This window comes from Streptomyces sp. NPDC007856 (genome assembly GCF_042868225.1).
Lineage (GTDB): Bacteria > Actinomycetota > Actinomycetes > Streptomycetales > Streptomycetaceae > Streptomyces.
This window is the reverse complement of the sequence record NZ_JBIAEC010000007.1, coordinates 338,925-383,799: the sequence shown is the minus strand read 5'-3', so window position 1 is coordinate 383,799 and position 44,875 is coordinate 338,925. Positions and strand designations below refer to the sequence as shown.

34 protein-coding genes and 4 pseudogenes (1 of these 38 running past the window's edge) are annotated in these 44,875 nt (G+C 72.2%); 26 read left to right on the top strand and 12 right to left on the bottom strand.

The features are described from left to right. Window positions 1–312: 312 nt before the first annotated feature. From ACFYOH_RS19755 to ACFYOH_RS19730, 6 genes are all read right to left on the bottom strand, one after another. Complete coding sequence (locus ACFYOH_RS19755) at window positions 313–471, bottom strand: hypothetical protein (protein ID WP_388627113.1); 159 nt, start codon at window positions 469–471, stop codon at window positions 313–315. A 43-nt stretch (window positions 472–514) separates the two neighbouring features. Next, entirely contained in the window at window positions 515–595 is an 81-nt protein-coding gene (locus ACFYOH_RS19750; RefSeq protein ID WP_388627222.1) for a peptidoglycan-binding protein, read from the bottom strand. A gap of 104 nt (window positions 596–699) precedes the next feature. Beyond that, window positions 700–1,005: a WXG100 family type VII secretion target gene (locus ACFYOH_RS19745; RefSeq protein WP_388627111.1), complete on the bottom strand. Its 306-nt coding sequence runs from the start codon at window positions 1,003–1,005 to the stop codon at window positions 700–702. Between the two features lie 166 nt (window positions 1,006–1,171). Continuing rightward, complete coding sequence (locus ACFYOH_RS19740; protein ID WP_388627109.1) at window positions 1,172–5,386, bottom strand: FtsK/SpoIIIE domain-containing protein; 4,215 nt, start codon at window positions 5,384–5,386, stop codon at window positions 1,172–1,174. Window positions 5,387–5,392: 6 nt separating this feature from the next. Beyond that, window positions 5,393–6,220 carry a sensor histidine kinase gene (locus ACFYOH_RS19735; protein WP_388627107.1) on the bottom strand — a complete coding sequence of 276 codons (828 nt, stop codon included), beginning with the start codon at window positions 6,218–6,220 and terminating at the stop codon, window positions 5,393–5,395. Window positions 6,221–6,287: 67 nt separating this feature from the next. Beyond that, complete coding sequence (locus ACFYOH_RS19730) at window positions 6,288–6,899, bottom strand: LuxR C-terminal-related transcriptional regulator (protein ID WP_388627220.1); 612 nt, start codon at window positions 6,897–6,899, stop codon at window positions 6,288–6,290. Window positions 6,900–7,040: 141 nt separating this feature from the next. Between ACFYOH_RS19730 and ACFYOH_RS19725 the strand changes: the two genes are divergently transcribed. The 8 genes and pseudogenes from ACFYOH_RS19725 (at window position 7,041) to ACFYOH_RS19690 (ending at window position 21,222) form a co-directional block, all read left to right on the top strand. Beyond that, the gene (locus ACFYOH_RS19725; protein ID WP_388627105.1) at window positions 7,041–8,792 is read left to right on the top strand and encodes a protein kinase; all 1,752 of its coding nucleotides are present in this window, start codon (window positions 7,041–7,043) and stop codon (window positions 8,790–8,792) included. Beyond that, the gene (locus ACFYOH_RS19720; RefSeq protein ID WP_388627104.1) at window positions 8,714–10,174 is read left to right on the top strand and encodes a protein kinase; all 1,461 of its coding nucleotides are present in this window, start codon (window positions 8,714–8,716) and stop codon (window positions 10,172–10,174) included. The genes ACFYOH_RS19725 and ACFYOH_RS19720 overlap by 79 nt, the downstream gene beginning before the upstream one ends. A gap of 164 nt (window positions 10,175–10,338) precedes the next feature. Further along, window positions 10,339–10,740 (top strand): annotated as a pseudogene (locus tag ACFYOH_RS19715) (hypothetical protein); the annotation flags it as partial. A gap of 46 nt (window positions 10,741–10,786) precedes the next feature. Beyond that, window positions 10,787–12,634, top strand: a complete 1,848-nt coding sequence (locus tag ACFYOH_RS19710) for an HSP90 family protein (protein ID WP_388627103.1) — start codon at window positions 10,787–10,789, stop codon at window positions 12,632–12,634. 2 nt (window positions 12,635–12,636) lie between these two features. Then, window positions 12,637–15,565, top strand: a pseudogene (locus tag ACFYOH_RS19705) (tetratricopeptide repeat protein). Between the two features lie 649 nt (window positions 15,566–16,214). After that, entirely contained in the window at window positions 16,215–17,048 is an 834-nt protein-coding gene (locus ACFYOH_RS19700; protein WP_388627102.1) for an SDR family oxidoreductase, read from the top strand. A 261-nt stretch (window positions 17,049–17,309) separates the two neighbouring features. Further along, entirely contained in the window at window positions 17,310–19,925 is a 2,616-nt protein-coding gene (locus ACFYOH_RS19695; RefSeq protein WP_388627100.1) for a LamG-like jellyroll fold domain-containing protein, read from the top strand. Window positions 19,926–20,322: 397 nt separating this feature from the next. Then, window positions 20,323–21,222 (top strand): hypothetical protein, encoded by a 900-nt coding sequence (locus ACFYOH_RS19690; protein WP_388627098.1) that lies wholly within the window; start codon window positions 20,323–20,325, stop codon window positions 21,220–21,222. A 327-nt stretch (window positions 21,223–21,549) separates the two neighbouring features. Here ACFYOH_RS19690 and ACFYOH_RS19685 read toward each other — a convergent pair whose 3' ends face one another. Beyond that, on the bottom strand, window positions 21,550–22,359 hold the full coding sequence (locus ACFYOH_RS19685) for a substrate-binding domain-containing protein (RefSeq protein WP_388627096.1): 810 nt from the start codon (window positions 22,357–22,359) through the stop codon (window positions 21,550–21,552). On the opposite strand from ACFYOH_RS19685, the gene ACFYOH_RS19680 reads away from it, so the two are divergent. Both ACFYOH_RS19680 and fusA read left to right on the top strand, forming a co-directional pair. Continuing rightward, window positions 22,352–23,299 carry a nucleotidyl transferase AbiEii/AbiGii toxin family protein gene (locus ACFYOH_RS19680; RefSeq protein ID WP_388627095.1) on the top strand — a complete coding sequence of 316 codons (948 nt, stop codon included), beginning with the start codon at window positions 22,352–22,354 and terminating at the stop codon, window positions 23,297–23,299. The genes ACFYOH_RS19685 and ACFYOH_RS19680 overlap by 8 nt on opposite strands. 318 nt (window positions 23,300–23,617) lie before the next feature. Beyond that, window positions 23,618–25,675, top strand: coding sequence for an elongation factor G (gene fusA, locus ACFYOH_RS19675; RefSeq protein ID WP_388627094.1), 2,058 nt, complete (start codon window positions 23,618–23,620; stop codon window positions 25,673–25,675). A gap of 307 nt (window positions 25,676–25,982) precedes the next feature. On the opposite strand, the pseudogene ACFYOH_RS19670 reads toward fusA, so the two are convergent. Then, a pseudogene (locus ACFYOH_RS19670) lies at window positions 25,983–26,210 on the bottom strand (sugar kinase); the annotation flags it as partial. Between the two features lie 181 nt (window positions 26,211–26,391). On the opposite strand from ACFYOH_RS19670, the gene ACFYOH_RS19665 reads away from it, so the two are divergent. The 8 genes from ACFYOH_RS19665 (at window position 26,392) to ACFYOH_RS19630 (ending at window position 33,685) form a co-directional block, all read left to right on the top strand. After that, window positions 26,392–27,708 (top strand): ABC transporter substrate-binding protein, encoded by a 1,317-nt coding sequence (locus ACFYOH_RS19665; protein ID WP_388627093.1) that lies wholly within the window; start codon window positions 26,392–26,394, stop codon window positions 27,706–27,708. Between the two features lie 8 nt (window positions 27,709–27,716). After that, window positions 27,717–28,706 carry a carbohydrate ABC transporter permease gene (locus ACFYOH_RS19660; protein ID WP_388627218.1) on the top strand — a complete coding sequence of 330 codons (990 nt, stop codon included), beginning with the start codon at window positions 27,717–27,719 and terminating at the stop codon, window positions 28,704–28,706. A 34-nt stretch (window positions 28,707–28,740) separates the two neighbouring features. Then, the gene (locus ACFYOH_RS19655; protein ID WP_388627216.1) at window positions 28,741–29,580 is read left to right on the top strand and encodes a carbohydrate ABC transporter permease; all 840 of its coding nucleotides are present in this window, start codon (window positions 28,741–28,743) and stop codon (window positions 29,578–29,580) included. Between the two features lie 38 nt (window positions 29,581–29,618). Then, the gene (locus ACFYOH_RS19650; protein WP_388627092.1) at window positions 29,619–30,983 is read left to right on the top strand and encodes a GH1 family beta-glucosidase; all 1,365 of its coding nucleotides are present in this window, start codon (window positions 29,619–29,621) and stop codon (window positions 30,981–30,983) included. Window positions 30,984–31,056: 73 nt separating this feature from the next. After that, window positions 31,057–31,395 carry a hypothetical protein gene (locus ACFYOH_RS19645; protein ID WP_388627091.1) on the top strand — a complete coding sequence of 113 codons (339 nt, stop codon included), beginning with the start codon at window positions 31,057–31,059 and terminating at the stop codon, window positions 31,393–31,395. A 42-nt stretch (window positions 31,396–31,437) separates the two neighbouring features. Then, window positions 31,438–31,908, top strand: coding sequence for a hypothetical protein (locus ACFYOH_RS19640; protein ID WP_388627090.1), 471 nt, complete (start codon window positions 31,438–31,440; stop codon window positions 31,906–31,908). A 256-nt stretch (window positions 31,909–32,164) separates the two neighbouring features. Then, entirely contained in the window at window positions 32,165–32,728 is a 564-nt protein-coding gene (locus tag ACFYOH_RS19635) for a hypothetical protein (protein WP_388627089.1), read from the top strand. A gap of 237 nt (window positions 32,729–32,965) precedes the next feature. Then, a complete protein-coding gene (locus ACFYOH_RS19630; protein WP_388627088.1) occupies window positions 32,966–33,685 on the top strand; it encodes a YcnI family protein in 720 nt (239 codons plus the stop codon). 100 nt (window positions 33,686–33,785) lie between these two features. Here ACFYOH_RS19630 and ACFYOH_RS19625 read toward each other — a convergent pair whose 3' ends face one another. Further along, the gene (locus tag ACFYOH_RS19625; protein ID WP_388627087.1) at window positions 33,786–34,550 is read right to left on the bottom strand and encodes a CDP-alcohol phosphatidyltransferase family protein; all 765 of its coding nucleotides are present in this window, start codon (window positions 34,548–34,550) and stop codon (window positions 33,786–33,788) included. A 107-nt stretch (window positions 34,551–34,657) separates the two neighbouring features. Here ACFYOH_RS19625 and ACFYOH_RS19620 point away from each other — a divergent pair, with 107 nt between their 5' ends. From ACFYOH_RS19620 to ACFYOH_RS19600, 5 genes are all read left to right on the top strand, one after another. Beyond that, complete coding sequence (locus ACFYOH_RS19620) at window positions 34,658–35,647, top strand: dehydrogenase (protein WP_388627086.1); 990 nt, start codon at window positions 34,658–34,660, stop codon at window positions 35,645–35,647. 111 nt (window positions 35,648–35,758) lie between these two features. After that, a complete protein-coding gene (locus tag ACFYOH_RS19615) occupies window positions 35,759–36,157 on the top strand; it encodes a 6-pyruvoyl tetrahydropterin synthase family protein (protein ID WP_388627085.1) in 399 nt (132 codons plus the stop codon). Beyond that, window positions 36,154–37,341: a glycosyltransferase family 4 protein gene (locus ACFYOH_RS19610; RefSeq protein ID WP_388627083.1), complete on the top strand. Its 1,188-nt coding sequence runs from the start codon at window positions 36,154–36,156 to the stop codon at window positions 37,339–37,341. The genes ACFYOH_RS19615 and ACFYOH_RS19610 overlap by 4 nt, the downstream gene beginning before the upstream one ends. Before the next feature lie 248 nt (window positions 37,342–37,589). After that, the gene (locus ACFYOH_RS19605; RefSeq protein WP_388627214.1) at window positions 37,590–38,579 is read left to right on the top strand and encodes a class I SAM-dependent methyltransferase; all 990 of its coding nucleotides are present in this window, start codon (window positions 37,590–37,592) and stop codon (window positions 38,577–38,579) included. A 26-nt stretch (window positions 38,580–38,605) separates the two neighbouring features. Beyond that, window positions 38,606–40,114 (top strand): lysylphosphatidylglycerol synthase transmembrane domain-containing protein, encoded by a 1,509-nt coding sequence (locus ACFYOH_RS19600; protein ID WP_388627082.1) that lies wholly within the window; start codon window positions 38,606–38,608, stop codon window positions 40,112–40,114. On the opposite strand, the pseudogene ACFYOH_RS19595 reads toward ACFYOH_RS19600, so the two are convergent. Further along, window positions 40,000–40,770: pseudogene (locus tag ACFYOH_RS19595) on the bottom strand (creatininase family protein); the annotation flags it as partial. The gene ACFYOH_RS19600 and the pseudogene ACFYOH_RS19595 overlap by 115 nt on opposite strands. A 38-nt stretch (window positions 40,771–40,808) precedes the next feature. Here ACFYOH_RS19595 and ribA point away from each other — a divergent pair. After that, on the top strand, window positions 40,809–41,480 hold the full coding sequence (gene ribA, locus ACFYOH_RS19590; protein WP_388627081.1) for a GTP cyclohydrolase II: 672 nt from the start codon (window positions 40,809–40,811) through the stop codon (window positions 41,478–41,480). Between the two features lie 57 nt (window positions 41,481–41,537). Here ribA and ACFYOH_RS19585 read toward each other — a convergent pair whose 3' ends face one another. Then, on the bottom strand, window positions 41,538–42,761 hold the full coding sequence (locus ACFYOH_RS19585) for a serine hydrolase domain-containing protein (protein WP_388627080.1): 1,224 nt from the start codon (window positions 42,759–42,761) through the stop codon (window positions 41,538–41,540). A gap of 175 nt (window positions 42,762–42,936) precedes the next feature. Between ACFYOH_RS19585 and ACFYOH_RS19580 the strand changes: the two genes are divergently transcribed. Beyond that, window positions 42,937–43,386, top strand: coding sequence for a PPOX class F420-dependent oxidoreductase (locus ACFYOH_RS19580; protein WP_388627078.1), 450 nt, complete (start codon window positions 42,937–42,939; stop codon window positions 43,384–43,386). A 16-nt stretch (window positions 43,387–43,402) separates the two neighbouring features. Here ACFYOH_RS19580 and ACFYOH_RS19575 read toward each other — a convergent pair whose 3' ends face one another. Next, complete coding sequence (locus ACFYOH_RS19575; RefSeq protein ID WP_388627077.1) at window positions 43,403–44,443, bottom strand: NAD(P)-dependent oxidoreductase; 1,041 nt, start codon at window positions 44,441–44,443, stop codon at window positions 43,403–43,405. On the opposite strand from ACFYOH_RS19575, the gene ACFYOH_RS19570 reads away from it, so the two are divergent. Then, window positions 44,385–44,875, top strand: partial view of a TetR/AcrR family transcriptional regulator gene (locus ACFYOH_RS19570; RefSeq protein WP_388627076.1) — the 5' portion only. The gene runs 106 nt beyond the window's last position; only the first 491 of its 597 coding nucleotides appear in the window; its start codon is at window positions 44,385–44,387; its stop codon lies beyond the right edge, outside the window. The two genes, ACFYOH_RS19575 and ACFYOH_RS19570, sit on opposite strands and share 59 nt — an antisense overlap.

Below are 44,875 nucleotides of genomic sequence, written 5' to 3'. Positions count from 1 at the left end.
GGTGCAGGTTGACGGTCGTGGTGGGTCGCGGGTCCGTGAGGACGATGGTCGCCGCCGTTGGGTTCTCGGCCAGGTGGACTGGGCGCGCGGCCACGACGGGTACGCATACCGCTGGGACGGCGGCGTCCATTACTGGGATGACGGCCGCTGGGTCCAGGGCTGACCCTGGCCTCGCGCAACGCTTCGGCCGGGTCCGCGAGCCTTCGGCACCATGCCGTTCCGGCAGGGCCCCGGCGCACTCCGTGTTCGACAGGGGACCAGGTCCGAGTTCCGACTTCTGACCACCTCGCGGTGCCGGCCGGGTCCACCGGGTCAGGGAGCCTGTCGGGTCCCCTCGGCGGACGAGGTGCGGGCGAACCAGGTTCGCGCCTCGTCGTCGGACAGGACGCGGGTCAGCTTGGCCGTACCCGGGAGATGGGGAAAGAACCGGTCGGCGTTCCAACTGCGCCGGTAGAGCGGTTCGTCCAGCACGAGCAGGCGGTATCCTGCCGTTTCGCACCACCGTTCCGCTGAGTCACGCCCGCAGCGCGTGCCAGGTGTTCATGCCGGCGACGCCGTCCACGCGCAGGCCGTGGGCACGTTGGAACGGCTCCACCGCCGTGCGGCCCGTGTCCGCGATGTTCGCTGCCGACAGGCCGTCGTCCTCGCCTCCTTCCGTGCCGTTCCCCGGAGGGAGGCGAGGGCACGCGGTCGGCAGCTTCAGCCGCTGAAGCTGCCGATCTGCGCGGCACCCTGCGCGTCGGTGTTGTCGATGTTGGTGATGACCGTCTTCGCGCCCGTCGCCATCTTCTGCAGCGACTGCTCCATCAGGGCGGCCGCCTTGGCGAACGCCTGGAAGTCGGCGTCGAACTTCTGCGCCGACTTGCCCTGCCACTCGCTGGAGCTCGCCAACTTCTGCCCGGCCGAACGAACCTTGTTGACCTCCTGCGTGAAGGTCTGCACCGCCGAGAGGAACTGCTGCGCGTCGCTCTGCGCGTTCGCTCCGACCAGAACCTGAACCGCCATGGCGCTCTCCCTCTTCCTGTCGCCGGCCTCCCGAAGTCCGGTGCCGGTCGCCGTTGTCGATGGCTCGAAGGTAGGCGCAGGAGCGGTGCCGGCAGTAGCGTGCAGGGCGTCGGACGTATGCCGGACAGGGTGTGTGGTGCGAGGCACCACACACCCTGTCCGTCTGTCAGTCGTCAGGCACGGCGACCTGGACGGCGGTGAAGGAGCCGTCCGAGACGAGATATCCGCGCCCGGGCCGCATGGCGAGCGCGGGACGGCGCGGCAGGCCGACGCCCAGCAGGTCACCGTCGAGCGAGTCGGGCATCAGCAGCACCCCCGACCTGCTGCGCCGCACCGACGTCAGCCAGTGCATGCTGCTGCGCACCTCGCCGTCGTTGCGGGCCGCGGCGATGACGTGGATCCCGGGGTCCTGATGGGACGTCAGAGCAAGGAACACTCCGCTGAGGTCGTCGAACGCGTCCGCGTCGTCGATCAGCACCACAGGCGGCCGGTCGTTCTCCTGGACCAGAGCGGTGAGTTCCGTCAGGTCGGAGGCGAGTCGCACCGGGGCCGGCAGCCGGCGGACCGGTGACTCGCGTGGCGCGTAGGCGAAGACAGGGGCGTCCACGGCACCCCGCAGGCCGAGCGCGATGCTGGCCAGGAGTGTGCTTCGCCCGGAGCGCCGGGGACCGCAGATGAGCACGTGGTCGTGTTCGTGCACGGTCAGGTGAACCGGCTCCAGGCTCTCCTGCGCGACCCCGATGGGGATGGTCCACGGGTGCGCGTCGGCGCGCGCTCTCGCCTTCAGTCCCGCCAGCGGCAGGGTCTGCGGCAGTACCTGGATGGCCGGAACATGGTGCGGCCCGGGCCAGGTGGCGCATACCGCGGACGCGGCTTCGGCGAGGTCCTCTCCCGGTGCCGCGACCTGCACGACCTGCCGCGTCGCCACGACGACGCCGCGTCCGGGGGCCGCCTCGGGCACCTCGCGCGCAGGCACGCCGAAGTGCCCGTAGTCCGAGACGTCGGCGAGCCGCAGGAGCACCTTCTGCGCCGTACGGCTCAGCCAGTTGCCCGGTATGCCGCCGGCCCGGTCGACGGTCCCGGCGAAAGCGATGCCGACGGCCGGGCCATCGGCGTAGACCTGCCCGAGCCGCCCCATCAGCTCGTCCAGCAGCAGGTCGTCCCCGGCCCCGGTGAGCAGTGCGCCGAGCCCGTCGACGGCCACCAGCCAGCGCGGGAAGTCCGCGCCGCCGCTGGCCTTGCGTCGCTCCAGTTCCTTGCCGAGCAGGCCGACCAGCCGCACCAGCCGCTCGCGGTCGGAGCTGCGGACATGGCCGCCGGTGTGCGGCAGCCGGGCCAGCGGGGCCAGGTCGCCCGCGCCGTGGTCGAGTACGTACAGGTGCAAGCGCTCCGGAGGCAGGGCGCGCGCCCAGGCCAGCACCAGCGACGCCAGGGCTGTGGTGGTGCCCGAGCCGACCGCGCCGAAGACCAGGAGGTTACCGGCGTCCGGGTCCCAGCCCAGTGGTACCTGTCGCTGCCGGTCCGGATCGTCGGCGAGCACAAGGGCCGGCAGGCCCGCGGTGGGCGTCTGCAGACCGGCCTCGGCGACGTCCAGGCCGGCGAGCGGGACGAGCCGCGGCAGCGGATCGGGCCATGGTCGGCGCGGTGCCGCGTACCCGCCTGCCGTGACGGCCGCGCGGGCCATATCGACCAGGCGTCGCAAGTCGGTGGGGCCCGTCTCGGCATGTGACTCTTCGGTGCCCGGAGCGGTTGGCATACCGGGAGGGAAGACGAATGGGGCGACGCGCAGCCGCTCGCCTGCGGCCTCGGTCGCGGTGACGGTGGTCGCCAGGGCCGTCTGGACGGCCTCCACCTCGCCACCGGAGACCCGCCGGAAGGCCCGGCCCCACTGCCGCGGTCCGATCGCCGCCGCCGCGGGCGAGTCGATGACGGCGCGGGAGTCCTCGGGGGTCTCCACCCGCAGTGAGATCCGCAGCTTGACGTTGGCCTTGATGGCGTCGCTGACCGAACCGTCCGGCCGTTGCGTGGCCATCACCAGGTGGACGCCGAGCGCGCGGCCACGCTGAGCCACGTCCACCAGGGCGTCGACGAAGGCCGGCAGCGTCTTGACGAGCGTCGCGAACTCGTCGATCACCACCACCATGCGCGGCATGGGTTCCAGCTCCGGACGGCCGGTGTCCCGCAGCCGTTGGTACGTACGGAAGTCCGACACGCCGGCGGCCCGCAGCATCCGCTCGCGGTGCCGCAGCTCCGCCTCCAGGCAGCGCATCGCCCTGATGCTCAACTGCTCGTCCAGATCCGTGACCATGCCGACGACGTGCGGCAGGTCGGCGCACTTGTCGAGTCCGCCGCCGCCCTTGTAGTCGATGAGCACGAAGACCAGGTGGTCCGGGTCGTTCCCGACGGCCAGTCCGGTGACCAGGGTGCGCAGCAACTCGCTCTTGCCCGAGCCGGTGGTTCCCGCGATGAGCGCGTGCGGTCCGTCGTCGTCCAGGTCGATCTCGTACCGACCGTCGTCGGTGACACCGAGCACGGTGCCTGCGCGCAGCGTGCGCGCCGCTGCCCGCCAGCGGTCCAGCAGAGCGCCGGCGGTCAGGTCCGGAAGGCCGAGCAGCGGCAGCAGAGGCGTGCACGCGGGCAGGCCGGCCCCGGCCAACGCGATTTCGGGATCCTCGAAGCGGGCCAGCGCCCGGGCGGTCGCGCGTGCGTGCGCCTCGCCGACGCCGGCGGTCAGCATGCTGCCGCGTCGCTCGCCGGTGGCCACGTGGCGCAGCTCCCCGGCGCCACCGGCGCGCACGCTCAGCACCACCTCGCACAGCGCCGGCAGCGGATCGGCGAGCACCACGGCCCGGGTGGCACCGGCCCGGCCGCCGATCAGGTCGCGCAGCGGGCAGTTGCGGCCCTCCAGCAGGGCGGCGCCGTCGACGACCACCAGCAGCACACCGCGCTCGGCCTCGGGGAACGGATGGTGGGCCAGGAGTTCGGCGGCGAGGCGGTCCGCCCCTGCGCGGCCGACCCCGATCAGCCGGCTCGTGCCCTCGGTCCGGTCGAACAGATGCGGCAGCCACTTCGTCCACTCCCACCGCGCCGACCAGGCCGAGTTGGTGAACACCGCGACCGCCAGGTCGGCCGGGCCCGCCGCCACCGCCGCCTGCAACAGCAGCGCGCGGGCCGCCGCGAGCGCGGCCTCCCGGTGTCCGTCGATCCCGAGCACCCGGGTCACGCCGAGATCCACGTGCACCGGGACGCGCGGCAGTTCCGCGTACCGGGCGAGCACCTCGGCGACTTCGGCGGGCAGTTCCCGGGCGCCGGAGGGCGGTTCGGCGAGCTGCGGCTGCCAGGGCTGGTCACCCACGCCGACCGCGAGCTTCAGGAAGTCCTCGGAACCCGCACGCCGCTCCCACAGGGACGCACCGGGTGCTTCGGCGCGGAACGCGACCTCGGCCGGATCGAGCCCCGCGGTCCTGCGGCGGGCGAGTTCCGCCCGATGCTCCCGTGCCACCTCGACCTCGAAGCGCTTCAGCGCGGCGAGGTAGGCACGATGCCCGCTGCGGCGTCCGGTCCGACCGCGCAGCCGCTCCTCGAACCCGGAGGCGAGATACGCCAGCGGCGACAGCGCGGCGAACACGGCGAACCGCACGTCGTGGAAGAGCCACACCGTCAGGGCGGCCAGACCGATCGGTGCCAGAAGTGACGTGTACAGAAACGGCGAGCGCTGCCGACGCTCCGGCGCCTGGGGCACCGGCAACGGCACGGGTGCCGGCGGCGTCCTGCGCGCGTGGCGGTGGAACGGTACGCGCCAGCCGTGCCGCACGCCGTGGACGGTGTCGACGCTCGCCCGTCGGTGTTCCTCCGGCGGGGTCACCACGCGCAGCACCGCGCCACCGCCGACACCGATCACGTCCTGCTCACCGACCGGCGTCGGTTTCGTGATCAACGTCCCGTTGACGTCGATGCCGTTACGGGAACCCTCGTCCGCCACCATGACCGGCCCGGCCGCCGCTACGGTGAGCACGCCGTGGCGACGCGAGACCGCGGGGTGATCGATCCGCACACCGCAGGCGGCGTCCCGGCCGACGGGCGTCTCGCCCGGGCGGAGGGGCAACCGACCGCCGGCGTCCGGACCGGCGATCACCCAGGCCTCACGTGGCGGCGGCTCGGGGCGGCTGTGCGCGACCGCGGTGGCCGGGCCTACGACCGACCCGGCCACCAGCCCGGAGGCGGGCAGCCCGACCGAGCCGGCCACCAGACGTCCGTCGATCACCAGGGCCACGGGCGGCTGCCCGAGCGCCTTCGCCAGGTCGCCGACCTCGGCGGTCGGGTCGGTGATCGTCAGGGCGTACTCGGTCCTGCGTCCGCCGCTGTCGAATACGAATTCCATGGGTGCCTACTCGGGGATCGGAAGCCGTAGTTCCACGGAGGTTCCTTCACCTGCGGCACTCTCGATCAGCACCGCACCGCCGACCTCGGTGAGCCGGCCGATGATCGACCGCCGCAGGCCGGTGCCGGCCGTCGGTTCGCCGTCGAAGCCGCGTCCCGCGTCGACGATGGTGAGCACGAGGCCGTGCGACCCGTGGTTGACGCGGAGGGTGGCGACATCCGTTCCCGCGTGTTTGACGACGTTGGTGAGGGCTTCACGGGTCGCCTCGACCAATGCCGACACGTGGGAGCGCGGCAGCCGGTCGTGCGGATTGCCGGCGGCGGCGAGCCCGGCGGTGTTGACCTCCACCCGCAGATGCTGCAGGGCGAAGGCGCGGGCCAGCGTCTCCAACTCGGCCACCAGATTGCCCGGTTCGCGCTCCCTGCCCGTCTCCACCAGGTCGCGCAGCCACGCCGCCTCCTCGGCGACCTGGCCGCGCACCCCCGTGTCGAACCGACGGTCACCGCGGGCCAGCATCTCCATGATCTGCAGGACCCGGTCGTGCAGGATCCGCTGATGCCGCTCGCGCTCCTGAGAGCGTGCCGCCTCCTCGGCGCAAGTGATCGCCGCCGCCGTCTGCCGGTCGAGTTCCCGTCCGGCCCTGCGAACGGCGCGCGCCGCCACCGCGGTCGGCAACGCGAAGGCGACTGCCGTCGTGCCCGCGGCGGCGCCGCCCCGCACACCGGCACCGGCGAGCCACCACACGAGCGGGCACACCGCCAGGGCCGTCCCCGCCGCGGTGCGGACCCATAGGGCCGCGAGCCGGCCGGCCGCCGTCACCCCCGTATCGGACATTGTCCGCTCTGTCCCGTTCCTCGCCCTTGTTCTGGCCCTTGTTCTGGCCCTTTTCCCGCAGCGTGTCTCAGGTGCGGCGCGCCGCCAGGGCGATCCTGGTCAGCTCCGCCTTGTTGCCTGCCTGCAGCTTGACGCGAATGCGCTCGACGTAGGTGTCGACCGTGGCCTTGGTGACGTTCATGCGCCTGGCGGCCTGGGCGTGGGTGAACCCGGCCGCGATCAGGTCCAGCGCCTCGCGTTCACGCGGCGACAGCAGGTCCGACGGGTCGTCGGGTACCGCCGGTGTCGCGGAGAGCGCGGCGGCCAGCACGTCCGCCAGCTGCGGCGAAAGCGAGAACCCGCCCGCCGCGACCGTCGCGAGGACCGCCAGCAGCGTCTCCTTGCCGGTGTCCTTGGTGACGTAGCCGCTCGCTCCGGACCGGACGACCGCCAGGACGTCGGCCGGGGCACGCGAGGCGGACATCACCAGAACCCGTGCCCAGGTGGCCATCTCGGAGACTGCCGGCGTCGACGGCCTGCCGTCCGCCAGGTACAGGTCGAGGACGACGACGTCGACCGAGCCGTCCCGGGGCACTGCGGCCGGGTCGTCCACCGAGGCCACCACGTCGAAGCCCGCACTGCTCGCCAGCAGTGCCGCGACACCTTCGCGCGTCACGGGATGATCATCGACAATCGCCACCCGTACATCCGCCACCGGACAATGGTCGCAGTGTGCTGATTTGCCGTCAACTCAACCTCGGATGCAGGGGATTTCACGGGACATGGGGTCCTGGGCCAGGATGGGACCACAGTGCCGCGCGGAGCAGGGCGAGGGGGAATCATGGGCTCCGGACTGACCGATACCGACCTGGCAGTGCTCGGTGCGAGTCCGCTCACACCGGACGACCCGGCCAGAGTCGGGCGGTACCGGCTGGCCGCGCTGCTCGGCGCGGGCGGCATGGGGCGGGTGTACCTGGGGTGGGCGGACGGCCGTTTCGTAGCCGTGAAGGTGGTACGCCCCGAACTGGCGGGCAACGAGCAGTTCCGGCGCCGCTTCGCCCGCGAGCTCACGGCGCTCAGCCGGCTCGACGCCGCATTCACCTCGGCCCTCGTGGACGCGGAACCCGACGCGAACCGGCCCTGGCTGGCGACGGAGTATGTGCCCGGGGTGCCGCTCGAGGACGCGGTCCGGACGGACGGGCCCCTGCCACCGACGGCGGCGTGGCGCCTGGCGGCCGGTGTGGCCACCGCGCTGGGGGCGATCCACACGGCGGGCATCGTCCACCGTGACCTCAAGCCGTCGAACGTGATCCTGGACCTCGACGGTCCGAAAGTGATCGACTTCGGCGTGGCCCACGCGGCCGGTCTGAGCCAGGTGACGGTCACCGGGCAGCACGTCGGCACGCCCTGCTACATGGCGCCGGAACAGGCGCGGACGGGAGCCCTGGGTCCGCCGGCGGACATCTTCGCGCTCGGCGGGCTTCTGACCTTCGCCGTGACCGGCAAGCCGCCCTTCGGTGAGGGCACGGCCACCGAAGTCCTCTTCCGCGTCGTGCACGAGCCTCCCGATCTGACCGATCTGGCAGACGTCGACCGCGAGTTGCACGCGCTGGTCACACGCTGCCTGGAGAAGGATCCCGGACAGCGCCCCGACGCCGCCGCCGTGGTCGCTGCGGCAGGGGCCACGCGCGCCACCGCTCCATGGCCGCAGCCCCTGCTGGCCCGCATCGAACGGCGCCGGGCGCTCACCTCACAAGCGCCGGCGGACGAACCGGAGTTACCGGGTGGCGGGCTCACCGGCGCCGACGACGCGGCCGGGTTGCCCCGCAAGGCGCCTGAGCGCGCCGCACGGCCTTCGCACCGGCGGCGCAACATCCTGGCGGCCGCGGCCGCAGTGGTCCTGGTGGCCTCGGCCGCCGTCACCGCCGGTGAACTCGCTCGGCACAACGGACCGGCCGCCGGCGCCAGGGCCTCCGCGCGCAACTCCGGCGTCACCCCGGCGGTGAGCTCGGCATCCGCAGGCCCGCGTTCCAGCGGGCCCGGCGCCGGCGGCACGTCATCGGGAGCCACGAGCGGCCACCCGGCGGATCCTGCCGGTGGCGCGAACGGCGCACCGCCGCCCGGCGTGACCGGCGGCCAGAACGGCCCCGGCGCACCACCGTCCGACGTGACCGGCGGTCAGAACGGCACCCACGCACCGCCTGGAGCCACCAGCCCAGCAGGGCAGGGCCCCGGCCCCACCTCGACGCACGCTCAACCAAAGGCCGGCTGGATCCCCGGGTCCGTCGCCTCGTCCAATGGCTGCGAGGCGTGGATGAACTACCGCCCGAGCGACGCCGGTGGATTCACCCAGGCCTTGCTGGAGTCCTGGGGCAACGACTGCAGAATGAACTACTTCCGCGGCCCGGAGTCGAGCAGCCAGAAATTCACCGACGCACGTGAGCAGCAGGGAGCGGGCACCCTCAATACCGACTTCTACTGGGACGGCCCCGGTGTCTACACCTGGGTGTGCGTATGGCGGGTCGGCGAGTACAAGCAGAACAGCTGCGGCGGCAAGTACTACGTGCAGGGTGGCACCTACCACACGGCGTGAACGCGGGCGCGCACTGCGGGTGCGGACAATTCATCGGGGTGGTCAGGCCAGTCGCTCACAGAGATCCCACAAGAACCGTCTCTACGGTGCCTCGGCGGATGTCGGCAACGAGGGGGAACACCGTGGATCGTTCACGTCGTCTGGGCGGACGCTACCGTCTGGAACACGTTCTGGGTCGCGGGGGGATGGCCGAGGTATGGCTGGCGTACGATCTGCTGCTGTTCCGCCAGGTTGCCGTGAAGGCGCTCCGGCCGGACCTGGCGGCCGATGCCGAACACTGGGTGCGTTTCCGCCGTGAGGTCGTCTCGGCGGCCCTGCTGGGCCACCCGTCCGTCGTCGCCGTCTACGACGCGGGCGAGGACACGATCGACGGCCGCCTCGTCCCGTACCTCGTGATGGAGTACGTCAAGGGCACCACGTTGCTCCAATTCGTGCGCGAGGCACGGATCACCGGACCCGAGCACGCCCTGGAACTCACCGCCGGCGTGCTGGAGGCGCTCGATCACGCCCACCGGCACGGCATCGTGCACCGGGACATCAAACCGGCGAACGTCATGCTCTCCCACGAGGGCAGCGTGAAGGTGACGGATTTCGGCATCGCCCGCTCGGTGGATCAGGCGGGTACGACCCTCACCCGCACCTCGGTGGTCGTGGGCACGGCCGAGTACCTTTCGCCGGAACAGGCCCGGGGCGAGCAGGTGGACGTCCGCACCGACCTGTACTCGACCGGCTGCCTGCTGTACGAGCTGCTCACCCGCCGTCCCCCGTTCACCGGTGACACCCCGTTGGCCGTGGCCATGAAGCACCTCTCGGAACCACCGGTGCCTCCCTCTGCCCACGTCCCGCAGCTGCCTGCCGCCTACGACACTCTGGTGCTGCGCGCGCTGGCCAAGGATCGTGCGGACCGCTACCAGACCGCCGAAGAGATGCGCGACGCCATCGGGAAGGTGCTGGCAGGCCGTGCCACGGCGGTGACCTCGCCCCTGCCCGTTCCACCCGCGGCGGTCCGGCACACCCCACCGCCGCCGCGCCGGGATCCCCGGAAACAACGCCTTGTGCGCCGAGGGCGCATCCGCCGGCCGCTTCAGGCGATGGCGGTGCTGCTGGCGGCCGCCGTGGGCACCTACCTGATCATCGGGTCCCACGCCCCTGCTCGTCCCCGGGTCGCGACACCCTCGCTGATCGGCGAGACCATCGCCGAAGCCCGATCGAGCGCCCAGGCAGCCGGCGTACGCGTCCAGCCGATCCGACACCGGGAGTGCCCTCACCCCGGCACGCCCGTCGGACGAGTATGTGAGCAGACACCTGCGCCCGGCAGCAAGGTGCCACGTCACGCCATCGTGCGGGTCACCCTGTCGCCCGGCACACCGCACCAGAGGTAGAGCGTCCCGCTTCCCTGGCGCATCGTCCGACTCCGTGAACCACCGGTGGAAAACCCTCCAGCGACATGCCGCGGCCGGAAGTGAGCAGGCGGCGCCATGGTGTGACCCATTCCGGCCGCAGCTCGGCGGCCTCCAGCAGCTGCTCCTCGGCGATGTGGAGCCGCTCGTGGGTGCAGCCCCGTTGGGGCGGCGAGCCCGGCGAGGCCCTGGCGTTCGCCCGTGAGGCCTTCGCGCGGGCACCCGATGGCCATCGCCTCGGCTGTGTGATCGCCATGGCACACATCGAGGACTGGGTCGAGTCCGACCGTAAGAACTGCCTCATCACCCCCGACATCCAGGACGAGTTGCTGGAAACGGCCGAGCGCAGCATTCTCCACCCCGCCTACGTGCGTCGCCCGGGCTGGCAGCAGGACTTCAACATCTTCGCCATGGCCCTGTCCCTGGCCTCCGAACGCCTCGTGCTGCCGTGCGTCTTCCGCGAGTTGCAAGGCGCCTACACCTCGTGGCCCTGGAGGTACATGGCGAAGCCGGAAGAGATGTACGCCCGCGCCCGGCGCAACGCCTGATCCCGCCACCCCACCCGCCGTCGCTCACCTCACCCCGGACTGCCCGATGACTCTGCCCGCGACCCCTTCGAGCCCGGCCGGCGCCGACCGCACCTTCCAGGTGGATCTGCGCGGCCTCGTCGATCTCCTCTCCCACCACCTCTACTCCAGCCCCCGCGTCTACCTGCGTGAACTCCTGCAGAACGCGGTGGACGCGCTGACCGCGCGGCACGGTCTCGAACCGGCCGCCCCCACCGGCGCCTTCGGTATCCGCCTGTACGCCGACGGCTCGGTCGTACGTGTCGAGGACGACGGCGTCGGTCTCACCGAGGCCGACGTGCACACCTTCCTCGCCACGATCGGCCGCAGCAGCAAGCGCGCCGAGCAGGTCGCCGAGCAACGCGCCGGCTTCATCGGCCAGTTCGGCATCGGCCTGCTCTCCTGTTTCCTGGTCGCGGACGAGATCCATGTCCTGAGCCGCTGCGCCCGCACTGCCGACGCCCCCGCCGTGGAGTGGCGGGGACGCGGTGACGGCAGCTACTCCGTCCGCACCCTGCCCGCCTCCGCCCGCCCCGGCCCCGGCACCACCGTCACACTGACGCCGCGCGCCGACGCGGGCGAGTGGACCCGGCCGGCACAGGTGCACGCGCTGGCCCGGCACTTCGGCTCCCTGCTGCGCCATCCCGTGACCTTCGACGACGGCACGGGCGGCCCGGGCGCATCCGTCAACCCCGAGCCCGCACCCTGGGCGCGTGCGTACCCCACGCCCGGAGCACGCTCCCGCGCGCTGGCCGCGTACGGCGCGGAGGTGTTCGGGTTCACGCCGCTGGACACCATCGAGCTGGATCTGCCGGCCGTGGGCCTGAAGGGCATCGCGTGCGTGCTGCCCGAGGCGGTGCCGGCCGGGCGCCGCCACGGCCACCGCGTGCACGTCAAGGGCATGCTGCTGTCCGAGCAGGCCCAGGAGATCCTGCCCGAGTGGGCGTTCTTCGTCCGCTGTGTCGTCGATGCCGAGAGCCTGCGCCCGACGGCGTCCCGCGAGTCCCTGTACGAGGACGACACCCTCGCCGCCGTCCGTGACGCCCTCGCCGAACTGCTACGCGCCTGGATCGCCCGGACCGCCGCCGGCGACCCGGACCTCCTCGGCCGTTTCCTCCAGGCCCACCACCTGGCCGTGAAGTCGCTGGCGGTGCACGACGACGAGATCCTGCGGATGCTGCTGCCGTGGCTGCCGTTCGAGACCACCGACGGACACGCCACGCTGGACGAGTTCGCGCGCACCCACCGCACCGTGCTCGTGACCTCAAGCGTGGAGGAGTTCCGGCAGGTCGCGGCGATCGCCTCGGCCGCCGGGCTCGGCGTCGTCAACGGCGGCTACACCTACGACCGTGAACTGGTCCACCGGCTGCCGGAGATCAGGCCGGAGGTCAGCGTCGCAGACCTGGACCCGGCCACGCTCACCGCCCACCTCGACCCCGTCGACCGGGAGACGGAACTGGCCGCCGCGGCCTACCTCGCCCAGGCCCGCGACGCCCTCGCCGTCTTCGACTGCGACGTCGCGCTGCGCACCTTCCAGCCCGCCTCCGCTCCGGCCCTCCTCCTCGACAGCCGCGAGGCCCGGCACGAGCGCACCCGCTCCCAGCTCGCCCGCGAGCAGCAGGGCGGCCTGTGGGGCGACATCCTCGGCCACCTGCGGCAGGAGGCGCCGCGGGCCCAGCTGATCCTCAACCAGCTCAATCCGCTGGTCCGTACGGCCGTCACCATCGACGAACCCGAACTGGCCCGCACCAGCGCCGAAGCCCTCTACGGGCAGGCCGCGATGCTGTCCCGGCGCCCGCTCCGGCCCGCCGAATCGAGCCTCATCAACCGCTCCTTCCTCGACCTTCTCGCCCACGCCCTCCGCAAGGACAGCTGACGATGCCGACCGCACCCCAGAACACTGACGAGCTGTACCATGGCGCTTCAGGAGAACGACCGGCGCCCCTACGGCCGTACCCGCACTGTCACGGCCGAGGAACTCGTGGACGCCGCCGAGCAGTTCGCGGAACCCGTCCCGCTCGTCCACGCACTCCTCGAACTCCAGGAGGCGTACACCTACGGCTCAGAACCCAGGAAGTCGCCCGTCGTCTTCGCCCGCCTGCTCACCCTCTTCGACGAGCAGCCCGACGTCTTCGACGAACGACTGCGCCACACGCTGTTCTGGCGGTTCAAGTGGGTGGCCCACGCCCTGCGCCAGCTGCCCGAGATTCCGCTGGCCAGCCTGCGCCAGTGGCTGACGGAGATGCGCGACCGGTACGAGAGGGCCGGACTCGGCCTCCAGCCCTACTACGGGCAGGCGTACCAACTCGCCGCACACGTCGGTGAGGACACCGACCTCGCCTTCGAGCTGTGGGCGGGCCGCACCCGCACCCGGCTCAGCGACTGCGAGGCCTGCGAGATCTGCGAGCGCGCCCGGTACCACCTCGCGGCGGGCGACGACGAGCGGGCCCTGCGCACCTGGGACCCCGTCCTGGCCGGGAAGGAGTCCTGCCAGGAGGAGCCCGCCCGCTCCATCTCGTACGCGCTGCTTCCCCTGCTGCGCACCGGCCGTACCGACCGGGCCCGCGAGCTGCACCTGGCCGGTTACCGCGGCTGCCGCCGCAACCCCTCGATGTCCGGGGAGGTCGGCCGGCACCTGGAGTTCTGCGCGCTGACCGGCAACGAGGCGCGCGGCCTGGAACTGCTCGCCGAGAACCGGAGCCTGTTCGACGACGTCGACTCGCCGCTGGACCTGCTCAGCTTCCTCACCGGCGTGGAGGTCCTCCTCCAGCGCGTCGAACTCCTCGGCCACGGCGAACTGCCCGCCGCCGGATGGGCGGGCCGCACCTGGACGGTGGCCGGCCTGCGCGCCGAGGTGCGTGGCCGCGCCGACGACCTCGCCGCCCGCTTCGACGCCCGCAACGGAACCACGGCCCACACCGACCGCCGCAGGGACCGCCTCGACCGCGCCCCCCTCCTGGACACACTGGAACTGACCCTGCGCACCCGCGGCCTCGACGAGGTGGCCCCGGCCACCCCGGCCGCCACCCCCGCCGCCCGCCCGGCCGCCACCGCCCCCGAGTCGCTGCCCGAACTCATCAGCCGGGCACGGGAGTTGGACGAGGAGGGGCATCCGGACGAAGCGGCCTGCTGGGCACGGCTGCGCACGCTCGTCGCCGCCCCCGACTACGCCCACCCCGACGACCCGGCCGTGGGACCGCTCGTACGGCTGCGCGCGGACCTGCTGGCCGACGAGGCGGGCCGGGCGGGCGAGAAGGACCAGTTCGCCGCAGCCGCCGCCCGGTACGAAGAGGCCGCGAGCCTGTACGACGAGGCCGGAGCGCCGGGGCACGCGGTGCTCGCCCGCGCCTGCGCCCTGCTCGCCACGGGCGAGATCCCCACGGACGACGCAGCCGAGGCGAAGGCCGCCGCGCTGACCGCCGCCCACGCGGCCCTCGTCCGCCTGCACGAAGAGACGACCGGCCTCACCCCGTACCAGGAGGCCCGTCTGCTGCGGCTGCTGGCGACCGCGCTCGGCCTGCGTCTGCAGACGTCGCGGAACGACGAGCACGTCGCGCCGGTCTTCGCCGAGGTGGACCTGCTGCTCGACTTCGCCACCCGGCACGACATCGCCGGACAGGTCTCCGGCGCGCTCTTGCTGCGGGCCAGTACGTACGCCCTCTCCGGCGATCTGCCCGCCGCGGCCACGGAGATCGACGCCCTCCTCGACCGGCTGAAGGCGCACGGCCCCGCCTGGCACCTGCCCCGCACGCTCGGCCTGCGCGCCCGCATCCAGCTCGGCCTCAGGGACGCGCAGGCCGCGCACGCGGACCTGACCGAGAGCCTGCGCCTGGCCGCCGACTGGCCGGCCCACACAATCGACACCGCCCGCCTCCACGGTGATCTGGCCCAGGCCTGCATGCACCTGGGCCGCCCCGACGAGGCGCTGCGGCACCTGACGCGCTCCGCGGAGCTGGAACTGCGCCACGGCAGCCGGACGGACGCGTTCTGCACCTACAGCAACGCCGCCCAGCTCAGCCTCGACCTGGGCCGCGTCGAGGACTGCATCGCTCTGCTCGACTCCGTCCTGGCCGAACCGGGCGTCGCCGCCGGAGAGCTGGACGACCGGCTCGTCGCCCAGCTGCGCCTGACCCGCGCCCGCGCGCTGCACGCGGGGGAGGACCTCAAGGCCGCCACGGCGGAGTTCGCCGCCCTCGCGGCCGAGTCGGCCGGCTGGGACGACGACCCCGGGAGCCACGCCATGATCGCCGCGGAGACCGCTGTACTCCTCGCCGAGTCCGGCGAGTTCGGCCGGGCCCGCGAGGCCGCGGACCAGGCCCTCGCCGCCCACGCCCGGGCCCCGCGCTACGAGCAGCTCAGCAGCTGCCTGCGTGAACTCGCCCGCCTCCAGGCCCAGCAGCAGGGTCCCGAGGGCCTGGCCGACGCCTTCGCCTTCCTGGCCGACGCGGGCAGGATCGCAGACGAGGCCCGCGCTGCGGGGTACGAGGCCCGCGGCCGCTCCCTGGACCCTGCCCTGGCCTACGAACACGGACGGGTCAACGCCTACGGCCGTGAGTACGAGACCGCCCTGGCCGCCCTGGACAAGGCCCTCACCCTGCTCGGCGAACCGGGATCCGACGAGGACCACGCCGGCGAGTGGGCCGAATGCGTCCGCCTCGCGGGCGCCGTGGAGGGCATCTACCTGGAACGCCCCGCTCCCGCCCGCACCCGCCTCGACGCGGCGGTCGCCCGCCTCACCGCCCTGGGCCACACCGGGGAGACCGAGCCGCTGACCTCCCTGGCGGCCCGGCTGCGCGACGAGGGCTGATACGGCGGACCCGGTGCCGGGGCGACAGCCCGCCCCGGCGCCGGGCGTGCCGCCGGCCCTGTCGGTGTGCTTTCCGCCGAAGGGCTGTGACGGCCGCCCTGTCACACCGGTGTGTGTCATCCGGTCTTTGTGGTGTCGAGCCACGAGCAGAGGCCTTCGCGGCCCGGAGACGCTTCCCGCCTGGTCGGACGGGACGCTGCTCCTGACCGGCGAACCGGGCGTCGGCCTGCCGCCTGCGCCGCCCCCGCCGCGACGTCACCTATTCAGGACTCCATCAGATCCTTCTTCCGTTCGGTGACGAGTTGGGGCTGCTGGGAGCCGAGCAGCACAGCGCACTGTCGGTGGCGCTGGGGTTCGGCGTCGGCCCGGTGGGTCAACTCGCGGCGCCGCAACAGCGCGGCGCCGTGGCCGGAGCACGGCCGGGGCGCCCGCCCTGGGGGCTCAGCGCCTCGGTGCAGACGAAGACGGGCACAGGGCGGATGCCCCGTTCCAAGCGGCCGACGGCAACCGTCGAAGCATGCGCGGAGGCGGTCTTGGGCCATGTGGTGCAAGCTTCGAAGAGCAGGGCGGCACCTCGCCGGTGGGCGGCGGTGCGAGGTTCGCGGCACCTCGGCCCGCCCTGGACGCGATGACCTGTGCAGGGGTGATCATGAGTGTGAGGGATCCGAACGCCGGGCACGCGGCAGCTGCGGATCAGGGCGCCAGGGCGGCAGGCGCCGGCGTCGCCGACGGTGATGCGCCATTGACGGGATGCGCGGCACTGGTGACGGGCGCGTCCAGCGGCATCGGTGCGGCCACGGCCTCGTCGCTGGCGCGGCAGGGCGCCGCTGTGGCAGTGGTGGCCCGCCGTACGGGGCGGCTGGAGGACCTGGCCGCGGTGATCCGTGATCGGGGTGGCTCGTGCAGGGTCCTCACCGCTGACCTCGAAGACGTGGCGCAGGCACGTCGGGCCGTCGAGGACGCCGTGGAGTGCTTCACGCGGTTGGACGTGCTCGTGAACAACGCCGGTTACGTGGCCATGGGCACCATCGAGGAGGGCGACCCGGCCCAGTGGGAGCGGATGGTCGATCTCAACTTCAACGCGGTCCTGCACCTGTCGCAGGCGGCCTTGCCCCATCTGCTCCGCGCGGCGGCCGACGGCCCGCGCGGGGTCGCTGATCTCGTGAATGTCAGCTCGGTCGGAGGCCGGGTGGTGCGCAGGAACAACGGTGTCTATTCGGCGACCAAGCACGCGGTGGGCGCGTTCAGCGAGGCCCTGCGTCAGGAGGTGACGGGAAGGGGCATCCGGGTGGGGCTGGTCGAACCGGGTATGACGGTGACGGAGATGGCGACGGGCCCCGGGGCCGCTGCCGCCCGTGGCCTGCCGCAGAACGCCTGGCTGGATGCCGAGGACATCGCTCGTGCCATCACCTTCATGATCACTCAGCCCCCGCATGTGGCGGTCAACGAGATCATGGTCCGCCCCACGGCCCAGGAACACTGACCGCCGGCTGAAATCCGGTCCGGCAGGTGGAACTGCCCTCGTGCGGCCACGACCGCTTCCTCAGCGGTCAACTCGCCCATCAGTAGCCAGAGTTGCCCTGCGGGCCGCGGCGAGGGAGAGGCCGGCGCACGTGGCCCCTTGGTGGCCGGGGAGGGTGCGTTGCCGTACGAGGGGTGTTGGCGGGCCACGGTGACACCTTAAGATCCCTGCTGCTCGAAGTACCGATCATCGATCGATATGTCGAACAAAGGAATGAGCCGCATGCCTTCAGAAGCCGGAGTGCCCCGCAGAACCGTCCTCACCGTCCTGGGCGCCGCCTCCCTCGCCGGGACCTTCGCCGCCGCTCCCGCCCGGGCCGCCCAGCTCGTCGGCACCACCCCAAGCGCCACCGGCGCGGACCTCCCCGCCGCAGCCGCCCACTGGACCTTCGACGAGGGCTCCGGCACCTCGGCCGCCGACTCCTCCGGAAACGGTCGTACCGCGACGCTCCAGGGGGCGGCCGGCTGGGACACCGGCAAGGTCGGAACCCACAGCCTGAACCTCAAGGCGGGCGGCAACGCCATGGCATCCGGGCCGGCCCTCGACACCTCCAAGGCGTTCTCGGTGGGCGCCTGGGTCAACCTCGCTCAACTCGGCGGCTACCAGACCGCCGTCAGCACCGACGGCAAGGTCGTCAGCTCCTTCTACCTCGGGCTGCGCGACGACACCGGCACCTTCGCCTTCGCCCGGCTGGCCTCGGACGCCACCCAGAGTGCCGCGGTGGCGGCCGCCGCCTCCGCGCCCACCACCGACACCTGGACCCACCTGGTCGGCGTCAGCGATGCGACCGCCGGCGTCATCCGCCTCTACGTCAACGGCGTACTGGAGGGGGAGACCGCCTACACCGCGGGCTGGGCCGGCAGCGGCGACACCGCCGTCGGCCGTGCCCTCTACGGCGGTGGCCACGTCGACCAGTGGCACGGCCTGATCGACGACGTGTGGATGTTCCCGACCGCCCTCACCTCCGACCAGGTGGCGGCGCTGGCCGGGGTCCCGGTCGAGACCACGACGCCGCTGCTGAGCGTGGACGTCGGCAACCCGGCGCACGCCGTGTCGCCCATCCTCCCCGGTTTGATGTTCGAGGACATCAACCACTCCGGCGAGGGCGGCATCTACGCCGAACTGGTGCAGAATCGCTCGATGATGGCCAGTGACACCACGCCCGTCCACTGGTCCGCCGTCGGTGGAACGACCCTCGCACTCGACACCGCCACCCCGCTCAACGCGGCGCTCAACCGTTCCCTCAAGGTCGTACTGCCGAGCGGCACCGGGGCCGGAAACCGGGCCGGCGTCGCCAACGACGGCTTCTGGGGCATACCCGTGCGGCCCCGAACCCCCTACACCGCCCGGCTGTTCGCCAAGGCGTCGCGACGCATCGGCCCGCTCACGGTGGCCATCGAGTCGGCGGACGGAGCGACGGTGTACGCGTCCGCCCGCCTGCCCCACATCGGCAGCGCCTTCCCCGACCGCCCGTTCGAGCTGACCCTGCGCACCGGTTCGCGCACCCCCGTGACCGGTGACGCGAGGCTGACCGTCACCACGGCCGACCCCGCCGCCGCGGGCGAGACCCTGTGGCTCCAGCACGTGTCCCTCTTCCCGCCCACCTACAACAACCGGCCCAACGGCCTGCGCGTCGACCTGATGGAGAAGCTGGTCGCGCTGAAGCCGAAGTTCCTGCGCTTCCCCGGCGGCAACTTCCTCGAGGGCAACACCATCGCGACACGGTTCAACTGGAAGAACACCATCGGCCCGGTGTGGGAGCGCCCCGGCCACCAGGACGACGCCTGGGGCTACTGGTCCACGGACGGCCTCGGACTCCTCGAATACCTGCAATGGGTCGAGGACATGCACGCCCAGCCGGTCCTCGCCGTCTACGCCGGCTACTCGCTCAAGGGCGAACACGTCACCGGCGACGCCCTCAAGCCGTTCGTCCAGGACGCACTCGACGAGATCGAGTACGTCACCGGTCCCGTCACCAGCACCTGGGGTGCACGACGAGCCGCCGACGGGCATCCGGAGCCGTTCCCGCTGGAGTTCGTGGAGATCGGCAACGAGGACTGGTTCGACTCCTCGGGGTCGTACGACGAGCGGTTCGCGGCCTTCTACGACGCGATCAAGGCGAAGTACCCGCAGCTGAAGCTGATCGCCACGACGTCCGTGACGAGCCGCACCCCGGACCTGATCGACGAGCACTACTACCTCGCGCCGTCCGCCGCCCAGGCCTCCACCCACAAGTACGACAGCCGGGACCGGAATTCGACGAAGGTGTTCGTCGGAGAGTGGGCCGCGCAGGAGGGCCGCCCCACCCCCGACCTCAACGCGGCGCTCGGCGACGCCGCCTGGCTGGCCGGTCTGATCCGCAACTCGGACCAGGTCCTCATGGAGTGCTACGCGCCGCTGTTCTCGCACGTCAAGAACAACGTCTGGGCCACCAACCTGATCGCCTACGACAACCTGACCAGCTATGTGTCGCCCAGCTACTGGGCACAGCACATGCTGACGAGCAGGCTCGGCGACACGGTGCTGCCGGCCACCGCACGTGCGCTGCCCGGCCTCGCCACCGTGGCCACCCGCTCCGGAAACCGCCTCTACCTCGCGGTCGTCAACTGCGGCACGGAGAAGCTGAACCTGCCGGTCGAGCTGAAGGGGCTGGCCAAGGGTGTCAGGAGGCAGGCCACCGCGACCGTCCTGACCGGTCCCTCGCGCACCACCACCAACACGCTGACGGCACCGGACACACTGGTGCCCAGGACGAGCACCGTCTCCGGCGCGGCAGCATCCTTCACCAGCACCGTGCCGCCGCTCTCGGTCACCGTGCTGGAACTGGTCCTGACCTGATTGCTCACGGTCCGACGCGCTGCTTCCCAGCGCACGCCGGTTCCGGAAGCAGCGCTCGCCCCGCGCCACCCCGACCCTGTCGTCAGCGGCCGACTTGCCCCTCGGACAGCCGATACAGCGCCACGGAAGCGAGGGCCTCGACCTCCTGGTCGGGGCCCTCGTCGCGCCGTCAGCCGCGCCGCCGGGCTTGTCCTGCCGCGCTGCCGACCCATGTCCTCACCCGGATGGCCGAACCGCCGGGCAGGCCCTCTCCCTGCCGATGACGGCGTGGGGCGGACCGGGTCGCAGCACCGCCACCGCTCTTGGGGGGCTGCTTTCGGCGGGTGATCTTGGCGCGGGCCTCGCAGGATGGTCCCGGCTGCTCAGCCGCGGGAGGATTACAGGGAGCAGCCCACAGATGGCGACGACGCAGACCTTGATACCGGCGCTCGAGGATGCCCACCACGCCCATGCCGAGGCACGCAACCGACTGCGAGCGGACGCGGCCGTCGCGCCGCCCGGCTCGCACCGGCAGCTGCTCGAGCGCCAGGCCGACGACATGCAGCAGCGGGTGCACCGCATCGAACGCCATGTCCGCGGACTGCGGCCCCGCGGCCTGCTCGAGGACGCGACCGACATGGCGCGGTTCGCCGCCCGAACCACCTGGAAAACGGCCACACTCCCGCTGACCATCGGGCAGAAGACCGTGACCGGGGTGATGCGCGGCCGCGGGCCGGCCGACGAGCGGCAGCTGCTGAGGAACACCGAGGACGAGTACGCGGCCGCTGCCCGCGCCCTCGCCGCCACCCGGGCCGGTGAGGTTCTCGCCGACCAGGCCCAGGACCGCGCCACTCTCGACCTGCTCCGGGAACTCCGCGACCAGGACCAGGAGCTGCTGGCCCTGCTCGAGGACAGCCTCGCCCGGCAGGCCCGATCCATGGCCGCCGGGAGCGACGGCTTCCGCGTGGAACCGACGGCCGACGGTGGCCTCGCCCATGCGGTCACCCGCACGCTGCGGGCCGTCGCCGACCGGATGCGCCACGCCGCACGAGCCGGACAGCGTCCCGGCGGCGACGAGGAGCCGGCGGAAGAGAAACCGGAAACGATCTCCGCGGCGGAGCAGATCCAGGGAGCGGCCAGCAGCGAGGAGAGCCTGCCCATCGTCGGCTTCAGCCAGCTCAGCGTCGAGGAGATCGAGCGGCGCCTCCTCGGGCTGTCCGAGACCGAGCTGCGCGTTCTCGAGGGATACGAGCGCACGCACGCACACCGCAAGGGTGTCCTGGAGGCCATCGATCGGCTGAGCTCCAGCCGGTTCTGACCACTGCCACGGCCACAGGAGGTTGTGAACCGGGCGGCGAGAAGAGCGGGCGGCCGGCTGGTGTGGCGAAGGTGCCGGCCGCCCGGGCGCTGCCTGTCCTCGGCCTCGGGGGAGAGGATCGGCATTCCGTCTTCCACCGTGCACGAGAACAGCGGTACCGGCGAGCCGGACTCGGCTACTGAGGTGATCCTCGCGAAACGCGGGCCTCCTGCCGGAAGCGCTTTCGGGCGTGCGCGAGCCCGTCGTTGGCGATGAGCGTCCCGATGCGCCCCGCACTGGCACTCCCGGCACCCGCGGATGGGCTGGAGCACCGCGTGTCCGGACGGCTCACACCGGTCCCGCCGTGGTCTGCCCGACCCGGAGGGAACTGCGCAGCACCACCGTGCGCAGCGGCCGCTCCGTCCCGGCGATCCGGTCCAGCAGCAGGCCGGCCGCCGTCCGCCCCAGGTCGTACGCGGGCACCTGAACCGTGGTGAGGACGGGCCGCACCAGCGGCGTCCAGGGCACCTCGCCGAACGACAGCGCACCGATCTCCGGCGGCCGCAGACCCGCCTCACGCACCGCCTGCAACGCCCCGACGGCCATCAGGTTGTTGGCCGCGAAGACCGCGTCCGGTGGCTGCGGCAGCGCCAGCAGGTCGGCCATGGCCCTGCGCCCGCCCTCGACCTTGAAGTCGGCGTGCCGGGTGTAGTCGTGCAGCAGGTCCACCTCCTCGGCCGGAGTGCCCGGCACGTCCTCCAGGAACCTGCGGAGCGACCTTCGGTAGCCGGCGAGCCGTTCCTCGGCGGTCGAGGCGCCCTTCGGGCCAGGAACCAGGACAACCTCACCAACGCCGTCACCGCCTTCGCCTCCCGCGGCATCCTCGCGGTCGGTGTCACGCTGGTCATCCTCACCGCGGGCATCGACCTGTCCGTGGGCTCGGTGCTCGGCATCGGCTCCATGAACCGCGGCGATGCTGCTGGTCCACCATGGCCTCTCGCTCTGGGCGATCGTCCCGCTGTGCGCGCTGGTGGGTGCGTTCTTCGGCTGAGCCGGTCCGCCCCGGACACCACCAGGAACCCAGGGCGCCCGCCCTGGGTTCCTGGTCTGCCGCGCGGCTGTGTCAGTGGCGGGCGCTACGGTCTGCCCCGTGAACACAGTACGCGCGGCGCTCGATCATGTGCTGGGCCTCGTCGCGGACGCTCCCTGGAGCGCGAGCCTGGCCCTGCGCGGCAGCATGGTGATGCCGGCCTGGGTGGGGGACGCGGCGCGCCAACCGGCCGATCTGGACTGGGTGGTGCTGGAGGACGCCGTAGGGGTCGACGCGCTGGACCCGTATCCGTACGTCGACCGGCTCGACGTCGTGCAGCAGTGGCCCGAGGCCGCCGACGGCGCGGCACGGTACGAGATGTGGACGTACGAGGAGTTCGACACCGGCGGGCAGCGGCCGCTGCTCCCGCCCGAGGGGCTGCACTGGCTCCCCGAGGAAGACGCCGTGGAGACCGAACCCCCCTACGCCGACCTGCTCGAACGCGTGGCACGGCACCCGGAGGCCGCCCCCGGCCTCCTCCTCGACGCGGACAAGGCGCGCGTCGACGGTACGTGGACCTACGCCGCCTACGACACACCGGGCGTGCGCCTGCTCATCCCCTGGCACGCCGACGGCCTGCCCTCCGGGGAGGTACGGCTGGACTTCGCCCGCGACGAGACACTGCCCGAACCCCCTGTCTGGACCCTGATACCACGCGGCGACGGCGGTGGCCCCGTCCCGGTGCGCACGGCGAGCCGGGAGCTGTCCCTGGCCTGGAAGCTGCTCTGGCTGCACAACGACAGCCGGGACGGAGGGCGCGCACAGGGCAAGGACCTGTACGACGCGGTCCTCCTCGCCGAGACGGAAGGCACCCGGCTCCCAGCGCGCCTGTTGCGGAAGGTCTTCGACCGGGCGTCCGGCCCCGCGGACCCGCACACCGCCCTCGACCCGGCCGCGGTGCTCCGCTGGGACGTGGACTGGGCCGCGTTCCGGGACCGTTACCCGGCCGTCCGGGGCAGCGCGCAGGACTGGCTGCGCCGACTCGCCGGGGCGCTGGCTCCCTCCTGAGGCCGTACCGGAAAATCACATGCCCCCGGCCGCCTCCCTCTCGTACCGTCATCCCGTACCGAGCGCCGCCACCACCGTACGGCGGCGCCTGTCGTCCGACACAGAGGGGAGCCCGGCCGTGCGCGCACGCACCGCTGTCACCGCTCCCCGCTCCCGGTACGAGGTGATCCTCGTGTCCCGCACCGTCCGGTGCCCGCTGCGCGGCTGGCACCGGACGCCCGTGACGTCTTTCTGAGCTGGGACGCACGGGTAATCGCGCTGCCCTTTTCCTCGATTCAGACCTGGACGTCAGGCTGATCCGCAGAAAGGCCCTGGGCCGTGCGCACGAACCTCACCACCCTCGCCGCCGTCCGCAACCTCGGCATCCTCGCCCACGTCGACGCGGGCAAGACCACCGTCACCGAGCGGATCCTGTACGCGACGGGCACCACCCACAAGCGGGGCGAGGTGCACGACGGCACCACCGTCACCGACTTCGACCCGCAGGAACGCGACCGCGGCATCACCATCTTCGCCGCCGCCGTCACCTGCGACTGGGACGGGCACCGCATCAACCTCATCGACACTCCCGGCCACGTCGACTTCGCCGACGAGGTCGAGCGCTCACTGCGCGTCCTGGACGGGGCGGTCGCCGTGTTCGACGCCGTCGCCGGGGTCGAGCCGCAGAGCGAGTCGGTCTGGCGGCAGGCGGACCGGCACGGCGTGCCGAGAATCGCTCTTGTCAACAAGATGGACCGTGCCGGCGCCGATCTCGACCGGACCGTCGAGTCCATCCGGCAGCGGCTGCATCCCGTACCGCTCGTCGTCCAGCTCCCCATCGGCGCGGAGGACGGGTTCACGGGTGTGGTGGACCTCGTACGGATGCGCTCGCTGGTCTGGGCCGACGGCGCGGGTACGGCCGTGGCGGGGCCCGTGCCCGAGGCGCTGGCCGAGGAGGCGGCACGGCGGCGCCGGGCGTTGGAGGAGACGGTCGCGGAGCTGCACCCGGCCGCGCTGGAGGAGTTCTGCGACCGGGAGACGCTCGGCGCCGACACGCTCGCGGGAGCGCTGCGCGACCTCACCCGCACCGGGGACGGCGTGGTCGTCCTGTGCGGCTCCGCCTACCGCAACCGAGGTATCGAGCCGCTGCTGGACGCGGTGGTGGCGTATCTGCCCTCGCCGCTGGACGTCCCCGCCGTGCGTGGTGTCCACGAGGGCGCCGGTCAGGAGCGGGCCGCCGACCCCGAAGTGCCGTTCGCGGGACTCGTGTTCAAGGTGAGCGCGAGCGCCACCGGGCGGCTGGCCCATGTGCGCGTGTACTCGGGCACGCTCGAGAAGGGAGACACCGTGTGGGTCCCGGGCACCGGGCGGACCGAGCGCGTGGCGCGCATCCTGCGGGTCATGGCGGACCGGCACGTCCAGCTGGACCGGGCGGTCGCGGGTGACATCGTCGCGCTCGCCGGTGTGAAATCGGCTCGGGTCGGCTCCACGCTGTGCGAGCCCGGCGCCCCGCTGCTCCTGGAACCGCCGGTGGCGGCCGAGCCGGTGGTGTCCGTCGCGGTCGAGGCCCGCCGCGCCACGGACACCGGCCGGCTGGCGACGGCGCTGGCACGGCTGGCCGAGGAGGACCCCTCGCTGGTGGTGCGCACCGACGCCGAGACCGGGCAGACCGTGCTGTCCGGCATGGGCGAACTCCACCTGGAGGTCGCGGTGGAGAAGATCCGCCGGGACGGGGGACCGGAGGTGAGTGTGGGCCGGCCCCGGGTCGCCTGCCGCGAGACGGTCGTCGAGGGCGTGACCGGGTTTGTGTTCCGCCACGTCAAACAGGACGGCGGCGCCGGGCAGTTCGCCCATGTCGTGCTCGATGTGGAACCGCTCGGCCCCGAAGTCGGCGCCATCGGTTTCGAGTTCCGCTCCGCGGTGGTCGGTGGAGCGGTGCCGCAGGAGTATGTGCGCGCGGTGGAGGCCGGTTGCCGGGACGCGCTCGCCGAGGGTCCGCTGGCGGGGCACCCGGTGACCGGGCTCCGGGTCACGCTCACCGACGGCTCCACCCATGTGAAGGACTCCTCCGACACGGCCTTCCGCACCGCGGGCCGGCTCGGCCTCCGCGAGGCTCTGCGCGCCTGCGCGACGGCCCTGCTGGAACCGGTGGCCGAGGTCACGGTGACCGTGCCGGAGGACGCCGTCGGCTCGGTCCTCGGCGACCTGGTGTCCCGGCGCGGCCGGATCGGCGGCTCCGAGACCCGGGGCGGCGCGGCCGTACTGACCGCGACCGTGCCACTGGCCGAACTGTTCGGCTACGCCACCAGGTTGCGCAGCCGCACCCAGGGCCGCGGCACCTTCACGACCCGCCCCACGGGCTACGCCCCGGCATCCCGACCGGTGCCGGTCCGGTAGCGGGGCGGGGCCCGCACCACCAGCCGATGCGGTGGGTGGTGCGGGCCCCTCGGGAAACACGTCCCGCGCAAGCGGGTGGCAAGCCCACGCCACTCCACCCCCGACTCTCGCACCTGCCTCCCCTCCACCGCCGCCCGCCAAGCGGGCCCCGTCGGCCGCTGCTGCGCCTGGCGGGGGCGGTGGCCGCCGGAGCTGAAGAATGCCGCGAGGGGGAGGACCGCAGCGCCGATGGTGACCGCGTCGGGGCCCAGCCGGCCCAGTTCGATGCGGACCCGGCCCGCGGGGTGCCGCAGGGCCCGGGCAGCCACAGCAGCTGGCTCGGCCGGCCCGCGTCCGTGTCGAGCACGCCGGCCTGCTCCACCAGGCCGTCGGCGAGCAGTCCGGTCACGACGTTGCTGACAGAGCCTGAACTCAGGCCGGTCGCCGGACCCAGCGCATGCCGGCTCATCGGCCCGTCGACATACAACCGTTGCAGAGCGGCGCTCCGGCTCTCCCGTCGCAGGTCACGCACCGTACGGCCGCCCACCGCTGCCACCTGGCCTCCCTGTTTCCGGACTGTCCGGCGGTTTGCCGCTGCCGGATCTCTTGACGAGCGTTTCTCCTGAGGTTTAACTCACGTCCTAAATTAAGCCATGAGGGGGCTTCGGGGGCGAACGGGTGTCCACCCCCGTGAGCAGCCTCGGGTCCTCGACTCCCGGAAAGGGACACCAGGAGCCATGCGCAGCATCCGAGCCGCGGCCACAGGCGCCGTCACCCTGTCTCTCGTCCTCGCGGCCACGGCCTGCGGAGGCGGCTCGTCAAGCGGTGGCGGGTCCAACGACTCGCCGAAGACGCTGACGTACTGGGCCTCCAACCAGGGCGCCAGCATCGCCGTCGACAAGCAGGTCCTCCAGCCCGAACTCGACAAGTTCCAGAAGCAGACCGGAATCAAGGTGAAGCTGGAGGTCGTGCCCTGGTCCGACCTGCTCAACCGGATCCTCACCGCGACCACCTCGGGTCAGGGCCCGGACGTGCTGAACATCGGCAACACCTGGAGCGCCTCGCTGCAGTCGACCGGCGCGCTGCTGCCCTGGGACGCGAAGAGTTTCGCGAAGATCGGCGGCAAGGACCGGTTCGTCGACTCCGCGCTCGGCTCGACCGGCGCGGCGGGCAAGGACCCGGCCGCGGTCCCGCTCTACTCGATGGCGTACGCCCTCTACTACAACAAGAGGATCTTCGCCGACGCCGGGGTCGGTCAACCGCCCGCCACGTGGGCCGAGTTGGTCGCCGACGGCAAGAAGATCCAGGCCAAGGGCAAGTCCGCACTCGGCGCCGAGGGCGCGAACCCGTCGGAGAACATCCACCACGTCTTCGTCTTCGCCAAGCAGCACGGCGCCGACTTCTTCACCGCCGACGGCAAGCCCGACTTCACCAACCCCAAGGTGGTCGAGGCGGTCAAGAGTTACGTAGACCTCATGGCGAAGGACAAGGTCATACCGACCGGCGACGCCGAGTACGCGCAGAACCAGTCCGTCAGCGACTTCGCCAAGGGCAAGCAGGCGATGCTGCTGTGGCAGTCCGCCTCCGCCAACCTCAAGTCCCAGGGCATGAGCGAGGACGCCTACGGCATCGCGCCCGTCCCCGTGATCTCCGGCACCCCCGGCACCGGCCCCCAGGTGAACTCGATGGTCGCCGGCATCAACCTCGCCGTCTTCAAGAACACCCACAACCTGGACGGTGCCACCAAGTTCGTGAAGTTCATGACCTCCGACGACGAGCAGAAGATCCTCAACACGGCGTACAGCTCCATCCCGCCGGTCAAGTCCGCGCAGGCGGACGCCGCGTTCGGCGCCCCCGCCACCGCCGTGCTGAAGAACACCCTCGCCACCAGCGCGGCCGCCCTGCCGCAGGTCGCGTCCGAGTCGCAGTTCGAGACGGCGGTCGGTACGGCCGTCAAGGACCTGTTCGCCGACGCCGCCGCCGGGCGCGCGGTGACCACCGACTCGGTCAAGGCCGCGCTGCAGAAGGCCCAGCAGCAGATGCCGGCGGCGTGAGCACCAAGATGACGACCACCGCGTACAAGGAGCCGGTGGCGCAGGCACCGTCCGGTGCGGCGAAGCGCGAACCCCGCCGCCGCACCGGGCGGCTCCGCCGCGTCTGTCTGCCGTACCTCCTGCTCCTGCCCGCCCTGCTGCTCGAACTCCTCGTCCACCTGGTGCCGATGGTCATCGGCATCGTAATGAGCTTCAAGGAGCTCACCCAGTTCTACATCCGCGACTGGAGCACCGCGCCCTGGTCCGGCCTCGGCAACTACAAGGTGTCGGTGAACTTCAGCGCGCCCGTCGGGGACGCGCTGCTGCACTCCTTCTTCGTCACCGTCGGCTTCACCCTGCTGTCGGTCGGCCTGTGCTGGCTGATCGGCACCGCCGCCGCGATCTACATGCAGGACACCTTCCGCGGCCGCGGACTGCTCCGGGCCCTGTTCCTGGTGCCGTACGCCCTGCCGGTCTACGCGGCCGTCATCACCTGGGTGTTCATGTTCCAGCACGACAACGGCCTGGTGAACCACGTCCTGCACGACCAGCTGCACCTCACCGGCAAGCCCTCCTTCTGGCTCATCGGCGACAACAGCTTCTACGCGCTGCTGACCGTGTCGGTGTGGAAGGGCTGGCCGTTCGCCTTCCTCATCGTGATGGCCGGACTGCAGAACATCCCCCGGGAGCTGTACGAGGCCGCCGCGCTGGACGGCGCCGGGATGTGGCAGCAGATCCGCCGCATCACCCTGCCCTCGCTGCGCCCGGTCAACCAGGTCCTGGTCCTGGTGCTCTTCCTGTGGACGTTCAACGACTTCAACACGCCGTACGTGCTGTTCGGCAAGTCCGCCCCCGAGGCCGCCGACCTCATCTCGGTCCACATCTACCAGGCGTCCTTCGTCACCTGGAACTTCGGCACGGGCTCCGCCATGTCGGTCCTGCTGCTGCTCTTCCTGCTCGTCGTGACGGGCGTGTACCTGATCTTCACCTCGCGCGGACGGAGGGCCGCCGATGTCTAGTCCGCCCCTCGCCTCACCGACGCGCAACTCGCCGATGGCGCCGCCGCGTTCCTTCATCTGGTCCCGGCGGATCTTCCTGACCCTGCTCACCGGTTTCGTGCTGATCCCGGTGTACGTGATGGTCTCCAGCTCCCTGAAGCCGCTCGCGGACGTCACCGGCAAGTTCCGCTGGCTGCCGAGCGGCCTGACCATCCGCCCGTACATCGACATCTGGTCGACGGTCCCGCTCGCGAAGTACTTCATGAACTCGCTGATCGTGGCGGGCGCGGCGACGATCTGCTCGGTCCTCATCGCGGTGTTCGCGGCGTACGCGGTCAGCCGCTACGACTTCCGGGGCAAGCGCGTCTTCACCGTGACGGTCCTGTCGACGCAGATGTTCCCGGGCATCCTCTTCCTCCTCCCGCTGTTCCTGATCTACGTCAACATCGGCAGCGCCACCGGCATCGCCCTGTTCGGCTCCCGAGGCGGCCTGATCCTCACGTATCTGACCTTCTCCCTCCCGTTCTCCATCTGGATGCTCATCGGGTACTTCGACTCGGTGCCGCGCGACCTGGACGAGGCGGCGCTGGTGGACGGCTGCGGCCCGCTCGGCGCGCTGCTCAGGATCGTCGTACCGGCCGCTGTCCCCGGCATCGTCGCGGTCGCCGTCTACGCCTTCATGACGGCGTGGGGCGAGGTGCTCTTCGCGTCCGTCATGACCAACGACACCACTCGCACCCTCGCCGTCGGCCTCCAGGGCTACTCCACCCTCAACGACGTCTACTGGAACCAGATCATGGCCGCCTCGCTGGTCGTCAGCGTGCCTGTGGTGGCCGGCTTCCTGCTGCTGCAGCGCTATCTCGTCGCCGGTCTGACGGCGGGCGCCGTCAAGTGAGCCGAGCGACCAACACCCCTGATCCCGAAGGGACTTCCGTGTCCGAACGCATCGACCTCGCCGCACTCCCGCACGACTTCCTGTGGGGCACGGCCACCGCGGCGTACCAGATCGAGGGGGCCGTCGCCGAGGACGGCCGTACGCCCTCGATCTGGGACACCTTCTCGCACACCCCGGGGAAGACCGCGAACGGCGACACCGGCGACGCCGCCTGCGACCACTACCACCGCTGGCGCGAGGACATCGGCCTGATGCGGCAACTCGGCGTCAACGCCTACCGGTTGTCGGTGGCCTGGCCCCGCGTGCTCCCCGGCGGGACGGGGGCGGTCAACTCCAAGGGCCTCGCCTTCTACGACGAGTTGGTCGACGCTCTGCTGGAGGCCGGCATCACCCCGTCCATCACCCTCTACCATTGGGACCTGCCACAGGTGCTCCAGGACCGCGGCGGCTGGCCCGAGCGGGACACCGCCTTCGCGCTCGCCGAGTACGCCTCGGCCGTAGCCGCTCGCTTGGGCGACCGGGTCAAACTCTGGGCGACCCTCAACGAGCCGAGCTGCTCGGCCTGGATCGGCCACCTGGAGGGCAAGATGGCCCCGGGCTGGACGGACCTCACCGCCGCCGTACGTGCATCCGTCCACCTGCTGCTGGGCCACGGCCTCGCCACCCAGGCGATCCGCGCCGCGGCGCCCGGCGCCCAGGTCGGCATCGTCAACAACCTCTCCACCGTGCACGCGGCCACCGACCGCCCCGAGGACATCGCGGCCGCCCGCCGCCACGACGGCCACGTCAACCGCTGGTGGCTCGACCCGGTGCACGGCCGCGGCTTCCCGTCCGACATGGTCGAGACCTACGGCGTCGAACTCCCGCTACGAGCAGGCGACTTGGCGACGATCGCGACCCCGCTGGACTGGCTGGGCCTGAACTACTACTTCCCCGCGTACATCTCCGACGCCCCGGACGCCCCGGCGCCGTACGTCCGCGCGGTGCGCCGCGAGGGCGTTCCGCGCACCGGCATGGACTGGGAGATCGACGCGAGCGGCATCGCGACGCTGCTGCTGCGGCTCACCGAGGAGTACGGCGCCCGGAAGATCTACGTCACCGAGAACGGTTCCGCCTTCCCGGACGTGGTACGCCCCGACGGCGGCGTCGACGACCCCGAGCGCCAGGACTACCTGGAGCGCCATCTCGCCGCCTGCGCCTCGGCCGCGACCAAGGGCGCCCCGCTCGCCGGCTACTTCGCCTGGTCCCTGCTGGACAACTTCGAGTGGGCGTACGGCTACGACAAGCGCTTCGGCCTGGTCCACGTCGACTACCGCACCCAGGCGCGCACGATCAAGAGCAGCGGACACCGCTACGCGGACATCGTCCGCGTCCACCGCGACCAGGCACGCCGGGCCGCCTGAGCCGGGCCCGGCCGGCCGGTGGGCAGGGGGAGAGGGACCGTGCCCACCGGCCCGCACACTCGCGATTGGGCGGGTGCGTGACCATGGCGGGTCCAACCAGACCAGGGTCGTGCTCGGCACCACCGCCACCGGCGTCACCGACGTCGGCGACACCCTGCGCACGGTCGCCGGGCGCATCGCCGACTGGAAGCTGCCGCCCGTCGGCAAGCCCAGCGTCTACAAGCAGGAACTCACCGGCGGACGGCCCCGCGAACGACGCGTCGTCATCAGTGACTTCGTCAACTACCGGGACCCCGTGCGCACCGAGACCTGCCGGGAGGCCGTCGAACTGGCCGAGACGCTGCTGCCCGCCACCCCGGGCGTCACCCGCGCCGTGGTCGTCGTCACCGACACCACCCAGCTGGCCCTGTGACGTCCCCTGCTTACCGGCACCGAACCCACCTCCGCCGCCCCGGTGGTGCTGCGCCGCCATGACCGCCGCAGCCTGCGCGGTTGGGCCCAGCGCGTCGAGACGTTCCACACGGAGGACCGCCTCGACCGGCTCCACGAGCTGACCGGCGGCTGGCCGCTCCTGGTCGGCCGGGCCCACCGCCTGCACACCGAACTGAGCGACCCCGACGAGGTGTTGCGCCACCTCGCCGGCCTGCGCACGGACCGGGCCCAGGCCCGCGCCTTCGCCGAGGCCACCGGCGTGTGCGCGGACCCGCTGCTGGCGGCCGGGTACCGGGCGTTGGAGGAGGAGTTCAAGGACGGCTCGTTCGACTGGGAGAGTGCGCTGACCGCCGTCGCGATCCAGGGGGAGGTCGACGAGGACGAGGCCCGCTGGATCGTGACGTGCCTCGACGCCCTTCACGTCTTCGACCGCGAGGGCACTCAGCTGCGCCTGGAACCGCTGCTGCGGGAGTGCGTGGCGCTCCACGCGTGACACCGGCCGACGGAGTGGGGACACGTACCGGCCGCCCGAATACCTGGGCGGCCGGTACGGCTCACGGTCGGTTCCTCGTCGGCCCGGCTCAACCCGCACGAGCCGTTCCGAGGCTCGGTAGCGTGTGCGCCAGGAGCGAGGAGAGGGGTCGGCGCGATGACGGACGGCTTGGGGTGGATCGGCGAGCACTGGTACAGCGGTGCGATCGTCAAGGACGGGATGCTCTCGGACATCTGCCTCACGGCGGTGCGGGGGCGTGGACCCGGTGGACTTCGTGGTCCGCCTCGGCGCGGACCGCCGCATGGCCGAACGGCCCGCACAATTCGAGGACTTCGACAGGCTGAGCGTGGACCCGGGCGACAGCGTGGCGATGTTCGGCCGCAGCGGCGAGTGGGCGTACGTCCTGGAGGTCGAGCGGTCCACCTGGCACCTCATCTTCCTCGACCGGCTGGGCCAGGACACCCTGGTGGGGCAGGGGACGGAACTCGTCTGCCTGGACCGCTTTCTGCACGAGTCCCCGTGGGTGTACTACGGCGACGCAGCCGGCGAAATGAGGTCCATCGAGCCCGGCGAGAGCCTGCTGGAGACGGCGTTCCCGCTCACGGACCAGCTCGGGGCGTTCGCCGCACTGGATGCGGCCATGCGCCGGGCTGGGGCGGTGCGGGAGACCTTCCCCGGCTGCGAGGACCCCGAGGACGAGGACGAGGAGTTGGCGAGGCGGCTGTTCGGCGCGGTGGGCGAACAGCTCGGGCTGTCGCTGCCGCGTCGGGAGATCGAGCAGGGGCTGCTGCCCGCGGTGCACCTGCCCTCGCCCCTGTGAACCGGTAGCAGCGGGGCCGCCGCGCCCTCTCGGCGCGGCGGCCCCGCTCTCAGCAAGGCGGTGCTATCGGTTGTTCGCGGTGCCCGTCGATCATGCCCCGTGCGTGCCGGCGGCCTCCCAACCGCTGCGCCTGACCGTACTGCGGCACGCCGTCAGCAGACGTGGACCCCCGACCCCGATCCCGTACTCGTTCTGACCCTGAACACCAACGTCATCCGTACGGAGATCGACTCACACATGTCCGCATCCACATCACATCTCATCGGCCGCAGCGCCGGAACCGTCGCCGCCCTCGCGGCGACCACGGTCCTGCTCGCCGCCGGTGCCGCCTCCGCGCACGTCACCGTCCATTCCGAGAGCTACGCCAAGGGAGCCACCGACGGCGTGCTGACCTTCCGCGTCCCCAACGAGGAGGACAGCGCCTCCACCACCAAGGTGCAGGTCTTCCTGCCCACCGACCACCCCGTGCTCGGCGTGCTCGTGCACCCGCAGGACGGCTGGACCGCCAAGGTCACCACCAGCAAGCTCAAGACGCCGGTCAAGACCGACGACGGCACCATCACCGAGGCCGCCTCCGAGATCACCTTCAGCGGTGGGAAGATCGGTGCCGGGCAGTACGAGGACTTCACCGTCGCCTTCGGCCAGCTTCCGGACGATACCGGACAGTTGGTCTTCAAGACCCTGCAGACCTACTCCGACGGCAAGGTCGCGCGCTGGATCGAGGAGCCGACCGGCGGCGACGAGCCGGAGAACCCGGCGCCGGTGCTGAAGCTGACGGCCGGTGACGCGAGCGGTGCACCGGCGTCCGCCAAGACCGCCTCCGCCTCCGCCACCAAGACCGCCGACGCGAGCGACTCCACGGCCCGCGGCCTCGGCATCGCCGGCCTGGTCGTCGGTGTGCTCGGGCTCGCGGCCGCCGCGTTCGCGCTCGTACGGAGCCGGGGCGCGCGGTCGTAACCAGCGAGGACGTCAGGAAGGCCCGGACCGGCAAACGGTCCGGGCCCTTCCCGATGCCAGGGGTCCCGATGCCAGGGGTCCCGATGCCAGGGGCCGTCGCTCAGCGCCCCACCAGCTCCAGCACCTTTCCCCCCTCGGCCACCGCCTCCACGGAGATGCGCGAGGTGCGCCACAGCCACCGCACGTCCCGGCCGAAGGACCACAGCAGTGAGCCCAGGGCGACGAGTACGACCGCCAGGTTCGCCAGGTGGGGGAGGAGTTCGGCGCCGGCCAGGAGCAGGGCGATGCCCTGGATCGCGGCGACGGTCTTGCGGGCGAAGGACGGCGGCAGCGGGGCGTTCAGCCAGGGGGCGATCCGGGCCGCGGCGACGAAGGCGTAGCGCATGCCGCCGATCAGCAGCACCCACGGGCCGAGTTGCGTGGACACGTACACGCTCAGCACCAGGATCAGGAACGCGTCCACCTCCATGTCGAAGCGCGCGCCCAGCGCGGTCGACGTCCCGGTGCGGCGGGCCACCTTGCCGTCCACCCCGTCCAGCAGCAGCGCCACGGCGGTCAGGCCGACCAGCAACGTCACCGGCGGCGTGCTCTCGAAGGAGTCCGCGACCAGGGCGGTCACTCCGCCCACCAGGGTGGCCCGGCCGAGCGTCACGCGGTTGGCGGGGCCGAAGGTGCGCAGGCAGGAGCGATGCAGGGCCCGGGACAGGACCGCCCAGGTGGCGAACGCGAACGCCAGGCCCGTGAGCCAGCCGGCCGGCCCCATGCCTATCGCCGTCCCGAGCAGGGCCAGCAGCAGGAGCTGTATGCCCGCTCCCACCGCGGTCTCCTGCTGAGGCCTGGCGTCATACGTGTTGTTCAGGGCCACCGCACACCCTCCGGCCGAGTGACAGAGTCGATCAACGCCGCGTACTGTGCGCGGCCTGTGCACTTCTCGGTACGTGAACAACTTCCCTACTGTTCAGGAGGATGCCGATGAACCGCTCGGCCCGCGCGTTCTGGCTTCGCTCACCGGGCCACGGCGAGCTGCGCGACATCACCCTCGCGGAGCCCGCCGAGGACGAGGTCCTGGTGCGCGCCCTGTACTCCGGGGTGAGCCGCGGCACGGAGACGCTCGTGTTCCGGGGCGGGGTGCCGGAGAGCCAACACGCCGCGATGCGGGCGCCGTTCCAGGAGGGCGACTTCCCGGGCCCGGTGAAGTACGGCTACCTCAGCGTCGGCGAGGTGGAGGAGGGCCCGGACGAATTGGTCGGGCGTACCGTTTTCTGCCTGTATCCGCATCAGAGCCGTTACGTCGTTCGGGTGAACGCCGTGACCGTCGTGCCCGAGCGGGTGCCCGCCGAGCGGGCCGTGCTCGCCGGGACGGTGGAGACCGCCGTGAACGCCCTGTGGGACGCGGCGCCGCTGATCGGCGACCGGATCGCGGTGGTCGGCGGCGGCATGGTCGGCTGCTCGGTGGCCGCCCTGCTGGCCCGCTTCCCCGGCGTCCGGTTGCAGCTGGTCGACGCCGACCCCGAACGCGCCAAGACCGCCGAGGCGCTCGGCGTGGACTTCGCGACGCCCGACTCCGCCCTCGGCGACTGCGACCTCGTCGTGCACGCCAGCGCCACCGAGGCCGGTCTCACCCGCGCGCTGCAACTCCTCGCTCCCGAGGGTACGGTGGTGGAACTGAGCTGGTACGGCGACCGGCGCGTCGCCCTGCCGCTCGGCGAGGCGTTCCACTCCCGCCGGCTCACCGTGCGCAGCAGCCAGGTCGGCAGCGTCTCCCCGGCCGCCCGCGCAGGCCGCGGTTACGCCGACCGGATGGCGCTCGCCCTCGACCTGCTGGCCGACCCGGCGCTGGACGCGCTCATCACCGGGGAGAGTGCTTTCGACCAACTCCCGGACGTCATGCCGAGGCTCGCCTCGGGCGAGATCCCCGCCCTGTGCCACCGGATCCGGTACGCCGGGACGGGCCTGACCTGAGAAGAGAGTGAGAGTGGGCTGAACACGGGGAACCGAAGAGCCGTACTACACGGCATCCCCCGGCGGGTAAGGACAGGGGGACCAGACGCGTCGTACCTGGAGGGTCGTCCGTTGTTCAGCATCACCGTCCGCGATCACATCATGATCGCCCACAGCTTCCGCGGCGAGGTGTTCGGGCCCGCCCAGCGCCTGCACGGCGCCACGTTCCTCGTGGACGCCACCTTCCGCCGCGAGCAGCTGGACGAGGACAACATCGTGGTCGACATCGGCCTGGCCACGCAGGAACTGCGCCTCATCACCGCGGAGCTCAACTACCGCAACCTCGACGACGAGCCCGACTTCGCCGGCGTCAACACCTCCACGGAGTTCCTCGCCAAGGTCATCGCAGACCGGCTCGCCGAACGCGTCCACAAGGGCGCGCTCGGCGAGGGCGCCAAGGGCCTCGCGGGCATCTCCGTCACCCTGCACGAGTCGCACATCGCCTGGGCGAGTTACGAGCGTGGCCTGTGACCGGGGCGACCACGGAGCGGTCACGGCTGTCCTACGTCCCGGCGCAGCTCACAGCCGCTGCCGTCGAGAAGGCCGGAATCATCCCCATGTCCCTGCGCACCGTGCACTTCGTCCTGCCGGGCGGCATCGACGACCCGGCCGCGCCGAGCGGCGGCAACGCCTACGACCGCCGGGTCTGCCTGGACCTGCCCGGCTTCGGCTGGCAGGTCACCCGGCACACCGCGCCCGGCTCTTGGCCGCGCCCCGACCAGGCCGCCCGCGACCACCTCGCCCGCACCCTGGGGGACCTGCCGGACGACGCGGTGGTGCTGCTGGACGGGATCGTCGCCTGCGGCGTCCCGGAGGTCGTCACCCCGCACGCCGACCGGCTGCGCCTCGCCGTGCTCGTCCACCTCCCGCTGGGCGACGAGACGGGCCTCGACCCGGCCGTCGCCGCCGACCTCGACGCCCGCGAACGCGCCGTGCTGCGCGCCGCGCCCGCCGTCGTCGCCACCAGCGACTGGGCCGTACGGCGGCTCGTCTCCCATCACGGACTGGCCCCCGAACGGGTGCATGTCGCCGCGCCCGGCGCCGACATCGCGCCCCTCGCGCCCGGCACCGACGGCGTCTCCCGGCTGCTGTGCGTGGCCGCCGTCACCCCGCGCAAGGGCCAGCACCGGCTCGTGGAGGCCCTCGCGGCGGTACGGGACCTGCCGTGGACCTGCGAACTGGTCGGCGGACTCGGCCACGATCGCGCGTATGTCGCACAGTTGCGCGAGACGATCGCCGGTTACGGCCTCGCCGACCGGCTGCACCTGACCGGCCCGCGCTCCGGCGCCGACCTCGACGCCACCTACGCCGCCGCCGACCTGATGGTCCTCACCTCCTACGCCGAGACCTACGGCATGGCGGTCACCGAGGCCCTGGCCCGCGGCATCCCGGTGCTCGCCACCGACGTGGGCGGCCTGCCGGAGGCCGTCGGCCGCGCCCCCGACGGCGGGGTGCCCGGCATCCTCGTCCCGCCGGAGGACCCTGGCGCGCTCGCCACCGAACTGCGCGGCTGGTTCGGCGAGCCCGACGTACGCCGCAGGCTCAAGTCCGCCGCCCGCGGCCGCCGTGCCGCGCTCGACGGCTGGGCCGCGACCGCCCGCAGCCTGGCCGGAGTCCTCGCACGGCTCCCCGAAGCTCCGAGGAGGGCGGCATGACCGCGCAGGAGACCACGACGAACGGCATGGCGTCGATCCCGGCCCAGGCCGGACCGAGGGAGGTGGGTCCGGTGCGCAGGGCCGAGGACGAGCGGAACCCGGCACGCGAGGCCGGTCACGAGGAGCTTGAGGTCCCGGGCGGTCCGACGGCTTCGGAGGCGTCCGGTACGGGGGAGGAGGGGGGCGCCCTCGGGGCGGCGAACGGTACTGCGGCCCCGGGTCGAGAGGCGGTGTCCGGAAGGAGCCCCGTGACGCGCGGGACGGCGGCGGGCGGTGCCGGGCGGTTCGACGGCGCTGCCGACGACGGGGAGCGCGCTGCGGATGCCTCGGTCGTCGCCGGGGCCGGGCCCGTAGGCCGGCCCGGTGAACGGGCCACCGTACGGCTGCGGCACGGTGAACCCGAGGAACCGCCCCGGTACGCGCCCGAATGGCTCAGGTTGCGGGAAGGGGCCGACGCGGCCGCCCGCGCACAGGACCTGCTGGACCCCTTGCGGATCCGGCTGGCGAACCTGCCGGGCCGCACCGGCGCGCTCGCCGTGCACGACCTGGGCTGCGGCACCGGCTCCATGGGGCGCTGGCTCGCGCCCCGCCTGGACGGCGCCCAGCACTGGGTCCTGCACGACCGCGACCCCTACCTGCTGCACTTCGCCGCCGTGGGCTCCCCGCACTCCGCCGCCGACGGCAGCAGCGTCACCGTCGAGACCCGGCGCGGTGACGTCGCCCGGCTGACGCCGGACGCGCTGGCCGGGGCGGCGCTGGTCACCGCCTCCGCGCTGCTCGACGTGCTCACCCGAGAGGAGATCGGCACCCTCGTCGACGCCTGCGCCGGGGCCGGCTGCCCCGCGCTGCTCACCCTGTCGGTCGCCGGATGCGTCGAACTCACCCCGGCCGACCCGCTGGACACGGAGATCGCCGAGGCGTTCAACGCCCATCAGCGACGCGCCGGGCTGCTCGGCCCGGACGCGGTCACCGTGGCCTGCGAGGCGTTCGCCGCACGCGGGGCCGCCGTACGCGTGCACCCGAGCCCTTGGCGGCTCGGCCCCGAGCAGGCGGCGCTGACCGAGCAGTGGCTGCGCGGCTGGGTGGGCGCGGCCGTGGAACAACGGCCCGAACTGCACGACCGCGCCGAGCGGTATCTGCGGGACCGGCTCGCCGCATGCACGGCCGGTGAGCTGCGGGTCGTGGTCCACCACAGCGACCTGCTGGCGCTGCCCCGGCCGACGGGCGGCGCGTCATGAGTTCGCGGCCGGTGACGCCCTCCGGCATGGCACACGCACGCGTGCACGATCCGGGAAGGGGCCACGCGCACGTGCAGGACGGCGGTCCGGCGGATGTGTGCGTGTACGGTGCCGGCACGATCCACGCGCGCGTGCAGCGTGGAGGCACGGCGCAGGCTGAACGACCGTCCTCGCACCGGGAGCCGTCGTCGTACTCGCTCCTGGTACCGCCGGCCGCTGAATCCACCCCCGAGCCCTCGCAACCTCCGCAGGCCCCCGCCCCCCGGCGCCCGCGCTTCCGTGCCCTGCGGACGCACTTCGGCACCGCTGCCGGTGCGGTCATCCTCGGGGCCCTGTTGTGGCGGCTGGGTACGGGCGTGCTCGTCGACGGGCTGCGGCGGATCGACACGGTGACGGTGCTGGCCGCGCTGGGCATCGGCGTGGTGACCACCGTGCTCAGCGCCTGGCGCTGGCAGTTGGTGGCCCGAAGTCTGCGCATCCGGCTGCCGCTCGGCCCCGCCGTCGCCGACTACTACCGGGCGCTGTTCCTGAACGCGGCGCTGCCCGGCGGGATCCTGGGCGATGTGCACCGGGCGGTCCGGCACGGACAGAGCGCCGGTGACCTGCGGCGCGGGGTGAAGGCCGTCGTACTGGAACGCGTCGCCGGGCAGCTCGCGCTGGCCGTGCTCGCCGTGGCGGTGCTGCCGACGCTGCCGTCGCCGGTGCGCGCCGAGGCCCGCGACTTCGCTCCGCTGGTCGCCCTCGGGTTGGCCGGCGCGCTCGCCGTCGTCCTGGCCGTGCGGATGAACCACGCGTCCGCCCGCCGGGCCGGTGGTCTGCGCACCGCCCTCGGCGAGGCGCGCCAGGGCCTGTTCTCCCGCCGGGGCGGGCCGGGTGTCGCGCTGTCCTCGGCCGTCGTCCTGGCCGGGCACGTGGCGATGTTCGTCGTGGCGGCCCGGGTCGCCGGCTCCGCCGCGTCCGTCGTGCAGCTGCTGCCGCTCGCCGTCCTCGCGCTGGTCGCCATGGGGCTGCCGCTGAACGTCGGCGGCTTCGGGCCCCGCGAGGGCGTCACCGCCTGGGCGTTCGGCGCCGCGGGGCTCGGTGCGAGCACCGGAGTCGCCGTCGCCGTCGTGTACGGCGTGCTGAGCTTCGTGGCGAGCCTGCCCGGCGCCGTCGTCCTCGCCGTGCGCTGGTACGCCGGCCTGCGCGCCGACTCCGCCACGGCGGACCCCGCCACGACCGATCCCGCCACGGCGGAGTCCGCCAAGACGAACCCCGCCAAGACGGACAGGGCCGCGCCCGAACCGACGGACCCCGACCCGGTCTCCGCGCCCGACGATCCACGGCCCGCGCCGCACCCCGCGCCCGCGCCCGCGCCCGCACAGGGCGACGCACCCGGACAGGGCACCGGGTCCGCGAAGGACTACCCGCGCCGCGCCCCGGACGTGAGCAATGCGAAATACGACTCGAAGGATTCCGCCAGGCTCGCCAGCAGTTCCTTCCCCTTTTCCGCCGACCCCAGGGAAGGACGGCCGATGACGCCCGATTCGGTATAGGCGGACATTCCCACTGTGAGCAGATGACGACGGTCGTCAGCGGTGAAATCGGCGGACTCGTAACCAGGGCGGACGAATTCGGGATGAGCGTGCAGAAGAATCGAGGTCTCGATTTCCCCAGCGTGCATGTCGGTGAGCAGCGAGGTGCGCACCCCCGCCCGTTCCCGGGCCGACTCCCAGTCCTCGGCGGCCGGGAACAACGCCATCCGCTCACCGCGCGCGAAGGCCTCCTGGACGACGTTGCCGAGCACGTAGTTGCCGCCGTGCCCGTTGACCACGACGAGCGCGTCGACGCCCGAGCGGCGCAGCGACGCCGCGATGTCCGAGACCACCGCATGGAGGGTCACGGCGGAGATGCTGACGGTCCCCGGCCAGTCCGCGTGCTCGTGCGAGCAGGAGACCGTCACCGGCGGAAGGAGGTGCACCGGGTACGCGGCGGCGATCTCCCGCGCCACGGCGCAGGCGACGAGCGTGTCGGTCGCCAGCGGAAGGAACGGACCGTGCTGTTCGAAACTGCCCACGGGAAGGACGGCGACCTGTGCTGAAACGCCCGCCCCCCGCGTCCGTACCTCTTCGGTGGTGTCCGTCGGCAACACACCGTACGCCACGCTGTTTGTCTCCCCACCTGCCGCCGCACGCGCGCCCGAACCACTCATCGTTTCACGGCCTTTCGTCTCTGCTTAGGAATCAGATCATGACAGAAAACTCCGGCGTCAACATGGGCGTACTCGGCAAGAAGTCCCCGCGGCGTTCGGGCGCGGAACGCGTCGTGAATGCACCGCTGCCCACCGTGTACGGGAAATTCCAGGCGATCGGCTACCTGGACCACGACCGCGGTGACGAGCAAGTGGCCCTGGTGTACGGGGACATCGGCGCCGAGAACGTGCTGACCCGGCTGCACTCCGAATGCCTGACCGGCGACGCGTTCGGCTCCCGGCACTGCGAGTGCGGTGACCAGCTGGAGGCCGCGCTGCGTGCCGTCGTCGCCGAAGGCAGCGGGATCGTCGTCTACTTGAGGGGCCACGAGGGCCGCGGCATCGGACTGCTCGCCAAGCTGCGCGCCATGGCCCTCCAGGCGGAGGGCCTGGACACCGTGGAGGCGAACCTCGCGCTCGGCCTGCCCGTCGACGCCCGCGACTACGGCATCGCGGCTCAGATCCTGCACGACCTCGGGGTGCGCTCGGTACGCCTGATGTCCAACAACCCGCGCAAGCGGGAGGCGCTGGTCCGGCACGGCATCCAGGTCGCGGAGCAGGTGCCGCTGCTGATCGAGCCGTGCGAGAGCAACATCACGTATCTGCGCACCAAGCGGGAGCGGCTGGACCACATCCTGCCCCATCTGGACGCCGTCGCCCACGGCTCCTGAAGCCGGCCGCTCCGGCGTCCGCCGCCTCCCCCCACGGGCGGCGGGCGCCCCCCGCGGTCAGTCCATCAGCGCCTCGTGCACCAGCCGCCGCAGCTCCGGGAAGATCTTCAGCGTCTTCGGGCGTACCTGCGTCATGAACTGGACCGTCAGCTCATGGCCCGGATCGACCCAGAACGCGGTCGTGGCGGCACCGGTCCAGCCGTACGTGCCGAGGCTGGAAGGGGCCAGGGTGCGAGACGGGTCGGTCACCACCGAGACGTTGAAGCCGAAGCCGAGCCCGTCGTTGCCGGGCTCCTGGTGAGCCGGGGCGCCGAAGGAGCGCAACGTCGCGTCGCCGGGCAGCTGGTTGCGGGTCATCATGCCGACGCTGTCCGCCGACAGCAGCCGTACGCCGTCCAGTTCACCGCCCCGGCGCAGCATCTCCATGAACCGGTGGAAGTCGTACGCCGACGAGACCAGCCCCCCGCTGCCGGACAGGAACCTCGGCCGTCCGCGCACCGGCAGCCCCGGCACCGGCTCGATGCCGCCCTGTTCGGTCTCCCCGTACAACTCGGCGAGCCTGCCCGCCTGTTCGGGTTCGATGTGGAAACCGGTGTCGGCCATGCCGAGTGGGCCGAGGATCCGTTCGGTGAAGAACGCGTCCAGCGGCTGCCCGGACACCACCTCGACGACCCGGCCCAGCACGTTCGAGGCGACCGAGTAGTTCCACTGCGCGCCCGGGTCGAACTGCAACGGCATCCGCGCGTACACCTCGACCGTCTCCGCCAGATCGGCGCCGGGCGGCACCGAGTACTCCAGGCCGGATTCCCGGTAGAGCGCGTCGACGGGGTGCTTGTAGTAGAAACCGAAGGTCAGGCCGGCGGTGTGGGTGAGCAGATGCCGGATCAGGATCGGGCCGGCGGCCGGGCGGGTGCGCATGTCGGCGCCCGAACCGCCGTCGTACACACGGGGGTTGGCGAACACCGGCAGATGGCGTTCCAGCGGGTCGTCCAGGTGCAGCGTGCCCTCCTCCACCAGCAGCAGTACCGCGACCGCGGTGACCGGCTTGGTCATGGAGTAGATCCGCCACAGCGTGTCCGCCTCGACCGGCAGCCCGGCCGCGACATCGCGGCGGCCGTACGTGCTGAGGTGGGCTACCCGGCCGCCGCGCGAGAGGGCCACCAGAAAGCCGGGCAGCCGCCCCTCGTCGACGTAGTGCGCGATCTGCCGGTCCAGGCGGTCCAGCGCCTTGACGTCCAGCCCCGCCTCGCCCGGGTCGACTTCCTGCCGCAGCCGTGCCATCGCTCTCCTCCCGTCGCCTGCAATGCGATGCACCCGGCTGCCCGCCGTGACGCATCCGCTGCTCATCGTCGCCCAGGAACCCCACCATGGACCCGTTCATCAGCGGTGTTTGTGATCGACGCGACGCAGGGCGGTCGCGGGAATGCGTGGCCCGCTCCGTCGAGTTGACCGTGTCATGAGCGAAGACTCCACCTCGGCCCCCACGCAGGACGCGCTGCTCGAACTGCTCGCCGAAGGCGACGCCGGCGTCCTGATCACCCTCAAACGCGACGGCCGCCCCCAGCTGTCCAACGTCAACCACGCCTACTACCCCGACGAGCGCGTCATCCGGATCTCCGTCACCGACGACCGCGCGAAAGCGCGCAATCTGCGCCGTGACCCCCGCGCCTCCTACCACGTCACCAGCGCCGACCGCTGGGCGTTCACCGTCGCCGAGGGCACGGCCGAACTCTCCCCGGTCGCCCAGGACCCGCACGACGACACCGTCGAGGAACTGATCCGCCTGTACCGGGACGTGCAGGGCGAGCATCCGGACTGGGACGATTACCGGGCCGCGATGGTCCGCGACCGCCGCCTGGTGGTGCGGCTGCACGTCGAGCGGGCGTACGGTATCCCGAAGCGCTGACCCGCCCCGGCTCCGGCTACGACGCCCCGGCGGTCCGTGTCTCGATCGCTCGCAGTACGGCGACCATGTCCTCGCCGCCGTACCCCTGGGCCACCGTCTCCTCGAACAGGGTGTGGCACAGGTCGAGGAGCGGCGAGGCCAGGTGTGCCTTGCGGGCCGCCTCGGCGATGAGCCGGTTGTTCTTCAGGACGTCCAGCGCGGCCGCCTGCACCGCGAAGTCCCGGTCGAACAGCTTCGGCGCCTTCATCCGGGAGACGCCGCTGGCCATGGGGCCCGCGTCGAGGACGTCCAGGAACAGCCGCCGGTCCAGGCCCTGACGCTCGGCGAAGTGGAACGCCTCGGTCAGCCCGGTCACCTGGGTGATCAGGAACAGGTTCACCGACAGCTTCATCAGCAGCGCGCTCGGCGCCGGGCCGCACACGAACGTCTCCCGGCACATCGGCGCGAGCAGCGGCCGTACGGCGTCCACGGCGTCCGCTTCCCCGGCGAGCATCGCCACCAGCTGCCCCTCCTCCGCCGGTACCCGTGATCCGGAGACGGGTGCCTCGACATAGCGGCCGCCGGCGGCCCGGATGTCCGTCTCCAGGGCGTGGGAGTACTCGGGGGAGGTGGTGCCCATGTGGACGACCGTGCGCCCGGCGACCCGGGCCGCCAGCGCGGGTGTGCCCCGGCCGAGGACCGTGTCGACGGCGGCCTCGTCGGCGAGCATCAGCAGCACCACGTCCACCCGGGCGAACACCTCGTCGGCGTCCGCGGCGACCGTGGCGCCGGCCGCGCGCAGGGGTGCGGTGCGTTCCGGGGTCCGGTTCCAGACCACCAGGGGGGTGCCGGCGGACACCAGGCGCTGAGCCATGGGCCGGCCCATCACTCCGAGACCGATGAAACCGACGTTCACGGGGACCGTCCTTCGCTGCGCCAGCCGACTATGACCGCGGTCATAGTAGCGGCCGTTATGACGCTGGTCATAGAGTGGGGAGGCGAGGATCTGGAGGTCGACGATGAGCGAGACGCGACACGGGCCGCGGGAGCGGATGGTCTTCAGCGCGGCCCAGCTCATCCGACGTGACGGTGTCGCCGCGACCGGCATGCGGGAGGTCGCCGCGCACGCCGGCGCACCGCGCGGCTCGCTCCAGCACTACTTCCCGGGCGGGAAGGAACAGCTGGTCAACGAGGCGGTCGGCTGGGCAGGCCGGTATGCGGGCAAGCGCATCGCGCGCTTCCTCGCGGGGCTGGAGGAGCCGACGCCGAGCGGTGTCTTCGCGGCGATGGTCGCGCAGTGGACCGACGAGTACGCGGCGCACGGTTTCGCAACCGGTTGCCCGGTCGCCGCGGCCACCGTCGACTGTGCCTCGGCCGGCGGCTCGACCCGTGAGGCCGTGGCCGCCGCGTTCACCACCTGGCGGACTCCGCTCGCCGAGGCCCTGACCGGCATGGGCGTCCCCGCGGCCCGCGCCGAATCCCTGGCCACGCTGATGATCAGCACCCTGGA

Coding starts and splice junctions, on each gene's coding strand:
- ACFYOH_RS19745 (WP_388627111.1), bottom strand. CDS start 1,005: ATGGCGGTTCAGGTTCTGGTCGGAGCGAACGCGCAGAGCGACGCGCAG.
- ACFYOH_RS19740 (WP_388627109.1), bottom strand. CDS start 5,386: ATGGAATTCGTATTCGACAGCGGCGGACGCAGGACCGAGTACGCCCTG.
- ACFYOH_RS19735 (WP_388627107.1), bottom strand. CDS start 6,220: ATGTCCGATACGGGGGTGACGGCGGCCGGCCGGCTCGCGGCCCTATGG.
- ACFYOH_RS19725 (WP_388627105.1), top strand. CDS start 7,041: ATGGGCTCCGGACTGACCGATACCGACCTGGCAGTGCTCGGTGCGAGT.
- ACFYOH_RS19720 (WP_388627104.1), top strand. CDS start 8,714: ATGGCGGGTCGGCGAGTACAAGCAGAACAGCTGCGGCGGCAAGTACTA.
- ACFYOH_RS19710 (WP_388627103.1), top strand. CDS start 10,787: ATGACTCTGCCCGCGACCCCTTCGAGCCCGGCCGGCGCCGACCGCACC.
- ACFYOH_RS19700 (WP_388627102.1), top strand. CDS start 16,215: ATGAGTGTGAGGGATCCGAACGCCGGGCACGCGGCAGCTGCGGATCAG.
- ACFYOH_RS19695 (WP_388627100.1), top strand. CDS start 17,310: ATGCCTTCAGAAGCCGGAGTGCCCCGCAGAACCGTCCTCACCGTCCTG.
- ACFYOH_RS19690 (WP_388627098.1), top strand. CDS start 20,323: ATGGCGACGACGCAGACCTTGATACCGGCGCTCGAGGATGCCCACCAC.
- ACFYOH_RS19665 (WP_388627093.1), top strand. CDS start 26,392: ATGCGCAGCATCCGAGCCGCGGCCACAGGCGCCGTCACCCTGTCTCTC.
- ACFYOH_RS19660 (WP_388627218.1), top strand. CDS start 27,717: ATGACGACCACCGCGTACAAGGAGCCGGTGGCGCAGGCACCGTCCGGT.
- ACFYOH_RS19655 (WP_388627216.1), top strand. CDS start 28,741: ATGGCGCCGCCGCGTTCCTTCATCTGGTCCCGGCGGATCTTCCTGACC.
- ACFYOH_RS19630 (WP_388627088.1), top strand. CDS start 32,966: ATGTCCGCATCCACATCACATCTCATCGGCCGCAGCGCCGGAACCGTC.
- ACFYOH_RS19620 (WP_388627086.1), top strand. CDS start 34,658: ATGAACCGCTCGGCCCGCGCGTTCTGGCTTCGCTCACCGGGCCACGGC.
- ACFYOH_RS19600 (WP_388627082.1), top strand. CDS start 38,606: ATGGCACACGCACGCGTGCACGATCCGGGAAGGGGCCACGCGCACGTG.
- ribA (WP_388627081.1), top strand. CDS start 40,809: ATGACAGAAAACTCCGGCGTCAACATGGGCGTACTCGGCAAGAAGTCC.
- ACFYOH_RS19585 (WP_388627080.1), bottom strand. CDS start 42,761: ATGGCACGGCTGCGGCAGGAAGTCGACCCGGGCGAGGCGGGGCTGGAC.
- ACFYOH_RS19580 (WP_388627078.1), top strand. CDS start 42,937: ATGAGCGAAGACTCCACCTCGGCCCCCACGCAGGACGCGCTGCTCGAA.
- ACFYOH_RS19575 (WP_388627077.1), bottom strand. CDS start 44,443: ATGAGCTGGGCCGCGCTGAAGACCATCCGCTCCCGCGGCCCGTGTCGC.